Origin of the sequence: Nostoc sp. NMS9, assembly GCF_017114995.1 — a bacterium.
GTDB lineage: Bacteria > Cyanobacteriota > Cyanobacteriia > Cyanobacteriales > Nostocaceae > Nostoc.
On the sequence record NZ_JABXKL010000007.1, the window covers coordinates 1 to 57,671 of the forward strand.

Below are 57,671 nucleotides of genomic sequence, written 5' to 3' on the forward strand. Positions count from 1 at the left end.
CTCCTCAATGTGATTCAGTATGTCACTCATATTTTCGTGTTAAAAAACTTCTCATGATGTTCTTTTATCACAAAATATACTATTTTGGAGATGTCTAGTATTCAGTCAAAAAAAGTTGACTGAGGTACTTGCTCCGTTTACAAACAAGCTGATAACATTTGCACAATTGTTAGAAGCTCGTTCCAAAATTACCGAACTTTATATTCAAGAGGGATACGTTACGTCTGGGGCTTACATTCCTGAACAAACTTTTGCTAACAACGGTGTTGTTCAAATCCAGATAATAGAAGGGAAATTAGAAGATATCCAAATAACTGGGACTAAGCGACTCAACCCAAATTATATCCGCAGCCGTATAGCTTTGGGCGCATCCACTCCTTTGAATCAAAAACATTTATTAGAGTCACTACAATTATTGCAACTCAATCCTTTAATTCAAAACCTCTCTGCTGAACTGTCAGCTGGCTCACGTACTGGTGCTAATTTACTGGCTATTAAGATAACAGAGGCTGATTCATTCAATATACAAGCAGTCCTGGATAATGGTCGTTCACCTAGTGTTGGTAGTTTCCGACGCCAACTGCAAGCAAACGAAGCTAACTTACTCGGATTCGGAGATAGTATATCGTTAACATATAGCAATACCGACGGCAGTAACACTATAGATACCAGCTACAGCTTACCTCTCAATCCCCGCAATGGTACTCTTACTTTCAGTTATGGTACTACATCAGCCGATGTCATTGAACGTCCCTTCAATAAATTAGATATTGAATCAGCTTCTCAATATTACGAACTGACATTCCGCCAGCCTTTAGTGCAAACTCCTAACCAAGAATTCGCTCTTGGGATAACCGCTTTTCGCAGAAAAAGTGATATTTCCTCCTCTTTACTAGAAGAAAATGAGGTTCCTCTTTCTGAACTTTCACCAGGGGCTGATGAACAAGGACGCACCAGAGTATCTGCGTTGCGTTTTTTTCAGGAATGGACGAGTCGCAATAGCCAAGAAGTCATTGCCGCTCGCTCTGAATTTAGTCTGGGAATTGGTGCATTCAATGCCACAATTAATGATACCGAACCTGATAGCCGCTTTTTCGCTTGGCGAGGACAGGCGCAGTGGGTACGCCTCTTAGCTCCTGATACTCTACTATTAATCCGTGGTAATGTGCAATTAGCTTCTACAGAGCTTTTAGCTTCAGAACAATTTGGTTTGGGTGGTATAAATAGTGTACGAGGATATCGTCAAGATTTACTGTTGACAGATAATGGCGCTCTTGCTTCTGTTGAGTTCCGGCTACCAATTGCCCGTGTACCACAATGGAATGGAGTTCTGCAAGTTACGACCTTTGGTGACGTTGGCACAGCTTGGAATAATTCTTCCAGTAGAGATGAAAATAATACTAACACTCTAGCTTCTGTTGGTTTGGGTTTACGTTGGTTACAGGGTAATAACTTTACTGCTGGTGTTGAGTGGGGTATCCCTTTAGTTTCTGTTGATACTCAAAGCAATACATGGCAAGAAAACGGTTTATATTTTTTTGTACAATATAATCCGTTTTAATTTCACACAAAATTGCAGAACTACAGAGAGTTGTATCAGGTTTGTATTCTCACTAATTATACCAAATCGGAATAGGTTGTATGATTTCAAATAAAGCAAAAAAATGTGTAGCCAAGACTTTGGCGAGATTCTTTTGCTTTGCTCAGAATGACAATCAAAGGCAATTTGGTATTAAAAGGATTAAATTCTATTTAAGAAAAAAGTAAGTTTTAAAATTATATGAAATTTTTCCAGCATTTTTTTCTAGCATTATTGACTACATTACTCTGTACGTTATTGCCGTATTTTTTTGATTCATCTAATTATTTAACGGTAAGGTTTGCAAAATCTAAAGTTGGATTTGATCCTGTTTTAGCAACTACACCTGTTGTCAACCCAACTCAGACTTCTAGTTTAGTACAGCAAAGTCAAGCATTTTATGAAGCAGGACAGTTTGTAGAAGGGGTACAACTTCTCAAAAAAGCAGTAGCTGAATTTCAAGCTACTAATGATGTATTGAATGAAGCTATAGCTTTAAGCAATCTTTCTTTAGCCTACCAGCAATTAGGACAATGGCAAGAGGCAAATGAAGCTATTACACAAAGTATTAAACTATTACAAACTCTCAAAGATTCAGATTCTTCACAACAGCAAGCGCAAGTTTTTGCCCAAGCTTTAGATGTTCGAGGTGGACTGGAATTAGCACAAGGGCAAACTGAAGCAGCTTTAAGTACTTGGCAAGAAGCAGCTAAAATTTATCAACTCTTAGATGATATATCTGCACTGGTTCGCGATCGCGTTAATCAAGCCCAAGCAATGCAAGCTTTGGGAAATTATCTCCAAGCAGATAAAACCTTAACCTCAGTCCAAGAAATTCTTAAAAACCAACCAGACTCTCCTATAAAAGCGACAGGATTGTATAACTTAGGGAATGTTCAGCGAAGCTTGGGTTATTTGAAGGATTCGCACAAAACTCTCAAAGACAGTTATTCTGTAGCTATACGAGTGAAAGATGCGATCGCCCAAAGTAATGCTTTACTTAGTTTAGGTAATACAGCCCGCGCTCAAATCTACGCTCAACTTAGTTTGAGTAACTCAAGCAGCGCCAAAGATTATACGCAAACAGCAATTCAATACTATCAACAGGCAGCGGAGATTGCATCTACAAAACCTACTGTACGTCTTTTGGCTCAACTCAATTTATTAAGACTATTGGTAGAGCAAAAGGAATTTAGCCCAGCAAAGGCATTATTACCCCAAATTCAGTCTCAGATAGACAGTTTGCCTTCAAGTCGCACGGCTGTTAATTACCGAATTAACTTTGCCCAAAGTCTGAGCAAAATGACACAGAACTCAGTTGGGCCAAAAGATGTTGCAAAGATGTTAGCACAAGCTGTCCAAGTAGCTAAGAGTTTAAAAGATGAACGAACTGAGTCTTATGCCCTTGGTACTCTTGGTGGTTTGTACGAACAAAGCGGACAGCTAGCCGATGCTAAAAGCCTTACACAACAAGCCTTGGTAAAAGCCGAATCTGTTGATGCTCAAGACATTGCCTATCAATGGCATTGGCAGATGGGACGGATACTGCAAAAGCAATCCAATATCCCAGCCGCAACAGCTGCTTATAATCAAGCTTATAATGCCCTCAAATCCCTTCGTAATGATTTAGTTGCGATTAATCCTGACGTACAATTTTCTTTCCGCGAAAGCGTAGAACCCGTATATCGACAGTACGTTGATTTACTGCTGCAACTTCAGGAAAATACTCTTCAAAAGCCAGATAATCTCGTTCAAGCCCGTCAGGTAATTGAATCTCTCCAGTTAGCAGAATTAGATAACTTCTTTCGTTCACCTTGCTTGTTACCAAGAGTTAACCTTGATAAATTAGTTGAAAAGCAAAAATCTACGGTTGTTATCTATCCAATTATTTTAGATAATCGACTGGAAATTATTACTAGGTTGCCAGGGCAAGATGCAATCTACCGTAAAACAACTAAAGTCCCTAAAGATGTATTAGAAAACGTTATAGAACAACTACGAAAAGATTTACCCATTGCTAGCCGGGAGCCTGATGTTAAGCAGTATTCGCAACAGTTATATGATTGGTTAATTAAACCTATAGAATCAGATTTAGGAAATGCAGATATCACATCCCTAGTGTTTGTGTTGGATGGTTCTTTGCGAAATATTCCAATGGCGATTCTTTATGATAAAAAACAGCAAAAATATCTGATAGAAAAGTATGCTGTTTCTTTGATGCCTGGACTGCAACTCCTCGATCCTAAACCTTTACAAAACGTGCGGCTAAACGCTTTAATTGCTGGGGTTGAGCAAGAACGCTTGATTGAAGGTAAATCTTTTCCCAAACTTTCAAATGTCACACAGGAATTAAAACTAGTCCAATCTGAAGTGAAATCAACTAAAGAACTCTTAAATCAAGAGTTTACTGAAGCTAATCTGCAAAAGCAAATTCAATCTACTTCCTTTTCAGTGGTGCATCTAGCTACTCACGGGCAATTTAGTTCAGACATTGAAGAAACCTATATTCTTACCTGGGGTAGCTTACTCAGGGTTAGAGAGCTAGATAATTTACTTCGAGCTAGGGGTGAAAATCGACGAGGAACAATTGAATTACTCGTCCTTAGTGCCTGTAAAACTGCCACAGGAGACAAACGAGCCGCTTTGGGGTTAGCTGGAGTAGCAGTACGGGCGGGCGCACGCAGTACCCTAGCAACTTTGTGGACAGTAGATGATAAATTTACTAGCGACTTTATGGGTGAATTATATCGACAATTGGATGCTGGAGTAACTAAGTCTCAAGCATTACAACGCGCTCAACTTGCGATTTTAGCTAGAGAAAATCGTCCATATTTTTGGGCACCTTACGTTCTTATAGGCAATTGGTTGTAATTATTTTTATGAAACCTTTAGCTGTAGCTATTAAACTAGTAAATTATTTACTCAATTCGTTATAAATATATAGAAACTTTCTCCATAACATCTCTTTTTGGGCAAGATATAAACTTTTTCCGTATACAGACCCCGTTTAAGGAAACAATATACAAAATTTCCGTGTAATTCACCCTGATATTTAGAACTTTTGCGAATATCATTCACTAGCGCTACTCGACTCTATCGATAGCTGTACAGACACGCTCCTAACTCCTTCTTTGCTTATGCTATACAAGCACGATCAACAAAAGCTGTTGAGATGGATTGCATTGTTCCTAATTGGAACATTTCTACAATTTTTGTTTTACATCCCGACACCAGTCTTATCCCAAAATTCCAATAGCTGTAGCAATATTACAACCCCGCTCACATCTGAAGAACAAACTTATGCTCGTGCGGCTTGGCAGTATTTTGTCAAAAATTATCAGCCAGCAACGGGATTTACCAATTCTACTGGGGGTTATCCTTCAGGTACACTCTGGGATATGGGTAACTACCTCATGGCATTGAATGCTGCACGATGGTTGAATCTTACAGATCAAGCAGATTTTGATTCCCGCCTCAATAAGTTTTTGACAACTCTCAATAGCCTGAAATTATTTGAAGATGCTTTGCCCAATAAAGTCTATAACGCAGCCACCGCAAAGATGGTTGATTATGGCAACAATCCGCTGGAGCAGGGTATTGGTTGGTCTGCTTTGGATGTTGGGCGAATACTGGCTGCGTTTGATGTCATCCGTACCTGTCATCCTCAATATAATAATTGGCTCAAAGGAATTGTAGCGAAGTGGCAGGTTGCGCGATCGCTCAAAGATGGACAACTTTTTGGCGCTACTGTTCTCCCTGACAAGAAAACGTTACTAGTACAAGAGGGACGACTCGGCTACGAAGAATACGGCGCTAGGGGTTATCAACTTTGGGGTTTCTCAGCACCCAAGGCTATTGCTTTAGAACCGTTTAAGTTAGTTGAAATTAATGGTGTGCAAATTCCTGTTGATAACCGTGATTTTCAAAGCACCAACGCTAATAATTACGTTGTGAGTGAGTCTTATATCCTTGATGGGATTGAATTTGGCTTGCAAGGTGAATTAGCTGATTTTGCTGCTAGGGTTTTAGATGTGCAAAAACGGCGTTTTGATACCACAGGTCAGTTAACTGCGGTAACAGAAGATAATATCGACCAAGCACCTTATTTTCTCTACAACACCATCTATGCCAACGGTGCAAACTGGGCAACTATTACTGATGCTAATCAGCCTTACCCACAGTTTCGCAGCATCAGCACAAAAGCTGCTTTTGGTTGGCGCTATCTGTTTCCAGATAATGTTTATGCCCAAAAGGTTTTTGATGCAGTCAAGGATCTCCGCAGTCCTGATGATAGCGGTTACTATGCTGGGATCTATGAAGAATCAAAACAACCCAACAAAGCTTTGACAGGTAATACTAATGGGTTAATTTTGGAGATTTTATACTACAAAGCTAGGGGAAATCACCCTTTAATTGCTTCCACTTCTGTGAGTTTGTCTACTAGCAAGCCTAGTGAAAATGCCTCTCCAGCAACACCCTCAAATCAACCGAATTCTACTGGCAATCCCAGTGAAAATGCTTCTCCAGCAACACCTGCAAATCAACCGAATTCTACTGTTACAACTCCGATCGCAACCCCTGCGGATACTTCTAAACCTACAGAAGTAGCTGTTGCACCTATTCCACCAGTTGATAGTCCCCAGCCATCATCTAACCTGAAACTAGATCGACCACTGACGCCTGTTGAACGGCGCTATGCAGAGGCGGCTTGGCGATACTTTCAAGCGAATTATCACTCCAAAAGTGGGCTGATAGACGATCGCAGTGATTTCAAAGGTGCAACCCTCTGGGGATTGGGAGATTATCTCGCAGCACTCCATGCGGCGCGATCGCTCGATACAATTACCCCCAAAGAATTTGACCAGCGCACCCGCCATCTATTAGCAGCCTTGACAAAATTACCATTATTTGCTGGGGAATTGCCGAGTCGGGGTTATGATACCAGAACTCTCCAACCAGTCGATTATGGTGGAAATCCAGTTCCCGAAGGAAACGGTTGGTCAGCTTTAGATTTGGGTAGAATGCTGGCAGCGCTTTACAACTTAAAAAGCTGTCATCCAGAATACACGACTGCCGTAGATAAAATTGTGCTGGATTGGTCATACTTGCGTGTGGTACGCGAAGGTATTCTCTCTAGTGCCACCGTTACCAAAGAACAAGATGGGCGATCGCTTACCCGTGTTAATCCTGAAACTCGCTTAGGTTATGAGGAATATGCAGCTCGTGCTTTTCAATTATGGGGGTTTAATCTCGATCGTTCTGCTGTTGGGGGTGAATATCAAACTGCCTCAGTGGAGGGATTGAAAGTCCCAATTCAACGCCATCGCACAGATACTAATTCCAAAAACCAATACACAGTTAGCAATCCTTTTGTACTCTATGGATTGGAGTTTGGATTAGATCCAAAAATGCGATCGCTCTTTGAGCCAATTTTCGAGGCGCAAGCTGAACGTTACCGTCGGACCGGCATCTTCACAGCCTCAGCCACCACCTTGATTGATCGTAAACCTTACACTGTCCACAGTACAATTACTGGGCAGGGTGATCCTTGGGTGGCTTTAGGAGATAATGGTCAACCTGTACCAAAAGGGCGAGTGGTAAGTACAGCAGTCGCTTTTGCGTATCATGCCTTGCTTCCAGAAAACAAGTACAGTCAACAGTTACTGCAAGGAACGACTGACTTATACAATCCATTAGTTGGATTTTATGAGGGCTTTTATGAAACCACGGGTAAAACGGCAGTTGGTTTCACCAGCAGCACCAACAGTATAATTTTGCAATCCTTGCTGTACAAGGTAATGAATCGACAACCTCTAATTCGTCCGACTTCCACCATGAAATCTCCTTGGTGGCAAGAAGTTACTAAGGGAAATTCTGGGCGAGGTCTACCCAAAACTGCAATACAACGAATTAAGTTAATTTCTGATAGTTCTGGAAGTTACTGGGTTTCAGGTGGCGAAAAGACTCCGTTAGTAACTGGCACAAAAGTTACAGAATAAGTTGGAATGCAACTCACTCTAATTACAAAGCTGTGTTTGTTAATAATCAGTCGTATTTGGGAATACTTGTATATGAGTTAATGCAGTCCGTAGCTTGCACGAGCAACAGACATCTCGATTCAAAATCCCTGGTTATTCCTTCAAATCTATGAACAAGGTACGACTGGCGCTAATGATGCTAATTTTACTAGGAAGCATCTTTGCGAGTAAAAATCTAATGGCGGTTGCTGATGCCTCAAGGCAACTCGAAAACCGGAAATTAAACCAAATTCGCAACCAAACAGCTTCCAATACTCCTGTACTACTGGGACTGTACACTCCAGATTACATGGGAAATCAAAGTACAATTGACAGCCAATTGCGTCAAGTCGATCAATGGACTGGTAAGCGCCATTCTATTGCTGGATTTTTCTTTGATATCGAAGATTTGAATCCTGCCTACAACATCCCAGTTTCCCTAGAACAACTGAAACACAACGGATACACAGCCTTTATTAATCTCAAATCCACTCGTTCAGCAGCGCAGATTGCTAGAGGAGACGTAGATAGTTCTCTGCAAAAAGTGGCAAAAGCATACTCTGACTGGGCAAAACGAGGCGAGGGACGTATTGCGTTTATCGCTCCGTTGCAAGAGATGAACATTCCTGGAGAAGCATACAGCAAAAACCCGCAGAACTTCAAGTTAGCTTATCAACGTATCCAAAAGATATTTAAAGAGGCTGGTGTATCTTCACAAGCAATCCGTTGGGTATTTGCACCGAATGGTTGGAGTGAAAACAATGAACATCGCTTTGAAAACTACTATCCTGGGGACAAATCGGTAGATGTCGTTGCCTTTAGTTCGTACAACTGGGGGTATTGTAGTAATTCTTCTTGGAAACACTGGAGTAGCCCAAAAGAAGTTTTTGAACCATATATCAAGCGGATGAAGGTTATGGCTGGCAGTAAGCCGATTTTCATCGCTCAAACAGCTAGTACGAGTAATACGCAAAATGGTTTGCCCAACACTGCCAAAGACCAATGGTTAAAAGACTCTTACACGCAGCTATCTGGGATGGGTGTAAGAGCCATTCTTTATTTCAATATTAATAAGGAATGTGATTGGGCAATTAATAGTAATAGCGGCAAATCTGCTGGTTATAAAGACGCAGTAAATAATTCGGCTTTTGGCTATTTATCGCCTGCTGAGTTGGCAAAGAAGATATAAATGACAACAAGCGGCATCAAAAGCATGATTTTGCAATCAGTATTGTACGCAACGACAAATCAACAACCCCTGCTTTGTCCGAGTACGGGGACGTGGCAATGCTCTCCTACCCCATCTACGCTCATTGCTGCCCCTGACAACTTTAACCCTGATATCCAAACACCACCCTCACAAACCGTTCCAGAACAGACTGCTCCCACAGTCACGCCACTACCGCTAAAACCAAAACTGACACCACCAAAACCAACAGCTAGTCCAGAAAAACCTGCGACTCCAACGCCCACAACTTCTTTGCCTGGATTGACCCAAGAAGCAGATCAAATTGCCGCCGGGCGGGCTTGGAAGTATTTTGAGCGTAACTGGAATCCTCAAACAGGTTTAGTAAATTCGGTAGACAACTTGCCGTGGACAACTTGGTGGGATCAGGGTAGCGCTTTATTAGGAATTCATGCGGCTCGCCAGTTAGGTTTATTGCCGAAAGAAATGTTTCAACAGCGAATGAACACATTGCTACAGACGCTGGAAAAACTGCCACTACCTGCAACTGGGTTACCCAATAAAGCTTATAGCACCCATACTGCCGAAATGCGCCAACTCAATGACACACCCGATCCCAAAGGTACAAGTGGTTGGTCAGCTTTGGATATGGCACGATTTTTGATCGGATTGCATGTTATGCGATCGCATTACCCAGAATATAGCGATCGCATTAATCACATCGTCGCTCGTTGGCATACATCAAAACTAGTCAAGGATGGTTGGTTAAATGGAGCTATTCCTAAAGCAGGCAAACTTCTCGAAGTGCAGGAAGGGCGATTAGGCTACGAGCAATATGCTGCCCACAGTTTAAAGTTGTGGAATATTCAAGCTACTAATGCTCTCACTAATCCACCAGTCAAAGCAGTTCAAGTTGATGGTATTACTCTGCAAATTGATGAGCGTAATTTCAAAAACTCTGGAGCTAGCAACTACCTGACGAACGATCCTTATTTGCTTTGGGGTTTGGAAATTGGTTGGGATAATGCTGTTAAGCCGCAAGTGCAAAATCTTTTTAAAGTGCAATTACAAAGATTTAAGCGCACTGGAATTTTAACTGCTGTAAATGAAGATTCCTTGGATCGTCCTCCTTACTTTCTCTATTACAGCGTCTACTCCAATGATCAAGCTTGGCAAGCCGTTAACACTAGAGGAAAAGCCTATCCCCAATTGCGGTTTGTTAGTACGAAAGCAGCATTTTCTTGGTTTGCGCTCATGCCAGATGAGCCTTATGCAAAAAGGCTGCGAGACTTTGCTCAAAATTTATCCGATAAAAATCACGGTTATTTTTCAGGACGATATGAAACTTCCAAACTAGGTATTAATGCATCTGTTGACGTGAATACGAATGCGATCGTTTTAGAAAGTCTGCTTTACCAAGCTAGAGGCAGACATCCGCTCGTGCTTGACCCTTCGGAAATTAAAAATTAAAGCAATTGAGTTTTTAATTTTTCATCTTCAATTTTTAATTGTTTTAATTACTGGTACTAAGATGACTTCAGTTTCTATTAGTGATAATTCCTCAAAATTTTCCGGCAACAGCCGTTCATTACTCAAAAAAAGAACGCTGTTATTTCGCTACCTGGCAGAAATCAATTTAATTTTTGGTATCTGGTATTTGCAATGGCGCGTCACCCATTCCATCAATTTTGATGCCCTCTGGATTTCGATTCCTTTGTTGATAGCAGAGATTTACAGCTATTTCGGTGGCGTAATGTTTGTAATTGGGTTGTGGCGACCTTTAGTCAGACAAATTAAGTCTCTCGACCAGATGACCCCACCCATACCCAAAGCCGACTGGCCAACAGTGGATGTATTTGTAACCTGCTACAACGAGCCGAAAGAAATTGTCGAAGAAACTGCCAAAGCCGCCCTAGCAATGGATTATCCGCCAACAAAGTTACGCGTTTATGTGCTGGATGACGGGAACTCGGCTGATATGCGAGCGATGACAGAAAGATTGTGTATTGAAGATTTGCAGTCACCACAATTACAGCTAGAAGCGGAACGGATTGATGCAGAACATTCTGGTTTGTTGGAGCGCTTGAAGCAACTAGAAAATCTGATACCTAATACTCAAGCTGCCGAACAATGGCTGCAAACATCATCAGAATCAGTGGTGAACCAGCCTGCGGCTGGATTTGTGCAAAGTTTGCGATCGCTGATTCTTTGGCTACCTCCGACTCATCAAAGTATTCGCGATCGTCTAATTACAGAACGCAAAGCTTTAGAAGAAGCTATTCGTAAGAAAGAACTAGAACTAGTTGAACTTGCTCGTTTTCGCTACATTGCTCGTCCTAAGACGCCTGGTGTGGCACATCATGCCAAAGCAGGCAACATTAATTATGCAATTTTTTCTGGAGAAACGTCAGGGAATTTTATTGTTACTCTAGATGCTGACCACATTCCCAAGCGAAATTTTCTCAAGCGAGTTCTGCCTTATTTCTACACCTATAATCTTTCAACAGGAAAATATGACCAGAATCAAATTGCTTTTGTACAGACCCGCCAGGATTTTTACAATATTCCTCCAGGCGATCCTTTTGGACATCGAGCAAATTTATTTTATGGGCCGCTTCAACAAGGTAAAGATGGCATGAATGCTGCGTTTTATACGGGCACAAATGCAATCCTCAGACGTGAAGCATTAGTGAGTGTCGGACTGCAAAATTTTGCTGATGAATTTGCCAAAGATGAAAAACGTTTAGATGAATTTGATTTAGTTGGTGGGGTATCCAGTAATAGTATTACGGAAGATATGAATACAGCAATGCGTCTGCATAGTGCTGGCTGGAAATCTATTTATCACAATGAACTTTTGGCAGAAGGTTTAGCCCCAGACGATCTAAGTTCTACTCTTAAACAGCGGCTACGCTGGGCACAAGGAACTATCCAAGTGCTAGTGAGGGAAAATCCACTGACAAAATCAGGGCTAACCTTTTGGCAAAGGTTGCAATATTTCAAGACGATGTATAGTTATTTCTCTGGTTTTGCAACTCTGGTTTTTATTTCTTGTCCAATTATCTATTTTTTTACGGACATTGTTCCAGTTAGAAGCTACGGCCCTGACTTTGCCATACACTTTTTTCCAGCTTTTATTATTAACCGTCTGACTTTTCTGGCAGCCACCTGGGGCATTCCAGCTAGAGAAGTATGGCGTTCTGAACAATATGCGATCGCTTTATTCCCCTTATTAATCCAAGCTGTATGGAGTGTGTTCACAGGACAAAAACTCAATTTCCAAGTCACACCTAAGCAGCGGCAATCCGGGATTTATCTCCGGCTTGTTTGGCCGCAGTTGGTTATTTTTATCCTTACCATCTTGGGGATGTTATGGAGCCTTTACCAATTCGCAATTGGCCATTTAAATAATCCTGAGGTTCACCTGCTCAATGGTGGATGGGCTATCTATAATTTATTACTTTTGTGGGCGATCGTCCGCGCATCTGTTTGGCAGCCTCCAAAAGAGGTTTAAAAGGTAAGTAAAGAAAGCTGGAAAAGGGCAGGTGAATAAATAACTCATGACTGCTAACTTGCAAATCTAATTTAGAAAGAAAACAGCTATGAACACTCATTCAGACTCAAAAAACTTTGGTCAGCGAAATGTCTTAACAATCTATGCTCATGCTGATGATGAAGTTTTACCTGCTGCTGGTACTCTCAGTCTGATGTCCAAAGCAGGATGGAATGTTCGTTGCTTAATTTTGACTGATGGCGGTTTTTCTAGTTCGCCTATTAAGGGTACACGTCATCAAGAAGCAGATGCAGCTGGTAAAATCATCGGTGCAACTTATGAGTTTCATGCACTTGAGGAGTGCAATTTCTCCACACAAGCAGTGATTAAAGTTACTGAAGAAGCTCTTGGGCGTTGGCAACCGGATCTGATTATTACTCACGCACCACAACCTGAAAAATATGGGCATAGAGATCATGAAGTGTGTGCGATCGCAGTTTCTAATGTTGCTACCCGCAAAAACATCCCCTTGTGGTATTCAGCACCACCTGTTTTTTTGCGGGGTTTTGAACCCAACTTTTTTGTGGATATCACCTCTGTAATTGAGGAAAAAGTTGCAGCGATCGGTTGTTATGAATCAGAATTAAATAAAGCATTTATGCAACTTGATGCCATACTTGTTCTGTCTCGCTTTTGGGCGCGTGAGTTAGGTCAAAAAGACGGCTATTTTGAAGCTTTTGAAATTTCTCGGCAATGGGTTGATGCTAGCTTTTTTACGGCAATTGCAAATAATAGCAATCAGCAAGTAGTAAAACAAAGCTAATTGCAGACTTTATCTATTGCAGTTTTCATTAATTCAATGCCAAAATATAACTACATAACAGGAAAATAAAATCATGAGTTTGAATGTAAAAGTACTAGAAATATCTGGAATTCTAGATGGTATTAGAGGTAATGAACTACGTCGTGAAGTTAGCGGTCTGCTGGCAAATGGAGCCGATATTTTGTTGATTGACATGAAAGAAGTAAGGTTTATTGATAGCTCTGGTTTAGGTGCTTTAGTATCAGCAATGCAAATGGTTCGAACTGCTAACGCTAAACTGTTTGTCTGTTCAATAAGCGATCAAGTCAGGATGTTGTTTGAACTAACTAAAATGGATAGAATTTTTCAAACCTTTGCTGACAAAGATGAATTTTACCGCCAAATATTGGCAACACAATAAGCTATTATGCAATCCACATTTAAGTATGCATAGCTGACTATTCTAACCAAAGTTAACTTTTACTAAAGATAAGTCATCATCAAGATTATCTTGAGTATTTAAGGTGAGAATCTTCGCTAAGAGTTGATTGAGGTTACAGGTATTCTGACTATATTTGGTTAGTAAGTCAATGAATGCATCGATCCCCCAAATTTTACCATCTGACTGGTTAATTTCATAAGCACCATCACTAAAGATGTATAGAGTGCTGTTTTCTTCGACCTCGAAAACAGCATCTTCAAATTGAACTTCAGGTAAAAAGCCAATTGGTAAATCTAAAGAAGTTAGCTGTTTAACTTCGATGTTATTAGTGGAGGTATTAGATAACAGTAAAGCTGGTGGATGTCCGGCGTTGGCATAAATGAGTTGACGTTTAAGGCGGTGATAAACTCCATACCAAATTGTAAAGTATTTATCACCGTGCTTACTCATTTGGAAGGCATGATTGAGTGCTCTCAGGACTTCACTTGGTTGACAAAAGTTAGTGTTTGGTAGAGATTGCGATCGCAAAACATTCAACACCGATACCGATAGGAGAGCTGAACCCACTCCATGACCTGATACATCTAACAAATAAATTGCCAAATGATCCTCGTCAATCCAATGATGGTCGAAGCAATCGCCTCCTAGCTGTGCTGAAGGAATAAACAGATTTTCTGTAGTTACTGCTCCTACAAGCGGTGAGGGTAAAAGCGATCGCACATAATCAGCGGCCTCAGCTAATTCTGCTTCCAAAATTTGCTTTTGAGTTTGCAAATCCTGATTTAGTGTCTCCAAAGCTTGCTTTTGACTTTGTAAATCCTGATTTAGCTGGTGTAACCTTAGTCCCGCTCTTACCCGTGCTTTCAATTCATTCATCTCTATCGGTTTGGAGATAAACTCATCCGCTCCAGCATCAAGTCCTCTAACTCTATCTTCCTCCTCTCCTCGAGCTGCTCCCCTAGCCGTCAATAGAATAAAAAAAGTAGTTGCTAACTCTGGATCTGTTCTAATTCGACGACATACTTCTAGCCCATCTACTTGTGACATCATCCAGTCACAGATAATCAGAGCCGGATGTAGCAGTTGTGCTTGTCTAATTCCTTCTTCACCATTGCTAGCTACAGTAGTCTCATAACCCTGCCTTTGGAGTGTGCTTTTCAGTACTGCTCGCACTGTCGGGTCATCATCAATAACCAGAATTTTAAACATAAATTACAGTTTACTAAGTAAAATGATTGGTAAATAGTTGCTTTAATTTAAGTTATATGCAATTTAGTTTTTAATGTATAGTAAAAATACTCAAATTAAATAAACTAATTAACGAATATGATGATTTCACAATATTTTCTTAGTTAAGAAGTGAATAATAAAATTTATCTCAAAGTCAACACAGACCTGACAGCTTCACCTCAAGTTTTGTCTTGGTTCGAGCAGATGAATCAACCACCTATTCCCGATCAACAAATTTGGTGGCAATGTCAAACGCTGATGATAGAAGGCTTTACTAACATTGTTGAACATGCTCACAAAAATTTACCTATTGAAACTCCGATTGAGATGGAAGCTGTGCGGTTAGATGAATATATAGAAATTCGCATCTGGTCTCAAGGTGAACCATTTAACTTAGAACAGCAATTGCGCCAAACCTCTGAATTTGAGGATAACGATCAAGAGCGCGGGCGGGGTTTAAAAATTATGTCGGCCATTGCCGACAAATTGAGTTATGAGCCGACATTAGATAATCGTTACTGCTTATTTATTAGTAAATATTACAAATGATTGGAGTAGAAAGATAATGACTACTAACTCATAATTAAAAACTCTTGGATGCGTTTAATAAACTCTTCTAACTCTAAGATTAAGTGAGTGGTACCTTGACGCTCTTGGTTTATCGCTAATTGTTCTAGTTTTTCTGCTGCTAGATGCATGGTTGTAACTCCCATATTGGCACTAGAACCTTTAATTTGATGGCCTTGGAGCGCTATTTGCTCAAAGTCGTGAGCTGTGATCGCTATTTTAATGACCTCTAGACGAGGTTGAATATCTTCAACAAATATTTGCAGTAGTTCCAATTCAAATTCTGGGTTATTTTCTGAAAGTTGATGCAAGCGTTCCCAATCAATTGGGAGGTCAACTGAATCTATATCTGTTGTAGAAACTTTCTGCTCTATAGCAGCTGTTTCTTTTGCCTTGAATATCACACTTCCCCAATGCTCTAACGTTGCTGCCAAATTTTCTTTCATTACTGGCTTGCTCAAATAGTCGTCCATTCCAGCATCTAGACACATTTGTTTGTCTTGTTTCATTGCATTAGCTGTCATCGCAATTACCACAGGACGACGACCACTAGCAAAGCTGCTTTCTTGCCAACGATGAATTTGTTTTGTGGTTTCCAAACCGTCGAGAATCGGCATTTGGCAATCCATCAGAATTAAATCATAGGGAATTTTTTCTAATAGCTGCAACGCTTCTTTCCCATTATTAGCGACATCAGCACTGTAGCCCAGGCTTTTGAGTTGCTTCAAGGCTATTTTCTGATTCACCAGATTATCTTCAGTTAAAAGAATTCTTAATTTATGTAGGTCAGGAGACGTGGAAGAAGACGCGGGGACGCTTAATAACTCCTGACTTCTGAACGCCAGTTGCTCCACTTGGGGAGACTCGATCGCTTTTGGTATCTCCTGTTGGGAGAAGACCACACTGGCTCCTTCTGACTCTTCTGGAATAACAGAAGCGGCAATCGTAAAGTAAAATGTGCTACCTGCATTAAGTTCACTTTCAACCCAAATTCTGCCACCCATTAACTCGCACAGTTGCTTGCAGATGGCAAGACCTAAGCCAGTACCGCCATACTGTCGAGTAATGGAGGAGTTAACTTGACTGAAAGCTTTAAATAAACGCTCCAGGCGATCGCGTGGAATTCCGATACCTGTATCTTTAATACTAAACTGAATTTCGTCAGTATTTGCAGCAGAAGAATGATTAATATCGCTATTATTGTGAGTTATAACTGAAACTTCTATGCTTCCAGTTTCGGTAAATTTAATCGCATTACTGATTAAATTAATCAAGACTTGGCGCAGTCTGGTGATATCTCCCACAATCGTAGTAGGAAGTTGAGGACTATCTAAAAATATGAGTTTTAAACCTTTTTCTCTAGCTGTAGGTGCAAGCATATAAAAAGCCTCATTAATGCAATTTCGCAAAGCAAAAGGCTCCTCTTCGAGTTCTAAGTTGCCCGATTGTATTTTGGAGAAGTCAAGGAAATCGTTAATAATTTTGAGTAAAGAATTTCCACTGGTATAAATGGTTTCAACAAAGTCTTCCTGTTCAGCAGTCAATTCAGTATATTGGAGCAAACTGGCCATACCAATTACCGATGCGATCGGAGTCCGAACTTCATGGCTAATCATCGCTAAGAATTCCTGTTTAGCAAGTTCTGCCTGCTTTCGTTCAGTCATGTCTCGCAAAATGTAAACATAACCTTGAAAATGTTCAATTTCTGTCTTTACAATTGAGGATGAAAAAGCTACGGGAATTGTTTTACCACTTTTGGTATAACAAACGGTTTCTACTTCTTTTACTAAAAAATTTATGTCTTGACTGTGGGATATATCAATATCATCAATTGTCAATGGATACTTATTGACTTCTCTAATCACTTTTGCGATCGGTTGACCGATAAGCTCTATTTCGTTATATTGCAATAAAATTTGTGCGGCATAATTCATTTTTTTTATCTCGCCTGATAGTGTTGTCACTAACAAGGCATCCGCCATTGATGTCACAATTTGGTCAATATATTGTTTAGAAGCCTTTAAGTTACGTAATAAAAGATTTGCTTCATTTGCACCTTGAAATAAAGATTGCTCAAGCACCATCCGTTCTGTGGCATCTTCGACAACAATGGTTAGTCGATTGCTAAAATGGTGTTCTTGGAAATTATTAGTAATACGAATATCAATATATAAAGGAGAAGCCGTATCTGGCGATCGCCTAATTCCTTTTAATTCAAAATTATCTTGTTCTCCCTGGAGAATTGCATCAAAAATATCTTCCAGTCCCTCTAATTCTGGAAACACAATCCGAACATCCTGACCGAGCTTCACTTCATGAGGAATATCGGCAAAATGATTTAATCCCAAAGACATTTCTAGAATCTTGAAGTTTTCATCAATTATCAAATATTCAATACCACATACAGATAATAAATTTGTCAAAAATGAATTCATCTTAATTAAATTAAACGAGTGGCTAAAGCTTGAAAGATTTTGTCAACATTATTGCCAGTTTTAGCTGAAGTTACATAAGTATCTAATATATTAGGTTGATTGGTGAATTGATACATTTGACAGATTTTTTCTAAATATTCGGCTGCAATCATATCTGATTTGTTCAGTGCAACAACAATATAGCTGTTAGGATTAACAGCTAAAAAAGTTTGAATATGCTCATGGATATGATGGAGCGTTTCTGGTTGTGTCACATCACCGACTATCACAGCACCTTTAGAACCTTGAAAATAATTTTTAGCAACTGCCTTAAACTTATTACTGCCTTCAATATCCCAAATTATTAACTGTAAGTTTTGTTCCAAGAGTAGGTCTTTTTCGGAAACACAAACCAATTTACGAGAGATTTTTACTCCTACGGTTGAAAGGTATTCATCACTAAACTGACACTCTACAAATTGGCGAATCAGACTAGTTTTACCAACACCAAAATCACCAAATAAGCATATTTTTTTAGAGATTGTAGACATAGTTGAAGAAAAATAGAGAATATTTTATCAAAATCATAGCTACTATAAACTTAAAATTGCTTGTTTATCGATTCTAGAGCAACACAGCGGCTTAACCACAAGGGTTGAGTTTCATCAATTCCTGGTGGTAAATTTGTCCTACCAATGACCTGTAGGCGAGATGGCTCGATACCTAATTTAATCAGTGCTTGTTGTACAGCCTTTGCTCGCGCCAGCGCCAATTTTTGAGATTTGTTCGTGCTAGTACGGTCACTATAACTAATGATTTTTAAATGCTTATTTGGGTGCTGATTAAGGAAAAACTTAACCTGTTGAATTTTATGCGCTGTATCTGCTTTCATTAAACTCGCTGAGTCGGGTTGAAAGTAAAATCGAACTTCAATCTGTGGGCGTTCTACTCGCACCGCACTAGACACAGATTTTACGCCTGGAATTTGTTCAAATGCATTAGCAATAATTTGAGCATCTGCAATTCGGTTGACAGTTCCTTCAACAGCTACTTTACCAGCGATGTATTGAGCGGAAATTGCTATATCGTCAGTCTGATTTAAAACTGCTGTGACTCGTTTGACTTCAGCAGCAGCTAATACGGGGTCTGCTGGTACTTCTACTAATAAAATTTGATTGTCAATTAACCAATTAGGAGAGGTAATTTTGACAGTTTGCTCGGCTTTCTGGCGAAGAAGTTGATTAGGTAATCGTCCTGTTAATTTTAATTTGTTGTGTTCTACTTTTACAGTGAGCCGATATACTGCTAGTTCTGGAACAGAAGTTAGAGCTAACAAAGTTTGATTTTCTATAGAATGTATAACTCCACTACGGTATTGCCAAATACCCCAAGGAATGAAAAGGGTGCTGATAACTGTTAAACCTAATATCAGTAACGGTGATATTTTTGTTTTATTTTTATCCTGAATATCTGTATCTTTCAGGTTTTCTAGAATTGTATGACCTTCAAGGGGAATTAAATCTGGATCGCCGTCAAATTTTTCAATTAAATCACCATACTTTTTAACGATTGTGCTGAAAGCTTGCCGCATTTTCCCAATAAAGTTTTTGCTCGGCTCTCCGCGCACAACAATCGCTAAATAACAGTATCCTGCAACTTCTAAAATTATTTTGGATGTCCCGTATTCAATTGCATCTAATTCTGTTATGCTTCCAGATTGATTGATGCAATCATTAGCAAAGCTACGAATTGCTGTCAGCATTCCTGCTACCATTTCAGCCTCTAGCTGTTCTACATCAGAGTGCTGAATATCTGAGATAACTAAACCAGATGCTTTATGAATTAAGAAAATGGCTTGAATGGTAAATGGTAGAGCTTCTTTAAGAATTAATTCTGCTTCTGAAACTCCCTGTAGCTTGGCACGAATTTTACGTTTGATACCTTCAACGCTGAGGGTTTCTTCAACTTGTCGGTTAATGGCACGGATTGTCTCTGCCATATATTTGGCTATGGTACTACCAATAATTGGGTAGAGTGCATCCACCACAATATTCTGCTCAATTTCAATTTGCTTTTTTATGGCTCGTCCCATTGCCGGAGCGATCGCATCTGAAACTTCTTCTGGAGCTATAATAATCTGTTGAGAAATAGCTAGAGGAATTACAGGTGCGATCGCTCTACTCATGCTAACTTTATCCTGTTCAGTGCGACTGCGGATAGTCTCATCGATAATAGGAGCAATTATCTCGACAATTTCCTCTCTCGATTCTGTAATCTTCAGCCTCAAAAGCTCAGAAATCCACGGTAGTAGTAGATTTATTAGCTCTTTAGGGTCATAAATTTGATGCTCTATTTTTGTTAATTTTTGTTCCAACTTATCTGTAATATTGTTTATTTCTGCTAGCTCATATCCGACCAATATCTCCCGTAATTTTTGCAATGCATCCTCTGAGTTATCTAATTTTTCCTCAAATTCTGTAAATATTTCAATAGATTCTTCTAATTCTTCTTGAGTAGTTTGTGAGTAATTAGATATATCTTGAGGAAAATTAAAATTCGATTCTAAATAAGCTTCACATACTTCTAATGTCACTGGAGGAAGTTGCAGTAATTCAATTTCTTCTGGAATATACTCATTACTATTATCAGTTTCTGATGGTAATAAAGGAGATTGCTCAGGGGATTCGATAATTTTGAGTTCGACAAGCAAATGCAGCAAATTGTCAAGCTGCACAACTGTTTCTGACTTCAACTCAACAGATTGAGAAACCGAATTTTCCACCTGAGTTATCCTTTTTAGAGTGCTGTTAGAGGTAGCGGGGTGTTTCGCCCGTGCTGTTATACCAATTTAATGTGAAGTTGCACATATCTCGATCCCCCTAAATCCCCCTTAAAAAGGGGGACTTTGATAGATGTTTTTCCGGTTCCCCCCCTTAATAAGGGGGCTAGGGGGGATCGAATTCTATGCAGCTTCATAAAAAATTGGTATTAGCAGTAGCGGGGCGTTTCGCCCGTGCTAAGTTAGGGGTTATTAGTTTGGAGTTTGGAGTCATTATCTCCTTCATCTCTCTTTACTTTATTATGAATGTAATTCTGCTGTACTGTTAGAGTGAGTTAACACTTACTTTTGATAACTTTGTAGTTTCTAGAAGCGGTACAGCAGTATATTCGTCGCTGCGTTCATTGGCTGCTTCTCGCAATTTAGGAATAAATTCAGTTTCTTTCAGACGCATTCCCAAGGCAAACAAAGTTTCAGCCATATCGTCTTTAGAAACTTTCGTGTCTGTCAACTGCGAGAAGCGTCGATCTATTTCTTCTAAAATCAGATCCCGTAATGCCGTAACATCATCTTGTAATTGGACTTTAGTTTGAAATATTTCATCTCGAATCGAAGTAGTTTGGCTATCTAAGGTTTCATCAAGCGACTGAACGCTGCTAGAGAATTTTTTATTAAGTCTATCAACCTGTTGCCGTAAGTCAAGAGTTTCTTCTTGAGTTGCTAGGTTAAGTGACTTCAGCTTTTTATCCAGCGACTCAAACCCCGCTTTTAGTTCAGCCGAAAAGTTGGACTTGAGTTGCTCGACATGCAATCGCGTCTGTTGTTGCAGGAGAGATATATCTGACTCCAGCTTGCTAAATCGATTTTCGTACTCTCTTAGCTGTGTTCCAAGAATAATATCGCGGATCTGATCGATATTGCCAAGTCTTTCTCGTACATCGTCTCTACTCATCTGACTCATTAATAAAACCTCACTTTTCGGGAATCAATTGGGAATAATAGGTGATGCATTTAACTGACATTTAGGCTAAAAATTCTTAGCTTATGATACAGCTAACTCACCGAATATACTTTGTTATTATTCCCAATCGTTCACAATTTCTATCTGTAAAATAGGAAATGAGTAGTGAGAAATGGAAAATAAGTGTTTTTCATAACTTACTCAGAAAAAACTGCTCCGTTAATTTATTAATAAATATTATTATTTTTTAAGTTTTTGGCGTTACTATCTTTACAGTTCAAAAATTCTTGGATGCGTTTAACAAAGTCTTCTAACTCTACGATTAAATTAGTTGTACCTCGACGCTCTTGGTTGTAAGCTAGTTGTTCTAGTTTTTCTGCTGCCAGATGCATGGTTGTAACTCCCATATTGGCACTAGCACCTTTAATTTGATGCCCTTGGAGCGCTATTTGCTCAAAGTCATGATCTGCGATCGCTATTTTAATTAACTCTAGACGAGGTTGAATATCCTCAACAAATATTTGCAGTAGTTCCAATTCAAATTCTGGGTTATTTTCTGAAAGTTCATGCAAGCGTTCCCAATCAATTGGGAGGTTAACTGCACCGACATCTGTTGGACAAACTGTCTGCTCTGTGGCAGCTGTTTCTTTTGCCTCGAATATCAGATTTCCCCAACGCTCTAGCGCTCTCGCCAATTTTTCTTTTATTACTGGCTTGCTCAAATAGTCATCCATTCCGGCATCTAGACACATTTGTTGGTCTTCTTTCATCGCATTAGCTGTCATTGCAATTACCACAGGACGATAACCACTGGCAAAGTAGCTTTCTTGCCAACGATGAATTTCTTTTGTGGTTTCTAAACCGTCGAGAACTGGCATTTGGCAATCCATCAGAATTAAATCGTAGGGAATTTTTTCTAATAGCTGCAAAACTTCTTTCCCATTACCAGCAACATCAGCACTATAACCCAGGCTTTGGAGTTGCTTCAAAGCAACTTTCTGATTCACCAAATTATCTTCAGCTAAGAGAATTCTAAGTTTGGGGGAGTCAGGAGAATAATAGTTGCGGTTGTTTTCAGAATTTTTCAGTTTTAAATCCTGACTTCTGTTAGCGTTCGCGCAGCGTCTCGTAGAGAAGGGGGGCGTAGCCCATTCTAACTCCTGAATTCTGACTTCTGACTCCTCTTCTGGCTGCGTTCCTAAAATAGTCATGATGGTATCAAGGAGTCGGGACGGCTTAACAGGTTTGACTAAATAAGCCGCAAATCCTATTTTTAGCGATCGCTGGATTTCATCGCGTTGATTAGTAGAGGTAAGCATAATTAAAGGTAGCCCAGCGATCGCTGAATTTGCTTTAATTTGTTCTCCTAAAGTCATGCCATCTATTTCTGGCATCTGCATATCAATCACAGCTATGTCATAAAAATTTTTTTGCTTGGCGGCTTCGTGAATAGCTTTGAGAGCAGTAGTAGCCGAAGCAGCTTGATCCACCAGCATCCCCCAACGGGTAGCTTGATGGTAGATGATTTTGCGATTAGTAGCATTATCATCCACCACTAACAAGCGCCGATTCAGCAAAAGTTCGCGTTCGCCTTCTAAGGAAATAGGGTCAAGTTGCTTGGCGAGAGTTACTTCAAACCAAAACTTAGATCCTTTCCCTAAGCGACTTTCTACGCCCATTTCTCCTCCCATCAAGCTTACCAGTTGCTTGCAGATGGCTAATCCCAAACCTGTGCCGCCATATTTACGGGTGGTGGAAGCATCTACTTGAGTAAATGGCTTAAAGAGTTTGGATTGATCTTCAGGGGTAATGCCAAGACCACTATCTATGATGGCAAAATAGATGGTGGCTGTAGTCAGGGAAAGCGTACGCAATTCTGCTCGTAATACTACCTCTCCATTGCTGGTGAACTTGATCGCATTGCTAATCAGGTTCATAAGAATTTGTCGCAAGCGGCCAGCATCGCCTTGGAGCTGGGTGGGGACGTTGCTATAGATTAATCCTGCAATTTCTAATCCCTTATGATGGGCTGAGGGAGCCAATAATTCCAACACCTCTTCTACACAGGTAGATAAGTCAAAATCTAGAGTTTCTAGTGCCATTTCCCCAGCCTCAAGTTTGGACAGATCCAAAATTTCGTTAATCAGGCTTAAGAGAGCATCACCACTAATGCGAATTGTTTCCATAAAATCCCGCTGCTCGGAGTTTAGGGGAGTTTCTAACATTAAGCTTGTCATTCCCAAGACAGCATTCATGGGAGTCCGAATTTCATGGCTCATGTTGGCCAAAAAGGCACTTTTGGTTTGAGAAGCTAATTCAGCTTGGTGACGAGCAATTTCGAGTTCTCGTCGCTGTTGAGTTTCTGCATCTAACATTTGGGCTTGGGCTAAAGCAATACCTACTTGGTCAGCTATTTGCCGTAAAAGGTGAGTTTCAAAGCTAGACCATTGGCGAGAACTGCCACACTGATGGACAATTAGTAAACCGCAGAGTTCTTCTTTGACAAGAATGGGTATGACTAAATTACACTGGACTCCAAATTGTTGCAGTAATTCAAGATGGTTTTTTTGGACTTCAGCTATATCTAAGTCAGCAAGCCCCAGATTCGGTTTTTGACGGTACTGCTGTAGATAGTACTGCTGGATGTATTCGGCTTGAAAGTAAGTATCGACTAGCTCTTTCTCTTTAATTGTCAGCCAGCCAGAAATTACTGCCTCAACCACGGTGGCTCCAGAGCCATCAGCCTTTGGCTGATAAATCAAAACTCGGTCGCTATGGAGAATTTTTTGCACCTCGGTTACAGTGATTTGGAGAATTTCTTTGATTTGCAAAGACTGACGAATTTTGAGGGTGATTTCAGTAAATAGTTGCGATCGCAAGTTTTGGCGTTGGAGTTGTTCTTCTGCCTGCTTGCGCTCAATAAACTGCCCTACTTGCTCACCAATAGAATTCATGACTTTTGCCAAATCTGGGTCAGCTTGTTGGATTTCATGGCTAAAGCAGGTAATAACACCGATGATTTTTTTACCACTACGGATCGGAAAACCGAAAGCTCCGTGCAGTTCTGCTTCGGCAGCCATTTCAGAGCGGATAAAACTCCGATCTTTAACGACATCAGCGATCCAAACAGGTTCAAGACTAGCCCAGACACGACCAGGCAGCCCAATTCCTGATGCAAACGTGGTCTGCCGACTGAGGATGTCAAATTCTTGCATCTCGAAGGAGATTTTATACCATGAATTTAGCAAAGACAGTAGATTTGCTTGCCGATCTAGCATCCAAAATTCACTTAAATCCCATCCCAAACTTTCGCAGATTCCTTGCAAGATTTGGGGCATGCCTTCATTGATTGTGGTTGACTCTGCCAAGACACGGGTTGTAACATACTCTGCTTTCAGATGCTGTTCAGTTCGTTGGCGTAAGCGAAGTTCCTCAAAGACATCGCTGATGTCAATACCTGTAGCAACAATGTATTCAACGTGACCCTCATAATCTTGCAAGGTAGTGTTAGTCCAAGAAATCAGCCGCCGCCTGCCATCCTTAGTTACCCAATAGTTTTCGTATTCTTTGGGCGCTTCACCAGATCGCAACTGCTCAAAAACGGCTTTAATCGGCCCGATTTCTTCAGGAAGTAGAAACAGGTTCCAGAAAAGCCTTCCTTTCACCTCATCAAATGAGTAACCAGTAATTTGTTCACAAGCTTGATTGAAGCGAACGATTTGCCCTTTCGGGTCAAGAACTATTACCAAAGCGCTGGTTGTATCAAGGACTGCTGAGATAAAGTTGCGTTCTTGATTCAGTGTTTCCTCTGTTAATTTCCGCTCTTTTCCCTCACGATAAATAAAGTAGTAGACTATAGCCAGAATCAAAAAACTTAGGCTTATAGCGATCGCCAGTGTCAAAACCGTGTAGTTAGCACTGGTCTTTGCAGCTTGTGACTGCTGTTGAAGCAACCCTCTATCCTCATTCTCTATCTCATGGACGATCTTGCGAATATCATCCATGAGATGTTTTCCTTGATTTGTCTGGATTACCTGCAACGCCGCCTCGAATCCCTGATTTTGACGCAGGTATATAGTCTGCTTGAGTATGGCAAGTTTTGCAGCTATCAGAGGTTCAAGGGTTACGAACTGTTTTTGTTGGTTAGGTTGATCTGCGATTAAATCCTTCAGTTCTACAATTTTGCGATCGATGTTTCCAACTACTGCTTCATAGGGTTCTAGATAACTTTCTTGTCCAGTGAGGATGTAACCGCGTTGTCCAGTTTCAGCATCTTTCATCTCAGACAGTAATTCTTCTAGTTTATTGATTTTCTCTTGGGTTTTTTGTACTTGCTTATTCGTATCAATCAATATACGTGTGTTTTGATAGGAAATCACGCCAATCAAAATTAAAATTGCTGATGCTAATCCAAACCCTCCGGCTATTCTTTGAAAAAATTGTTTGCGTGTCTTCTGCGCCTGTTTGCGTGTATCACTCGCTAATACTAAACTTGCTAAAGTGCGGCGCATTTCTAGTTGTTTAATTACCTGGCGACCGAGAATTCGTAATGCTTCAAGTTGTTCTGGAGAGAGGTTTCTTGCTACATGGTCAATTACACAAAGTGTTCCTAGTGCATATCCTTCAGGGTTCGTCAGCGGTACACCAGCATAAAACCGAACATTTGGGTCAGAGGTAACAAACGGGTTTGTCGCAAACCTTTCATCTTCTGTGGCATCAGGCACAACAAAAACTTCAGGTTGCAGAATAGCATGGGCGCAGAATGCCAAATCGCGGGGTGTTTCTAGGGCATCCAAACCAACTTTTGACTTGAACCACTGACGATTAGTATCAATTAAGCTGATTAAGGCAATGGGAGTTCCACAAATATATGAGGCTAAACGGGTAAGATCGTCAAAAGCTGCTTCCGAAGGAGTATCGAGAATCTTATACTCCAAAAGAGATTCGATTCGCTGTATTTCGTTATCAGGTAATGGTGCTTTCATTCTTCAGCCTTATACCATTTTGGATTTTAAAAAACAGAATTCAGAATTCAGAATTCAGAATCCAGGAGTTAGGAGTTAGGAGTCAAAATTAATAACACTTTGATAGTCAAAGTTTATAATTTTAAGAAAATCAAAAAATCAAAAATATATAGCGCGCTTGATTCTATATTCATTCTGAATTCTGACTCCTGAATTCTTTTTTGTTAAAATTTGACTCGCAACTGTCCTGTCAAGGAATTACCACTGTAGGTACTTCCCCCGGTTTCTTGATTTCGGACATTACTAAAGCTATAGCCCAAGTCTGCTTCTATATTGGGCGACAGTTTTACCGTACAGCGCGTTTGATAGGTATTGGCGTTGTCAAATTCTCCTTTAAGTCGCTGTCGTCCTAAATTGGCAGCGAGGCGACAGCGTAAGAAATTAGTAATATCTCCCTCCCAAGCTACCTCACCGTTGTAAACTAGGAAATCTGGTGGAGAAAAATAACCGCTTGTGCGTTCTAAATCGCGATCATAACTCCAAGTGAATAAGTTAGCTGCCAAAGAAAATTGTCCGAACTTGCGCTCTAACCTACTAAAAGACTGCACATCGGAATTACCATCGTTGTAACTACCCAAACGCAATGAGGAAAACAAGCTGGTGTCACGGTCAATCTGCCAGTACAAATCAGGGCCAAATCGCCAAGCAGTAATTTGATTGTCTAAAGTTCGAGCATTGGATTTATAAGGCCCTTGTTCTAAATTACCTGATAGTACTACTACCGATAGCAATCGACCTGATGACGAAACTCGCGGCGGCGAAATGGGAGCCTCCACCTTAGCATTGAGATTGAGAGCTGTGGGTAACCGATTGAACACATCGACTCCAGCTGCTGTTTGTAGAGTCACTTGTCCAATTTTTCCTTGCCATCCAACTTGCAAGGGAAAATTGGTTACTGATTCAACACCCCGTTGCTCAAACAAGTTAAAACCTGTCTTGAAAAATACTTTATTGCCATTTCTCAATCGAAACTGAACTGTTGGCTCAAGGAAAAAATTAGTTTGGCCAAAGTTGTCTGTCTCATAGTGATAGTCCGTATCAATACTTTCCAAAACTGCATCCGGTGTTTTTGCTTTGGTGGAAGTTGTTGGTGGACTAGAATTCTGCTGTGGTGGTTCGGGTAGCGGTGGTGAGCTAGAATTCTGCTGCGGTGGTTCGGGTAGCGATGGCGGTAATCGCAAATCAGGATTGAAGTTTTCGGGTGCCGCCAGCAAAATAGGTGTTGGCTCTAACCGATAGGGGAGTGGTTTTGAGTATTGCTCTGCTGACTCAGGATTAACTGTGGTGACTTGCTCAGTCAATTTTAAAGGTGATTTCCAGGTCTGATGTGCTTGGGCTGCTTGTAATTTAGCTGCTGATAATATCCAAATACCTACGCTACAGATTAATCCCAATTGAATCTGTAGGCATCCCAAAAGAAACACAGTGTACAAACTATATCGAGAAACAAAGAGATAAGGTCTAAAACTATTTGCCATCGGTTGATACTACATTTATAAATGAAAAACTGGCTGCCAAATAGTTTTCTGGCTGCTAGGTGATGTATTCGGACTGGGATTATGATGCCCATAATCGATGCTTGTTAAGACATAGAAAAGGCAAAAGGCGTAAAGGTGTTAATTTGGCGGGATATAGAAGTTCCCAGATGCATGAAGTACATATTAAAACCTCACCCCTAACCCCTTTTTTTATCAAGAGGTTGAGGGTGAGGCTAAGTTGTACCTCATTCTGATTAGGAAACGCTATATTCGAGTCGATAGTTAGTGTGATTTTGACCAACTGCCAACAGTCATTGTTGAGTCTGCTGTTCCCATCTCAGAGTTTTCAGCATTGTCAACCTCAAGACTTCGGAGCAATTCTCGAATTACATCTGTTGCTGGTCTTCCTGTGAGAGTACAGTATTGTTCAAGTTTCTTCATTTCCTCGGTTGTGAGATTTACTGTCAGTCGTTTAACAGCCCATTTTTTCTTCATAATTTTCTTGGATCTTCAATATGTTGCTTTTTCTCGAAATCACCACGTCATTACGATTACTCCCGTAGTGCATAGCCTACACCACGGACTGTATGAATCAAACGTCTTTCATTATTTTCTTCTAACTTGAGTCGCAAATAACGAATATAAACCTCAATAATATTAGAATCACCCATGAAATCGTAACCCCAAACTTTCTCTAAAATTTGATCTCTAGTAAATACTTGACGGGGATGTGAAAGGAGATATTCTAATAAGTCAAATTCTTTTGCTGTTAACTGAATGCTTCGTTTTTCCCGAAATACTTCACGAGTCCGTCTATTTAAGCTTAAATCTTCAAATTGCAACAAATCCTCGTCTGTTTCTTGCGTGCGCCGGAGATGAGCGCGAATTCTAGCTAATAGTTCTTCAATGCTGAAGGGCTTAACTACATAATCATCGGCTCCTGCATCTAATCCAGCGACGCGATCGCTCACTTCATCTTTTGCTGTCAACAAAATCACTGGTACTGTACTACCTGTTGTTCGCAAACGCCGACAAATTTCTAAACCCGTCAACCCTGGAAGCATCCAATCCAGAATCGCTAAATCTGGTGAGGAGTCTCGCGCCATAGTCAAGCCTGCGATGCCATCATGGGCGACACTTACCCGGTATCCTTCGCTATTAAGTTCTAATTCGACAAATCGCGCCAGTTTGACTTCATCTTCCACTAAAAGGATATGTGCTGTCATGTTTTTGCTCCTAAAGCAGGTAATGTGAGAATAAAAGTGCTACCATAACCTGGCTTTGAAAGGATGGCAATTTTGCCTTCCATACCTTCGGTTAGGTGTTTCACAATCGATAAACCCAAACCTACTTTGCCAGTTAAACGAGGGCTGCTTTTATTCTCACAGGAAACGGGGGGACTTCCAAATAGATTACCCGATGCTTAAATTTCTGGCATTGCTGATTAGATGTATGAATATTGGTGTAGAAATGTTGCATTGCAAAGTATCTACAAAGGTTTTTAAATCACGCAAAATCATTTTCATCCTGGAATTCAGCAACACCAAATTTCTCTGTTATCTTTACTATGTCTGCAATCAAATCAGATAGAGCTACTATATGTAGGTAAACTGATTGTAAACATACTCCCTTCTCCTAACTTTGATTCCACACTGACACTACCCCCCATACCTTCTACAAGTGTCTTAACAATCGATAAACCCAAACCACAACCCCCAGTAGTATGAGAGCGAGATTCATCTACACGATAAAATCTCTCAAATATCCGCGCTTGCTGTTGCAAAGGAATGCCATAACCTTTGTCACAAACTTGAATACTAGCCCGATCTGGAAGCCGATATAACTTAAAAATTATGGGTGTGTCAGCATCAGAATATTTAATGGCATTATCAATTAAATTTAATAACACTTGTTTAAAGCGGCTATAATCTGCTTTGATCTCAATTGGATAAATTTCTGACTCGATTGTAATTGGGCGATCGCTATATTTTTTTGCCATCATGACAACTTCTTCAACCAAGTCATTCAGCACATAAGATTTCATTTGAAAGTATAAATAACCGCTATCTGCACGTGCTAAATCAAGTAAATCTTGAAGCAGACGAATAGTGCGTTCAGCTTCTGATGCCGCAGTTTCTAAAGCTTCTTGTTGAGTTTGGGTTAAGTTATTCTGCCTTCGTAAGACGCTTTGCAAATAACCATGTACAATCGTTAAAGGTGTGCGTAATTCGTGAGAAACATTGCTTACAAATTCTCGTTCTTGCTCCCATGATTGGGAAAGGCGCGATAACAGCATGGTTAAAGTTTGAGCTAATTCTTTAACTTCACTGGGTGCATTATCAAGATATAGCTGCGCTTGTCCTAAATCTTCAGCAGAAATTACAGAAGCCATTTGATTTAGCTGGCGTAGAGGTTGCAGAGAACGCTTTATATAAAATGCGATCGCAGCAGTTAAAACAAGAATTGCTAAAACACTAGTAATACCTAAACTCTGCACCATTACTACAAACATTCTCTGTTCGCGGGTAATATCCTTGACTACAAATAACTCACCCAGTAACTTACCCTGCACTTGCACAGTACTACCACATAGAACAAAGTAGCTTTGGTTCACTTTGTAAACTTGTGGTTTAATCGGCATCTTAGTCAAGGTCATTAATTCAGCTACCGTAGTATCAGATAATAAATCCAAAGTGGTAGATTTTGCTATAATTTTATTATCAGGACTTTTTAGCCATAATAATATGTTGGTATTTGCCAAATTATTAATAGCTTTTTGCAACCCAGTTTCAGGTTGCATCATTTCACTATAAATTTGCACATCTTGCGGCAAGCGCTTGGCAATTTGTTCTATATTATATTTATGACTATCAACTAAAATTTGCTGCATTTTCCAACTAGTCCATGTAGCGAAGCTACCTAATACTAAAGCTGAAAATGTTGCAATACCAACAGTGAGGCGTGACTGTAAGGAAAATGGATCTATATTTATCCTAACTTTTATGATTTGCTTCACTGTTCCGGTTGCGTTTTAAGTGTTTAATAAAGCTTGAAAAATAAAATCAGATTGCTAAATGTAAAGTTACTGTTAACCGCTACATCTTTAGTTATAGCTGATTTGAACTTACCTCTGTTGCATACCTACAGTAAAAAGTGCAGCCATTCCCAAAAGATTACTAAATATTTTTATTTCATCGCCCTCTCAAATCCGCGAATTATTGTCTAATAATAATCTAAAGGCATTTACTAGTAATTAAATTAATTTCTGCTGAGAATTACCTTAAAATTTTTAATCCTCGAAATTGATTCCGAGGCGGGGTGGTAACAACAAGCCTTTTCCATTATGGCGAGAGAGAATCAGATTTGGATGTTGTTATGTTAAAGCGATCGCGTTTTTATCCTTCTCTATTTCTGGTTCTTGATGCTGTGCTTCATATTCACAAAATTGCTGGATTAATTTGGCAACTAAACCTGTCCAGCCAGTTTGATAACTAGCGCCAATTCCGGCTCCGTTATCACCATGAAAATACTCATAGGATGAAATCAAATTTTGCCAGTATGGATCGTTTTGAAACTTTTGCATTCCACCATAAACAGAGCGTTTACCAGAATTATTTGTCAGAAAATGCACCAACTGTTAACAAATAATCAGCAGATGCTTTTGTGCCCACTTTATTTAGATTGACTGCCTCTTTTTTACCTTGAACGATATAGTCATTAATACCATCTTTGACATAGACATTCGATTTCAGTCATAGGGACACTCTTTATATTGGGCAAAACAATTGGCTGCGATCAAAATATGATAAATCATGATTATTTTCTCTGAATGCGATCGCAAGTTGAAAATAAGCAGACGAGAGCGACACTATTAATTAACCACAAAAAGCGAAGGGGGCTAACGGTAACTTCAACCTATTGGTTGATAGTCTCTAGATATGGTCGCGGTTGGTGAAAACCCTGAAGTGAAGCATCGACGATGAGGCAAACTTCGATATGCATACCATCAGGATCGGAAAATGACAAGTTAAGTACTGGGCCAAGGTCGGCAATCGCGCCATCACTCACACCTCGATCTATGAGTTTGCGGCGGATAATCTGAAATGCTGATTCTGTTGGGGTATTCAAAGCTAAGTGGTCGATGTGTCCTCGTCTAAACATATCCGGCAATCCAGAACTATGGACATTATTAGGCATCTCTGCTGCGTGAAGCACGCTCTGCGATCCAGCCAGCAGAAGTGCGTGACGAAAAGCTGGGGTCGTCTCTTGAAAGATTACTGGCATCTCGAATACATCAGTATAGAAGTCGATAAAGCGGTCGATATCTGCTGTCACCACTGCAACATGGTGGATACCTGATACAAGGCTCATGGTGTTACTCCAGTTAGATTGTGCAATTTCCTTTCTATGAATAGGGGGCGATAACTTCTCTACGAGACGCCTTAGTGAAGCGCTGGCGATCGTGCTGTTGGTCAAAATCAATAATCGGCCCCTTCGCCACAATTCGATTTGGATTAATATCAGTCATACTCATGTAATAGCCGCGCTTGGTATAGTCTAGATTACAACTCGCTTTGAACTCAGGACGCTGATATAGGTCTAGTAGATAATTCCAGAGATTTGGATAGTCGATAATTCGCCGTAAATTGCACTTAAAGTGACCGTAATACACTGAGTCGAAGCGATACAGAGTTGTAAACATACAAATATCGGCTTCGGTGAGTTGATTGCCACATAAATATCGCTGCTCGTTCAGAATGGTTTCCCATCGATCTAAACTCTCGAAAAGTTCTGTTACCGCATCTTCATAAGCTGCTTGCGAAGTAGCAAAACCAGCGCGATATACACCAGCATTGATTGGCAGATAGATTGCATCGATCGTTTTATCAATCTTATGCTGTAGATCGCGTGGGCATAAGTCTATTTTTTGTGTTGCCAATTCCCCAAACTCTACATCAAACATCCGCATGATTTCGCGAGATTCGTTATTGATGATTGTTTGAGTTTGCTTATCCCACAACACCGGAACAGTAACTCGTCCTGTGTATTTGGGATCGGCTTTCAGATAAATCTCTTGCAAATATTCAGTATGATTCACCCAGTCAGGAATAGCTCCCGGTGCTTCAGTAAACATCCATCCCTTGTCGCTCATAATCGGATCGACGATAGAGACTGAGATTACATCATTCAAACCTTTGATTTCTCGGATAATTAAGGTGCGATGCGCCCACGGACACGCCAAGGAAACATAGAGGTGATAGCGTCCTGCTTCTGCCTTAAACCCACTAGAACCATCGGCAGTTATGCGATCGCGAAACGTTGTTGGCGTCTCATTGAACTTACCACTGGGATCTGATTTATTCCCATCGGTTGTCCACTTGCCTTCGATCATCATTCCTGACGGCATAATTTTCTCCTAACACTAGGGCGTGTCTATCAACTTTTGAGGATTACTTCAGCATTACGTCTTTCCTTTTCTGAAGGATGTTAATTTCTTAAAAATTCTTGACAAAATCGACTTTGCAGACAGACCACAGGTCGGATAAGCAGGAAATTCTCCATATCAACTCGTTGTCGCTAACCAAGCACGCAAAACCTCGGCCACTGTCCACGCTTGGGCAATACATCCCCGTGGAGTCATCGGGGCATCACCATCAAAAATTTCGCTGAGACTACCAACACCGTGCGCGTTGAGGTGATTAGCCATTGGTTCCAAAAATTGACGAGCCTGCTCAGGATTTTTGTAGACGCGCAGGTGTGCTAAGACAAACGGCCCCAACAACCAACCCCAAACTGTCCCCTGGTGGTAAGCCCCATCACGTTGATACTGATTGCCACCGTATTTACCCTGGTATTGGGAATGATCGGGGGCTAGCGATCGCAACCCATGAGAAGTCAGCAGCATTCGCCCACAAGCTTCCACCACACCCCTTTGCTGGGTAGATGTGAGCGGACTTTCTGGTAATGACACAGTAAATATTTGGTTAGGACGCAATAACGCATCATCACCATCAGGACTGTCTAAAACGTCATAGCAATAACCTGTCTCGTTATTCCAGAAGCGAGAAAATCTATACTTTGCCCGGTCTGCCATTGCTTCATACTCTTGGTGTGGTTTACCAAGCTGACGGGCAAACTTTGCCATTGTCCGTAAAGCATTATACCAGAGGGCGTTAACTTCAATCGGTTTGCCAATTCGGGGCGTAACTACCCAATCGTCAACTTTGGCATCCATCCAGGTCAGTTGTACACCAGCAACGCCTGCATAAAGTAAGCCATCGGCGGCATCGAGATGGATGTTGTAGCGTGTACCGCGACAATGCCAATTAATGATGTCTGCAAGTATGGGAAAGAGTTCACCAAGCAAAGTATCATCGTCTGTAGCGCTGTAGTAGGCGCGGACTGCTTCAAAGTACCAGAGAGTGGCATCGACTGTATTATATTCTGGTTGCTCACCCGCATCGGGAAAGCGATTAGGTAACATTCCCTGGTCTACATATCTGGCAAAGGTGCGAAGAATCGAGCGTGCTAGCTCTGGGCGACCAGTGGAAATTGTCAAACCAGGTAGACTAATCATGGTGTCGCGTCCCCAGTCGCTAAACCAGTGATAACCAGCGATGATGGTTTTGCCGTGGGGGTCTTCTGGCAATGAGCGATCAACAATAAACTGGTCAGCAGCTAGTACTAGATGGTTGATCCAGCTAGGTGATTCTTTAGTCTTGAGGGGTCGATTAGTTTTCCAAAATCCAGTTAACTTCTGCTCTTGAGCGCGACGTAACTTTAGTGCAGCTTCACCGTTGAGATTTGGTTGTTTTTCCGTGCTAGCTACAAAGGCGATCGCTTCGCCAAGATTCAGTGTAACTTCAAAAGTGGCGGCGTGGAGGTGGTCTTCTTTATCTTTCAATCCCCGATAGCGTTCAACTGCCAAGTCAAAGCCATGATACCAATTGTGGACAACAAATGTACTACCCCTATCGCTCAGTACATATAGTGGTACAGCACCCGGATAAGCAGTTACACAAATCCCCTGTTCCACCTCCTCAACAGACATCTGCCAACCATTGTTTTGAGTGTCGCTGTGATAATCGCGGTAGTTGACTATTGCTTTGAGCGTCAACTTTAGCGGTTGAGTGGCACGACGCAAAGTATATTGGACATAAGTTGTGTTCGCGCCTTGTTGCATCCACACCCGTTTTTCTAATAAGGCATCGGCAACAGCAAAACGCCATAGAGGAATTGTACCTTCCAGAGAAAAACGTTCAATATGCTGATAACCGTCGGGACTGACAATCCCATCTGCCCAACGATTGGTGTCTAGAGAAAAAGAGCGAGCCTCCTGCAAAGGAACTGCGCGATCGCCATACAATACAGTTTCATCTAGTTTTGTCAGCATTAAAGTACGACCCAAAGGTGGTTTCAATGCTGCTACCAATAGTCCGTGATAGCGCCGGGTCAATAAACCAGCCACAGTCCCAGAGGCGTAACCACCAATACCGTTAGTCACTAACCACTCCCGCGATTCTGCAATGTCAAGATTGCCGCAGATTTCCCGCCCAAATTCTATACACATAAGTCACGTTGCTTTGCTCTAAATTCAAATTAACAATCGTTATCATGCTTTTTTCTCTACGTTTTCTATGCGTCTACGGTTTAAAATTAATTTATTGAACCACAGAAGCCCGGAGAACACGGAAAAAAGAAGAATTATTGTCCAAAAATTTTACCCACCTTGAAAGGGCTACTCCTAACTTTTGTTAGATTGGAGATTGATCCTCAGTTATTTGAGATTCATTCACTAGAGGATTGAGGACGACTTCATTAGCTACACTATCAGGTTTACGAGCACGAATTGCTGGACGCGATCGCCTATAACCTGCTCTTTCAGCTTTTTGGTGTTCGTAATCAATCAATCTGCCATAATATTCATGCTTGCTTAAATTCATCGACAAAAAAATATGCTGGCGGATATTACCAAAACCTTTGCGGTTAAAAAACTTTAATGCTGAAGTATTGGTGGGGTCAGTATCTACCAGCATAAACCGCGCCCCATCTTCAATCATCCGAGCGACGACTTTATCAACCAACTTGTCTGCAACTCCCCGACGCTGATATTTCGGACTAACTCCCAGCCATAAAATATATCCATAAGTCCAGGATGCTTTGGTGATGATGGTTCCCAAAATGAATCCTGCTAATTCCCCATCTGTTTCAGCCACAAGACAGTATTCTGGATCGGTGTTGTAAAGTCCAATTACCTCCCATTCATCCCAGGTACGGTATAAATAAGGATATAAATCGCTGGTAAATAACCCTTCTCCCAAGTGGTAAACGGGAGCAATGTCATCAATTCCTAATTCGCGTACATAAATTGCTTCTGTTTCATCAAAAGTTGACATAATTTTACATAAATTTAAAAGTTATAACTTCTTTATACCTCGATTGGATTTGACAGACATCCTCTAATGTATAGGGTTGAGTGAGACTTCTTGAATGCTGTCAAAATTTGGCAATGAGTCTTTCACTGCTTCTTCAGTAGATTGGATGCGATCGCACCGTTTGGCAAACTGACAATAATCACAGGTTTTGCTACCCTCCACCACTTGGGGAAACTGCTGGTTATTTTGGTAATTTTCCAGCCAATTAGTTAACTGACTTAACAGTTGATTAAGTTTCTTTGCTGTTTGTGTATGTTGAACAGTACTGTAATTAAATTTAATATTTTGCGGTTTGCCTTCAGATTGAACAAACCAATAAGTCATGGAAATCTTTTCTGGCAAATAGTCGCTAGTTTCTGCCAATACATATAGATAAAGCCGTGTTTGCCAGTTGGATTCTAACTTGCGTTTATTGGGTGGTTTAGGATAAGTTTTCCAGTCGAGAATTTGCGCTTGTTGGTTATCTGCAATCAATAAATCATAGACAACTGTCAGCAAATAGTTTTGAACTTGCAAAGTGCGGTAGTGTTCGCTTTCACGGAAAGTTTGATTATCAGATGCAGTCATTAAGATTTCTGGCGCTGCATCAGCAAAACCCAGCATCCAGCTTTGCAGTTGAGCATCTGCTTCCAGGAAACTATCAATTGGCAAACCCATTTCTCGCTGTTGCATTAGCAAGTGAAAACGACTACCCAAAGTTAGCCGTTCTTCTTGTTCTGGATTTGAGGGGGAATTGAGTTTTTCGAGATAGGTATGTTGAAATTTACGCGGACAAGCTTCTAGTAAGTTAAGTTGTCCTTGAGACAGTCGCAATAGTTGAGTGGGAGTTGACAGCATTCTTCTATTTTAGAAGTAAATTATAATCTGCAACTCACCTTTGGCAGACTATCTGTAAAAAACAGGTATTTTTTACTGCCTTTACATCTGCTATTTCAACTCGTCTCGATCTACCTCATCCTGGCGATCGGAATGTTTACTTTTTCCTTGGAACTTGATTGAGCCAAAGCTGTAGGCTATAGCTATTTTAACTATGTCAAAATATGCTGGGTGATTAGCTTTGTTAACGATCGCCAAAGAAATTGACCCTGCCACTAAGATGATTAAAAGTGGCGAAAGTGTTTCTACCCCAGAGCCGTTGTTGTTAGGCATGATATGATCTCCAAGTGAAAAGATTACGAAGCCTTTAGCTGAGTGAAGGTCAGCTAAAGGCTATTTATGCTCAGTATGAGTCTTAACCCCAAGACTCGAACATCATGGCGATCGCAAATAGACAGACTAGGAAAATCGCTATCTTCGCAATCCATGACGGTAGACTTGCGGATAAAAGCATCCCAACTATCGCATTTGCCCCAAAAGTGTGAGACACAACAAAGGCTATTCCCAGCCCCAGCAGCGCTAGCAGAAAATATTTGAGTCCGATACAAAACCACCTGAAAAACAGATTATCGTTATCTTTGAGACTGGGTTTCATAGTTTTCTTCCTGTTTTGAAAGTTGAATCTAGGCAGCAGTTCGCGCTCCCCTGACCACACTAAGGAAACAGCGAATCTCCACAGTTTTGCTCCTACCAAGTCAAGTAGACAAAAGTCCTACTCCTGAGTGGAGTGGGAATACCAACAAAGGTGGTTTTGATATTTGCGGCTGATGAAAAATTAAGCTCTTTGATGAATTACCAGGGCAATCTCGATATCAAAAATTAGGCGCTCAACGCGCGTAATCGCATAGAAGGCGTACTACGCACATTGAACCCTCGAAATTCCTACAGGTAACTTGTATACAAATTGCCTGTTTCAGAATTTACAATTCCAGTCTTTGCCTTTATGTCTTACTCACTAAGTTCCTTTTAATTCACCCTTAACTTTACTAAGTTACCGTGGTTTATACTAACTATAGAGTAACTAAGTTTCTAGGTCAAGTAACTTAGTTACTTAATTATTAGGTCAAGGTAAACTATAGAGAAAATTATTTAAACCGCATAAGATACTACAAATCCGGCTGAAGTCTCCAAATGAATCCTCACTTTTGGCACTAAAGGACTTTCAAATAAGAAAATACTCAACTACCTATTGTGAGGTGGGCGTCTCACTTGCCCGTAACTAGCTCACAGGTAACTTATGCGGCTTGGCCTTTACGGCATGACAGAGAATTCTGACAATTGAACCTTAAGTACTTGGCTAAAAAGGCTCAATTTGATATTGTTAATCAACATATCAGATTGATATATCAAAATGCTGAAGTTGGCAGTATTAGGTTTATTACAGCGAGAGCCATTAAATGGTTATCGGCTCAAGCAGCAACTAGAGATGTTTATGAGTTGCAGTATTTGTGTCAACTATGGCGCGATTTATCCTCTTTTGAAGCGCATGGAAGAACAAGGTGAAGTGATCCTATGTGCAGAACAAGTAGAAGAAGGTGGACAGTGTGGAAAGGTATATGAGATTACACCTCTCGGTAAAACCACTTGGTATCAAGAGATGCTGGCATTTCCTCATGAAAGCTGGGTGAATATGCGATCGCGATTTTTAATCAAATTTTTTTTCTTTAGTCATTTATTACCCGAAGAACGAATGCAGTTAATTGAACATCGATTAATGTCATGTCAGTTACGCCTTGCAGAGAAAAAAGCAGTTGAAATTACTGATGATTTATATCAAGCGAAAGTGCAAAGGCGGGCATTTGAAGTCATCAAATCGGAGATTGAGTGGCTAGTTGAGCAACTCCAAATAGAACAACTTCAATTAGCTCAAACGCCAACCTCAGTAAAACAGCTTTAACACCAAAAACTTTTGAAGTATCCTAACTAACTATGTGGATCGTCAAAATTGCTTTACGTCTTCCGTATACATTCGCGATCGCCGCTTTGATGATTGCGATCCTGGGTGCAGTCACGATATTTGGTACACCAGTTGACATTTTTCCCGCAATTAACATTCCGGTTGTCAGCGTAGTTTGGACTTACACTGGTACCACATCAGAGGAAATGGCACAGCGAATCGTCACCATTAGCGAACGCGCTATGACAACAACCGTTGGTGACATCGAACACATTGAGTCTCAATCTTTGAGTGGTGTGAGTGTCGTCAAGGTTTTCTTCCAACCCAACGCCAATATCGCCTCAGCAGTCGCTCAAATTACCTCTGTTAGCCAAACAATTCTCCGCCCTTTACCACCGGGGATCACACCGCCATTCATCATTCAATACAACGCTTCTTCGGTGCCGATTATCCAGATGAGTGTCAGTAGCAAAACCTTACCGGAAGAAGCACTTTTCGACTATGCTACCAACTTCGTCCGCACCCAATTGGCAACAGTGCAAGGAGCGAGTGTACCTCTGCCCTATGGTGGTAAACCTCGGCAAATTATGGTTGATATCGATCCCCAAGCGATGTTGGCTAATGGCATTTCTGCCCAAGACGTGACTAATGCTGTCAGTGCCCAAAACTTGGTTTTGCCCGCAGGCGATATGAAAATAGGCGCTCGCGACTTCGCCGTACAAATCAACAATAGTCCAGATGTGGTGGCAGCACTCAACAACTTACCGATTAAGCAAGTTAATGGTACTGTCATTTCCATTCATGATGTCGCGCAGGTAAGAGATGGCTTTGGTGTGCAATCAAACATTGTACGTCAGAATGGCAGACGATCGAGCTTACTTAGTATCCTGAAGAGTGGCAATGCTTCAACGATTGATGTGATCGAGCGGGTTAAAAAAACTTTGCCTCGCATCCAATCCACCTTGCCCCCAGAACTGAATTTAGCGTTTTTGTTTGATCAATCTATATTTGTGAAAGCTTCGATTCAAGGCGTTCTCAAAGAAGGATTGATTGCAGCCTGTCTCACCGCACTAATGATTTTGATTTTCCTGGGAAGTTGGCGCAGTACGGTAATTGTAGCCGTATCGATTCCTCTGTCGATGCTAGTTTCAATTATTGTGATGAGTCGTTTGGGACAAACTTTCAACATCATGACTTTAGGTGGTTTATCCTTAGCTGTTGGTATTCTTGTAGATGATGCCACCGTAGAAATTGAAAATATCCACCGAAATCTCGGACAAGGTAAACCCATCAAGCGAGCAATCTTAGATGGGGCGCAGCAAATTGCCACTCCAGCACTTGTAGCAACATTATGTATTTGTATTGTCTTTGTGCCGGTCGTATTTCTCAGTGGAGTGGCAAAGTACCTATTTGTCCCCCTAGCAATGGCAGTAGTATTTGGGATGCTTGCTTCCTATGTGCTATCTCGGACTGTAGTACCGACAATGGCAAGCTATCTTTTACCACATGAAGTAGACTGGCATAGAGAAAGCGAGGATCATAATGGTCATAGCGACAACCATCATCTAGATTCGCCAGTTCAAAACAATAATGGTCGCGACAACCATCATCTAAATTCGCCAGTCCAAAACAATAATGGTCGCGACAATCACCACAGCCATTCTTCACTAGTCGAAATCCATGATAATCGCGACAACCATCATCTAGATTCGCCAGTCCAAAACAATAATGGTCACGACAACCACCACCAAAAGTCAGAAGGAACAACGACAACTGCCAAATCTGTGAAGAAAGATTGGATATGGCGGCTACACGAAAAGTTTAACCGACAATTTGAGAAGCTTCGCAGTTGGTACTACAATGTCCTGACCTCAGCATTAAATCACCGCCGCATAGTTTTTGTGCTATTTGGGGCTTTTATCGTCAGTGCAGGAGTTTTGTTGCCGTTCGTCGGTCAAGACTTTTTCCCTGAAGTCGATGGTGGTCAGTTTAGCCTCCATGTTCGAGCCTTACCAGGTACTCGTTTGGAAGAGACAGAAAAAATTGTCAGCCAAGTTGAAGGCGTTATCCGCCAGACTGTACCGAAGGAGAATCTCTCTCTGATTCTGGATAACATCGGCTTACCCACCAGTGGCATTAACCTTACTTATGGCTACAACGGTGCCACAATTGGACAGGCTGATGCTGATATTCTTGTGTCCCTAAAAGAATCTGGTACAACTTTTTCTTACATCAAGGAACTCCGCCAGAAATTGAAAGCGACATTTCCCAACTACACCTTCTTTTTTCAGCCGGCTGATATTGTGACTCAAATTCTCAATTTCGGTTTGCCTGCTGCTGTTGACGTGCAAATATCTGGTCCTCTGAAAAACTCAAAGGGCAACTTTGAAATTGCCCAACAAATCGCCGCCCGGATGACGCGCATTCCTGGGGCTGTAGATGTACATCTTCACCAAGTTGTCGATGCTCCCAAATTACGTCTTGATGTAGATCGCACCGAGGCTCAACAACTGGGTATGACCCAGCGTGATGTTGCCAATAGCGTCCTCACTTCCTTAAGTTCAAGTGGTCAAGCTGCAATCAACCAATGGCTCGATCCCAAAAAAGGCGTGAGTTACACCCTTGCTGTACAAGTTCCCCAGTACAAACTTGACTCTATTGACAGCCTAAAAAATACACCAGTCGGCAACGGTCAAACTGCACCCCAACTTTTAGGTAATTTGGCTAGTGTCAAACGCGACACAGTGATGCAAGTTGTGAATCATTACAACATTCAGCCAGTTTTCGATATCTACGCTAACTCCTCTGGCCGTGACCTTGGGGGAGTTGCCAATGATGTAAATCGAATCATCGCTGAATATCAGAAAAAATTGCCTAAGGGAAGTCAGATTAATGTCCGTGGGCAAGTGCAAACGATGAATTCTTCCTTTTTGGGACTTGGTTTAGGACTTGTGTTTGCAATTGTACTGGTTTACTGCTTAATGGTGGTGAACTTCCAATCTTGGCTCGATCCCCTGATTATTATGATGGCACTGCCAAGTGCTTTAGCTGGTATTGTCTGGATGCTGTTTGTCACCCGCACCACTTTCAGCGTTCCTTCGTTAATGGGTGCAATTATGAGTATCGGTGTAGCGACATCAAACAGTATTCTAATGATCACTTTTGCTAATGACCAGCGTCAGGAAGGGCAAAATGCCTATAAAGCAGCGCAAGCGGCAGGTCACACGCGGTTGCGTCCTGTGTTGATGACTGCCTTAGCCATGCTCATCGGCATGGTGCCAATGTCTCTTGGTCTTGGTGAAGGTGGTGAGCAGAATGCACCTTTGGGTCGCGCTGTAATTGGCGGCTTGTCAGCTGCAACAGTCGCGACTCTCATTTTTGTACCTGTCGTATACAGCATTATGCGGCGTCAACAACCTCGTCCTATCGATCAGGATGATGACGATTTAAATTTCTCAGATTCGCAGACAGAATACTCGTTGTCATCATCTCAAGGCAAGTCATGAGCAATTCAAACTCTGCCATTCGGGCAGGTTACAAAGAACAAAATTGTTAAACAGAGGCAGAGGAGAAAAGTTGTAGCGCACTGTGAACCTCCTCTACTTCAAAGGAAGATGTCGCCCATAATATGCGAGGCTTGTACCGAACAGAGCTTTTTGTCCTCTGCCCCTCTGCCCTTCTGCTTTCTTATCAAAACCAATGATGGTAATGACTCTAGCTGCTAAATTTTTGCTTTCTTAGATAATACAGGACAGTTTACCTATGGATTCTCAGCATCGTCCATCTCCTGATTCTGAACAACAAACGACTTCTAAAAAACACAGGCGCGGCATCGGTGCAATTGGTTGGGCTGTAATTGGTGCTGTTTTTTTTGGTAGCTTACTGGCCATAGGCATTCTACCCCGATTAAGCCAAAAGTCAGAATTACAAGCAGCAGTCAAGGAAGCAAGCACCCTACCCTCTGTCAACGTGATCACTCCTCATCGCGCTACTGGTGCTACCAAATTGGAACTACCTGGCAGTGTTGTAGCCCTGAATCAAACGACCATCTACGCTCGCAGTACTGGGTATTTACGGCGGTGGTACGCAGATATTGGCGATCGCGTCCAAGCCGGTCAGTTGTTGGCAGAAATTGATTCACCAGACACCGACCAGCAAGTTCTGCAAGCGAAGGCAGAGGTAGTGCAAGCACAAGCCAATGTATCTCAAACTCGTGCTAATTTAGCTAAAAGTATTTCTGATTTGAAGCAAGCCCGCGCTAATCTATTGATCGCACGTCAGAGCTGGCAGCGCTGGCAAGTTCTTGTCAAGCAAGGTGCAGTACCTCAACAAGATGCAGATACAAAATATGCTACATATCAAGCTAATCTTGCCAGCGTTGAGGCAGCACAAAACACTATTAATTCTGATTCTGCCAACATCAAAGCAGCACAAGCTAATGCCTACGCAAGTCAAGCAAACTTCCAACGTAATACTGTTTTGCAGTCTTATAAAAAAGTCACAGCTCCTTTTGCAGGAGTGATTACTGCACGTAATGTCAATACAGGTGTTTTAATTTCAGCAGGTAATGGCAACACCAGTACCAGTACCAGCAACACCAACACTAGCAATAGCAGCCTTTATACTATTGCTGCTTATGACAATCTAAAGGTAAATGTGAGTGTTCCACAGAGTTTATCACAGTCACTTCAAACTGGACAAACAGCACAAATTACAGTCAGAGAGTTACCCCAACGAGTGTTTACGGGTAAAGTAGTGCGTACTAGCAATGCTATAGACCCAACTACTCGCACTTTACTGACACAATTAGAAGTACACAATTCGGACGCGACGCTGCGACCTGGGATGTATGCCAATGTCAGATTTGCCATTAATCGCACCAATCCTCCCTTTGTTGTGCCAGATAGTGCCTTGGTCGTTAACGCCGGAGGTACGCAGGTAGCAACTGTAACCAAAGACCACACAGTCCATTATCAAAAAGTTGCCGTTGGGCGAGATTATGGTACTGAAGTAGAAATTACATCAGGTCTGACAGGAAATGAATCGCTCATTGCCACTCCTACGGTTGATGAGACAGAGGGTTTGCGCGTGCAGCCAGTTGCACAAAGAAAGTAGACTCAATATATCTAAGTGAGGTACACTAAAACTCATCCGCGCGATCGCCCACCCCGTCAGAGAAAAAACGACAAAGCCCAAGAAAGCATTTCCAGAGCAGCAAATGTTTACCCCGAAATATTGAGAAGATGCTGTATTAGCAGTAATGTTATCTCACTATGTGAGATAACATTGGTTTGTAATGTATCTTTGTGTGAGTATGAGTGTCATTCCCGAAAACGTTCTTTTGGGTTTAGCTGAAAAACGGTGCTTGTCTAACAGCGAGATCGAAGTGTTTTTATATGCTGTTGAAGGACAATCGCCAAATGCGATCGCTAAAAAATTGGCAATCAGCGCCGAGGCAGTACGCAAAAGATTAAGCGAAGTTTACAAGAAATTTAATGTTACTGGTAGTGGCCCAGGGAAGCTCACTAAGTTACGACAATTTATAGAATCTGAGCATCAAACATCTTTACTGAATATTACCCAAAACCGTCAAGATTGGGGTGAAGCGCCTGGTGTCTGCTTTTTTCGGGGACGCATAGCAGAATTGTCTCAGCTAACGCAGTGGCTCATTAAGGATAACTGCCAACTAGTGGCAATATTGGGAATGGGCGGAATCGGCAAAACTGCTTTATCTGTGAAACTGGCAAAGGAAGTTCAAGAGAATTTTGAGTATTTGATTTGGCGAAGTTTCCGCAATGCGCCACCCGTCGCAGAGATGTTGGCGAGCCTAATCGGGTTCTTATCTGATGAGAGGGAAACAAATTTGCCAGAAAGCATAGATGGTAAAGTAACCCTGCTGATTAATTATTTACGAGAGCATCGTTGTCTTGTGATATTTGATAATACAGAGACAATTTTACAAGAAGGCGATCGCGCCGGACAATATAGACAAGAATATGAAGATTATGGTCAACTACTTAGTCGGGTAGGGGAAGAACCGCATCAAAGCTGTTTGGTGCTGACATCTCGTGAAAAACCAAAAGAATTTGCTCCTCTAGAGGGAGAAGCATCACCAGTCAGAACATTATCGTTACTTGGCTTAGAAAAAACAGAAGGGCAAGAAATTCTCCAAGATAAAGGGTTATTTGGCTCACCACAGGAATGGGCCAAGCTAGTTGAGAAGTATTCAGGTAATCCTTTAGCATTAAAGCTAGTTTCTGAGCCAATTCGGGAGTTATTTGATGGTGATATTGCTGCTTTTCTGGCTGAAGGAGAGATAATTTTTGGTGACACCCGGAATTTACTAGACCAGCAATTTGAGCGCTTGTCAGAGATTGAAAAAGAAATAATTTATTGGCTAGCGATCAAGCGCGAGTTAGTTTCTCTAGAGGAATTGCTCAATGATATTGTGCGTCCCTTGACCAAAAGGGAAGTGATGGAAGCGCTACAATCTCTACGGAGGCGATCGCTAATTGAACAAAGAACAGCACTTTTCACCCTCCAGTCTGTGGTGATGGAATACATGACTGACCAACTGATTGAACAAGTTTGTCACGAAATTACCACTCGTAATATTACACTATTTATGAGCCATGCTTTAATGGAAGCTACGGCCAAAGATTATATTAGAAACACTCAGATTACCCTGATTATTAAACCAATAATAGATAGATTATCAACTATTTTTAGATATGCTAAAAATATTGAACATCATCTATATCAAATTTTATTGTCCCTGCGACAGATTCCCCAAACAGCAGGATATGCGGGTGGAAATCTGTTAAATATTCTTTGTCAACTACAAACTGATTTTAGCGGCTATGACTTTTCTAATCTGACTATTTGGCAAGCATATTTGCAAAGTGTGAATCTGCATCGGGTAAATTTTGCCAATGCTGATTTAGCTAAATGCGTTTTTTCAGAAACATTAGTTAGTATTTCGTCAGTCGCATTTAGCCCGAATGGAAAACTTTTGGCTACGGGTGATGCTGATGGCAAGACTTACTTGTGGCAAGTTGAAGATGGAAAGCTACTTTTTACCTGTACCGGACATAGCAGTTGGGTAAAATCAGTTGCCTTCAGTCCCGATGGTCAAACTTTGGCTAGTGGCAGTGATGACCAAACAGTAAAATTATGGGATGTTGATGATGGTAAATGCCTGAAAACCTTGCACGGACATAGCAATTGGGTCAGGTCAGTTGCCTTTAGTCCCGATGGTCAAACTTTAGCTAGTGGCAGTGAAGACCAAACAGTAAAGTTATGGAATGTCCACATCGGCAAATGTCTGATAACTTTGCAGGAAAATACCAATCGAATTATGTCAGTTGCCTTCAGTCCCGATGGTCAAATTTTAGCTAGTTGCAATGAAAAGCAAACAGTGAAATTATGGGATGTTCGTGATGGTAAATGCCTGAAAATCTTGCAGGGGCATAGCAGTTGGGTAAGATCAGTTGCTTTTAGTCCCGATGGTGAAATTTTAGCTACTGGCAGTGACGACCAAACCGTAAAACTATGGGATGTTCGTGATGGTAAATGTCTGAAAACCTTGCAGGGACATACCAATCGGGTTTGGTCAGTTGCCTTTAGTCCCGATGGTCAAACTTTAGCTAGCGGTGGTGACGACCAAACCGTGAAATTATGGGATGTTCGTGATGGTAAATGTCTGAAAACCTTCCAGGGGCATACCAATCGGGTAAAGTCAGTTGCTTTCAGTCCCGATGGTCAAACTTTAGCTAGTGGTAGTGAAAACCAAACAGTGAAGTTATGGAATGTCCAGGATGGTAAGTCTTTGACAACCTTGCAGGGGCATAGCAATCGAGTCCGGTCAGTTGCCTTCAGTCCCGATGGTCAAATTTTAGCTAGCGGCAGTGAAAAGCAAACAGTGAAATTATGGGATGTCCGTAACGATAAGTTTCTCAAAATTTTGGAAGGGCATAACAGTTGGGTACGGTCAATTGCCTTTAGTCCTGATGGTCAAATTTTAGCTAGCGGCAGTGAAAAGCAAACAATTAAATTATGGGATGTTCAGACGGGACAATGCCTCAAAAAATTGCAGGAACATACCAATCGAATTAGGTCAGTTGCTTTTAGTCCTAATGGTCAAATTTTAGCTAGTGGCAGTGACGACCAAACGGTGAAATTATGGGATGTTACTGATGGTAAATGTCTCCAAACCTTGAAAGGGCATACCAGTTGGGTAAGATCGGTTGCCTTTAGTCCCGATGGTCAAACTTTAGCTAGTGGCAGTGAAAACCAAAGAGTCAGGTTATGGGATATTTATACAGGAAAATGTCTCCAAATTTTGGAGGGACATAGCAATCGGATCAGGTCAGTTACTTTCAGCCCAGATGGTCAGACTTTAGCTAGTGGCAGTGATGACCAAACAGTGAAGCTATGGGATGTTTTCATGGGCAAGTGCTTCACAACCTTGCAAGAACATACTAATCGAGTCTGGTCAGTTGCCTTTAGTCCCGATGGCCAGACTTTAGCTAGTGCCAGTGAAGACCAAACGATAAAATTATGGGATGTCTCTAATGGCAAGTGCCTGAAAACTTTGCAGGGAGCTAATTGGGTAAAGTCAGTTGCCTTTAGTCCCGATGGTCAAACCCTGATTTGTGGTAGCCAAGATGAGACAATCAAGCTTTGGGATGTATCGACGGGTGATTGCCTAAGAATACTGCGATCGCCACGACCCTACGAAAAAATGAATATCACTGGGGTTACAGGATTAACCGCAGCGCAGTTAGTGACGCTCAAAGCTTTAGGGGCAGTGGAAAATGGAGAGCAAAATTGAAGAAGAATTCAGGAGTCAGAATTCAGGAGGGGAGCCAGGCAGCCCATTAGTGTCAACTTAAGCCGAAAACTATATCGGACAGGCGTTTTGCAAATCCCTCACGCCCTCATCCCCTAACTCCTTCTCCCAAGGGAGAAGGGGAATTGAATGTCTAGCTCCCCTCTCCCTTGGGGAGAGGGGCTGGGGGTGAGGGCAAAACGTTGTCACCAAGCGGGTTTAGCGTTAAGTTGACACCAATGCGGGCAGCCTGCCCCCGACACTCCACTGAAGGTGAAGAAGATAAAATTTCTGGTTACAGAACCTTGTCGGCGCTGCAAAAATATTTAGAAGTGTTGGATGAGGATTTAGAATCGGCAGTCTCAACGCTTAAATTTTAGCTGTCCTATTCAATGGTCGTGACTATCTAAAGATAAATTAGTACCATACTTAAGATTTTTAATTCAAACTTAATAGAATAATATGCCATCTGATTCAGATTCTCTTTTGCAACAACTTACTCAAAGTATAGAAAAAGGTGTGACTACATCTAATGAAATTGTCAAAGCTCTTAAGAAAATAGAACAAGAATCTGGAGAGGATTTATCAGGAATTATCGATTACATCAATAGAGCAGCATTCGATTTTGCTGAAGCATTAAAAAAAATAGGCGATTATGAAAAAACCGCGATCAAGCAAGTAGAGGAAGATTTTAGAGCAAAGTCTTCTGCTAAGGGAGCTTCTAAAGTTATAGATATTAAGTGGTTGTGGAAATTTTTGACACACGGTTAGAATATATCTAAGATAATTTATGAATCAAAAATCCGAGGTACTTTTCTACTTCTTTAGCAGCATCCTTAGATAGCTCATTTTTTGAAACCCGGTTTGGTAGATCCATCTTTTTGATGTATTCAATAGCACTCACGTATGCCTGAGTTACTTCTGGAAAAGTGACTAATTCTGACTTTTTTATATTTGTTTTTCTTAAATCTATCTGCTTATCAATATTAATACTGACAAAATATAGACAATTGCATATGTCTTTCTCAAAAATATCTCTCAGATGTTTTTCTGATTTATTAGCTGTACTCGGTCTTCGTAATAATGTTTCAGGAACATTATTAGCAGCGGCTTTTGCTAGTTCCTTTTGTTTAGACTTTTTACCTAACCATCTATTTGCTTCCTGATTTGCTAATATATGTTGATCTAGTTTTTTAGCATCATCCAAATAATTATTTATTCTCTCGATAATTTCTGTATAATATGATGAATTTTGAATTTTAGGATCATTCTTGCCTACTTGTTCTAGAAAATCTTTGATATGTTTTGAACCGCTCACCAACGAGTCAATTCTTTTGTCTAAATCGTTTTTTTCATTTTTCAATTTTTCATTTTCTTCTTTAAGGTCTTTAGTAGTAAAATCAACAATTCTAAGAATTTCTGTTCCCAAGGCAATAATTGTAGCTACTGGAATAAATGGCTTAATTTTAGGATCAGCATTCCGAACTGTCCAATCGACTATTAAAAAAAGCACAAATGCTGTAATAATAGCCTCTAGCCATGCTTGTGTTTTAACAGAACGAAATATCCTATTCATTGCTATTATTCCTCAATAAATATTGTATCCAAACCTATTATTTGTTAGAAAAATAAATATTATTTAATTAATAATCGTAAGTCGAGCTTTACTAAAGCTAAACTACAGTAGTTATTGATTCATCCTTCAAAAAACACCAAAATGTCAATTTATTGTTGAAAAGTAAGGGGTAGTGAACAGTTACAAATTACAAGCCAAAGTTAAGATTCTGTTTTAATACGTATCCATCTCTAAAATCCTAAGTAATAGTTCCCGTTCTTCAGGTATTGCATTACGGATACGCGCTATCATATAGCAGGCTGTGTTCTTATTAACCCCAATTTCTTTGGCAAGCTGGCGCACACTAATACCTCCTGGTGTATTCAGCACAAGGCGAATCGCTAAAAACCACTTATGTAATTCTACATGAGTTTTGTGGAACAGAGTCCCCACTGTAACGCTATATGAAGTGAAGCACTCGTTACATTGGTATCTGTGTTCATTCTTCAATATTCGAGAATTAGTTGATTCACAGTATGGGCATTTTGGCTTTCCAGCCCAGCGAATTTCCTCAAGCAGGGCAAGGCAATCTTCATAATTTAGTGACATCGTTATACCCAGAACTCTGAGTATAACGATGTCAAAAGTGACTCAGCAATGCTCAAGTATTATGTAGAAATCGCCCAAAAAAACTAAGAAATCAAGTTATTTACGGTGTATTTATATACTTTTATATTTGATTTTACTAGGTGCTAACCTTAGGTTCAAAAAAATTTATCTTTTATTGAGATTCAGTCATCATTTTTATCTCTCTGTACTTGATTACAAGAACATCGCGCTCGTCAATTTTTTTCTGGCGATTGCCTTCGGCACTGCGCTTTGCGCAATCGCCTCCTGACCACAGGAGGTTTATAGCCGACAACGTACTCAAGGATACTTGAGCCTACAAAACGCGATGCCTGCGGCTGGCGGAGCCGCATCCTTGAGTACCCTGGGGCATTTTTAGTTCAAGCGTACTATGAAAACCTTACTCAAGTTTTGGGTGGGTACGCTTATATTTGATGTACATCAATCGCCTTCTAGGTTTGGAGTTTCGCACTCCTGACTAGTCTAAACTCCAGTTACTACCCCTGCGCTATTATCTATCAGTCGTACAGAATACCCAACTGAATTTTGACTCCTGAATCCTGAATTCTGTTTCGATAAATAAAAGGTAAAAGAATGAATTTTGCCTTTTTCCTTCATCCTTTTACCTTTTTTATGTACCTGATGCTTATTTCATGTTAGCCCTTGCGTCCTTAACTGCGGCAAAGAAAAATAATCCTGTGAGTGGAATGCTCAATACCAGGATAATTGCCGTGGCTGTGACACCAAAATCTGGTTGTCCGTAACCGAGTTCAAAAATCGAACCGACGGCGGCAATCGCACTTACACAAGAACCACCCAGAAATAAACTGCTTTTTGGAGTTAAATACACTATTGCCCCCCTATGCTATTGGTTTCACCGCTTGATACGAGAAGCCATTCTTAGATAGCTCCTGGGCTAAAGTCAAGGAGTTTTCTACACGGTCTACAAATACCACGCCGTTAAGGTGATCCATCTCGTGCTGAATGCAGCGTCCCAGGAGGTCATTAGCTTTTAATGTCCGGGGACGACCGTACTCGTCTTTATAGGCGATTTCCACGACTTCGGGGCGCTTCACGTCTAAATATACGTTGGGAATACTCAAGCATCCTTCTTGGGCAACAGAGATGTCGCGGCTGACTTGTTTAATGGTGGGGTTAATCAACACCAAAGGCTGATTAGCTGCGTTTTCTGGTTCCAAATCGATGACAATTAGTTGTTTGTGAATTCCTACTTGGGGTGCAGCCAAACCAATGCCATCTTTGCTGTACATAGTTTGCAGCATTTCGCGCACCATTTGGCGGAGTTGGTCATCGACTTTCGCAACTCGCTTTGCAGCTTGACGCAGCACGCGATCACCTAAATAATGAAGCTCCAAAGGTGGATTTTTTAACTTTTTTTTCTCGACAGCAATTTCAGAGGGCATGAGTCTCGATGGCTAGATGGTGCAAATTCCTACTATTTTCATTCTATCAATCTCAGTTAGAGGATGTTTAAAAAGTCCTAGAGTATACCAAAAACCCATCTGCCATTCCTCTTTTTGCTTGCTTAACGGCAGACTGATGCCAAGAGTGAGAGGCTGTGAAACCCTTATTTTCTCGTCAGTAAGGTTTGCTAGGGGTTAGGTCTCCGAGGTTGTATTGTTAGCAATAATACTTTTTAAATATCCCCTTAGACGTAGTACCAATCTCCAAAATAATTATTGTGAAGTCACGTTGCACCATACTAGGAGCGATAATTTTATCGAGGCTGACATCATTAAACAGTACTTTTAAATGTGAAATCGATTGTCAGTCGTTTACCAGCCTATTTCTGATTCACATCTGATTGCAACTAGGATTCCTATACAACTTTTCTTAGTAAAAAGATTTCTCCAATCAATTTTTTATTGATGGAAACCTATGTTTAGCAATATTTTCTAGCATCCTCACCACATTCATTGACTAAATATAATAAACACTTAAAACGAAGAGTAACTATCTGTTCGTAAAGAGGGTTCAATTTACACAAAGGTGGAATGCGAAGCAGAGTCCGACCGAAAAGTTTAACAGTTCTTTCAAAAGGGCAATTTGAAGGAATTATTTTGCACAATAGTCTAGCTAGATTATAATTATGTATTTCTACGGACTCAAGCTGATCGCGGATTTGTTTTAATAAGCTATTGTCCAAATTGGCTTTATTTAAGAAGTTCATGGTTCAACTTTCCTTCCATCAATCTGTTTCTCCCTATCAAATTACTACGATATTCAGAGAAAAACATCGTATAAATACCAAACTATTTCCCCACTTTTTTGAGGTCAAGTTTAAAGAACAGTAAAATTGCTGAGAGACCAGAACAGCTAGCCAATTATTATCAATAACTGTTAAAAGCAATAGTGAGTATATCTGTGGCAAATGGTATGAAGATCAAGTAAATAGTCGAGGCAGCAGGAGGACAGAAGAAGGAAGTAGCAATAGATAAAAGCTGATATATTGGCAAACTTTGCACCATTGACTATAAATAGTGGTGTTATTGACGCAAAGACGCAAAAGCTGAACTTAGTGCTTTGGCGTTAAGTTCAAATTTTGAGGTGATGTGTGTTTAAATCTTTCACGAAACTGGACTATCTGCTGAAAGAAACTTTCCTCGGTTTATTGCGGGGAGGTTGGATGAATTGGGCTGCTGTCAGTACTGTGACGGTGTTACTGTTTTTATTCGGCTTGAGTCTGCAAACCTCTTGGCAAGTTGAAAAACTTCTCTATCAGTTTGGTAGCCAGCTAGAAGTCTCAGTTTATCTCGAACCGGATACACGGATGGAAAGCATTGAGCCACTAATCGCAAAAATGCCAGAGGTGGCGGCGATAAAAACCATTACCAAAGAAGAAGCTTGGACTAGGTTAGTTAAGGAAATGAGAATTTCTGATATTGAGGGTGCTACTCAGCAGCTAGGTGAGAATCCTCTGGTTGATGAGATGAAGGTAAAAGCACGTAATTCTCAAGTTGTGCCAACCTTAGCAACGCAGTTGGCTAAATTACGAGGAGTTGAGACGGTGCAGTATGTCGATGAAGCAGTCAAACGCATTGCCCAGTTGCACCGAGGCCTGAACTGGATTACTTTAACAATTACGATTATTCTGACTTTAACAGCGATCGCAGTGACTACTACCACAATTAGGCTGATTGTCATGGCGCGTCGCCAGGAAATTGAAATTATGCAACTAGTGGGAGCAACTTCTGTTTGGATTTACCTCCCATTTATTTTACAAGGAATTGCTTTTGGTTTGGTTGGTGGTGCGATCGCTTGGAGTTTCATTTCTGTGATTCAACAGTTTCTCGGTAAGTTGCTAGTCAATCAACCTGAGTTTATCCAAGTCATCACCAACAGAGTGCAACTCACTCCAGCAGAAATTTTATTATTGCCCCTGATCCTTTTGAGTTTCGGTGCAGGTGTAGGATTAATGGGGAGCTTATTTGCTGTCCGACGTTTTGCTAAAGGATAGTCATTGGTCATTAGTCCTTTGTCATTGGTCATTTGTCCTCTGAACTCAGAACTTTGACCTCTGAACTCGGAACTTCGACCTCTGAACTCGGAACTTCGACCTTTGAACTCAGAACTTCGACTTCTGAACTCAGAACTTCGACCTCTGAACTCGGAACTTCGACTTCTGAACTCAGAATTTCAACTTCTGAACTCAGAATTTCAACTTCTGAACTCAGAACTTTGACCTCTGAACTCAGAACTTCGACCTCTGAACCCAGAACTTCGACTTCTGAACTCGAAATTTTCAAAATTTTAAAAGAATAACTGAAGTTTTGCTTGAACGAATATGAAATTAAACCTACATATCAACTTAACAGGGCTAATCAAATGACAAATGACCAATGACCAATAACCAATAACCAATGACCAATGACAAATGACAAATGACAAAATCACTATGAAATCACAATGGGAATGTTTTTTGCAGAATCTCGGTGTTTGGGAAGGTTCATTTACGAATTTTTCTCCCCAAGGAACACTTTTGAATGATACTCCTAGTCGTCTTTCCCTAGAACATTTGAACAATAGCCAGAAAGTGCGCCTAACTCTGAGCCGTTCGGGACAAGATATAATCAGAGAATTTAATTCTGTGGGAGGGGGTCTGCTGTTTTTTGAAAATGGTTCATTTTCTGAAGGTTTAATTCAGCTAGGGCCATTTTCTGAATTTGGTGGAGAACTCGCTTTTGTTCATGAAAATCGCCGCTTGCGTCTGGTGCAACTGTTTGATAATACTGGTCAGCTAAAGGAATTAATCTTAATTCGAGAACATCTGGCTGTAACCCCAGCAGCAGAACGTCCACCCTTGCAGATAAATGATTTGTTGGGAGAATGGCAAGGTCAAGCAGTGACAATATATCCAGATTTGCGCTCGCCTGATACTTACTCTACAACCTTAAAATTACAACTTGATGATACTGGGCGATTAATTCAAAGTACCTCTTTTAGCGATCGCACAATTACCTCAACTGCTACCATCAAAGGCCCCATTGTTCTCTTTGACCAAGACCCAGAAAAGCAGGTGCAAGTATTATTTTTACCAGATGGCGCTTCTGCAACATCACCTGTCAAAGTGCAGTTACGCCAACCATTTTTTATAGAAGCGGGTTGGTTAATCCAGCCAAACCTGCGCCGACGGATGATTCGCAGCTACAACGAGAAAGGCGAATGGGTTAGTTTGACATTAGTTACTGAAGAAAGAAAGCTTTGATATCATGTCCGCTTGATTACTTGTCAAATATTTAACTGTTGCCAAAATGTGGGTAATGACAAAGCTTTATTTATGTATATTCAAATAGCTGTAGTTGCGATCGCAGTCATCTTAATAGCTGGAGAAAATCTAGAGGCCGTTGCAGACTCGCAATCTTCTACTGAAGATAGCACTAGTATTGTGACAACAAAACCTACATTACAGATAGAGGGAGAGTATGCAAAATATGGTGATTATATTGGATTAACTCCACTAGATAGCCAGTCTGTCGAGTTTTCTCAGAGAATTGTCAAAGATATCCAGATTCGTTTTGTTAATAACAAAGATCAATTGCTCGATGACAAAGGTCAGCCGATCAAAGGACGTACTCAAAAAGAGTTTATCATTGGTCTACTGAAACTCAAACCTGGTCAGGTATTCCGTGAAGATTTACTAGAAGCAGACTTGCAACGATTGAGGAGATTAGAGTCATTTAATGAAGTCAATGTTTATCGACAAGAAGATGCTAAGAGCGTTAATCTGATCTATGAAATCAAAGAGCGTAACTTCCCTTCTTTAATCTTAGGAGGCGGTAGTAACGAAGATGTTGGATTATTCGGTCGGTTGGGTTATAAAGATGCAAATATCAGCGGTTTTAACGATAAATTAGATACAACTGTGCAAATCAGCGGTAAAGATGTCCAATTTAATGGTCAGTTTACTAGTCGTTATCGTCCTGAAGAACCAAACCGCTTAGGCTACAGCATCAGAGCTTTTCGTAATCGTAATATCTCAGGAACCTTCAACGAAGATATCAGATTGTCTAGCGGTGACAAAGTACGCGAGGGAAGATTTGGCGGTTCTGTGGGAGTTTTACGATCTTTTGATGAGTGGGATGCAGCTATAAGTTTGAACTATACCAGAATTAGCCTACGCGATCGCGAATATAACGTTGCACGGGTCGATAGTTTAGGGAATCCTTTATCTGTCAGCGGTACTGGCATTGATGACTTATTTACAGTATTATTTTCTGTATCCAGAGATCAACGCGATCGCCGAGAAAATCCGACTCAAGGATCGATTCTCACTCTCAGTACAGAACAAGCAATTCCGATTGGACTGGGTAATATTTCTAGCAACCGCCTACAGGGAGATTATATTCAGTATTTACCAGTTAGTTGGATCGGTAATGGTAGACCAACTGACAATCCAGAAATGTTGGCGATTAATTTACAAATTGGTACGACTATTGGAGACTTTCCACCAGCTGATGCTTTTAACATTGGTGGACTAGATTCTGTCAGAGGTTACGGTTATGGAAAAGTTGCCAGTGGTCGGAGTTATGGTTTAGCTTCTGTGGAATATCGTTTCCCAATTTTTTACTCAATCGGAGGAGTTCTTTTTACTGACTTCGCCTCAGATTTCGGGTCTAGCGAAACCGTGCTAGGAGAACCAGGAGTGCTACGAGATAAACCCGGAAGTGGCTTTGGTTACGGCTTAGGATTGCGCGTCAAGTCATCCTTTGGGCTGATTCGAGGTGACTTAGGAATTAGCGACCAAGGAGAACTTAGATTTGAAGTTACTACAGGTCAGCGATTTTAACGGGTGGCGGAAACCTAGAAAACTACTGAGGATTGCTTAATAACACACTCAGGGCGATTTCATTCTAAAAAGCTGCTTGAGTGTGTCTAGTCCAAAAGAACATAATCAAGACATTGGAGATTACTTACACATTTGTAACGTGCGGCGATCGCTAGCAGCGATAGAATTTAACCGATAAAAGTCTTGCAGAGCCAGGGAGTAAGCATAAGAACTTGACTCATCCTCAGCAACCTTGGGCAGTCTATTGCTTGTAGCTACCTGATTCGATTGTTCAGAACTGGCTTCATTTGACGAACTATTAACCGTCATCGCCAACTCTCCTGATGGGTTGATTGTACCCTGAAAACAATTTAACTCTGATTGGGGCATATACAACGCACCCTTTACCTTGTCCTGCTGCTTTTGAAATATGATATAACCTTGACCAAGCTGGTTTGGTTTTGGGGATTGACCATAGAGGTAAATCCCATCTTTTACAGGAAAACCTGCTTTTGGTAAAACTCCTGCGTTTTTTGTAGTTCCCCGATCGCCTGGAACCAACGCTGTGATTATAGGTACTGTGTTTCCGCCTCCAGAAGCCGCATTAAGTTGACTTCTTTGATCTCGAACTTTTCTAAGCTGCGACAAAAGAGAGTTTTCGGAGGTTTTGTGAATCTGAGCCGATGAGAATCGAGAATCTGTAAATGATACTACTTGAGTCTGCTTGGCTATAAAGCCCAAACCGAGAAGTAAGCCTAAGCCCGCGAGGGAAATTCCCCACTTCCGGGGAGATAATAACTGATGAAGGTTGTTAAGCACCCTACTTCTCCTGTGAAAAAACTAACTAAGTTCTCTAGAACTTACTTAAATCATAACCAAGTCTTAATTGTCAAAGACTTTATTTACGACTTATATTACTATTGTCCAAAAAAGAAAACTGTCAAAAACAAAAGTTTTTATTGGATTTGGTTCTACAATCTTAGATTACCATCAGTTAGAGTCTTTATAACAGAAGGCAGTAGGCAGGGGGCAGGGGGCAGGAGGCAGAAGTCAGGAGTAACCTACCTTTAAAAGCATGAGATTAAAGTAAGAAGAATTGTATCTCGCTACACTCTACTCAATACAATTCTTCTTTGAAAACTGGGTTTTATACCCAGAATTAAAGTTTTCATATAGCGTTTCCTGGTCTAGTG

General features: G+C 40.9%; 42 protein-coding genes and 2 pseudogenes. 18 read left to right on the top strand and 26 right to left on the bottom strand.

The features are described from left to right. Positions 1-76: 76 nt before the first annotated feature. The 8 genes from HWQ40_RS03385 (at position 77) to HWQ40_RS03420 (ending at position 13,498) form a co-directional block, all read left to right on the top strand. Positions 77-1,561, top strand: coding sequence for a ShlB/FhaC/HecB family hemolysin secretion/activation protein (locus HWQ40_RS03385; RefSeq protein ID WP_292775016.1), 1,485 nt, complete (start codon positions 77-79; stop codon positions 1,559-1,561). Positions 1,562-1,780: 219 nt separating this feature from the next. After that, positions 1,781-4,450 carry a CHAT domain-containing protein gene (locus HWQ40_RS03390; protein ID WP_292774963.1) on the top strand — a complete coding sequence of 890 codons (2,670 nt, stop codon included), beginning with the start codon at positions 1,781-1,783 and terminating at the stop codon, positions 4,448-4,450. A gap of 266 nt (positions 4,451-4,716) precedes the next feature. Next, complete coding sequence (locus tag HWQ40_RS03395) at positions 4,717-7,578, top strand: DUF3131 domain-containing protein (RefSeq protein ID WP_366933900.1); 2,862 nt, start codon at positions 4,717-4,719, stop codon at positions 7,576-7,578. Positions 7,579-7,726: 148 nt separating this feature from the next. Next, complete coding sequence (locus HWQ40_RS03400; protein WP_292774965.1) at positions 7,727-8,785, top strand: hypothetical protein; 1,059 nt, start codon at positions 7,727-7,729, stop codon at positions 8,783-8,785. After that, positions 8,786-10,252, top strand: coding sequence for a DUF3131 domain-containing protein (locus HWQ40_RS03405; protein ID WP_292774966.1), 1,467 nt, complete (start codon positions 8,786-8,788; stop codon positions 10,250-10,252). It abuts the gene before it with no gap. A 61-nt stretch (positions 10,253-10,313) separates the two neighbouring features. Next, complete coding sequence (locus HWQ40_RS03410) at positions 10,314-12,296, top strand: glycosyltransferase (protein WP_292774967.1); 1,983 nt, start codon at positions 10,314-10,316, stop codon at positions 12,294-12,296. A gap of 88 nt (positions 12,297-12,384) precedes the next feature. Then, positions 12,385-13,098, top strand: coding sequence for a PIG-L deacetylase family protein (locus HWQ40_RS03415; RefSeq protein WP_292774968.1), 714 nt, complete (start codon positions 12,385-12,387; stop codon positions 13,096-13,098). Positions 13,099-13,171: 73 nt separating this feature from the next. Beyond that, positions 13,172-13,498, top strand: a complete 327-nt coding sequence (locus HWQ40_RS03420; RefSeq protein ID WP_292774969.1) for an STAS domain-containing protein — start codon at positions 13,172-13,174, stop codon at positions 13,496-13,498. A 42-nt stretch (positions 13,499-13,540) separates the two neighbouring features. Here HWQ40_RS03420 and HWQ40_RS03425 read toward each other — a convergent pair whose 3' ends face one another. Further along, positions 13,541-14,728 (bottom strand): SpoIIE family protein phosphatase, encoded by a 1,188-nt coding sequence (locus HWQ40_RS03425; protein WP_292774970.1) that lies wholly within the window; start codon positions 14,726-14,728, stop codon positions 13,541-13,543. 150 nt (positions 14,729-14,878) lie between these two features. Here HWQ40_RS03425 and HWQ40_RS03430 point away from each other — a divergent pair, with 150 nt between their 5' ends. Beyond that, positions 14,879-15,298, top strand: a complete 420-nt coding sequence (locus tag HWQ40_RS03430; protein ID WP_292774971.1) for an anti-sigma regulatory factor — start codon at positions 14,879-14,881, stop codon at positions 15,296-15,298. Between the two features lie 23 nt (positions 15,299-15,321). On the opposite strand, the gene HWQ40_RS03435 is transcribed toward HWQ40_RS03430, so the two are convergent. The 18 genes and pseudogenes from HWQ40_RS03435 to HWQ40_RS03520 all read right to left on the bottom strand — a co-directional run bounded on the left by HWQ40_RS03435 (position 15,322) and on the right by HWQ40_RS03520 (position 37,878). Then, positions 15,322-17,739 carry an ATP-binding protein gene (locus HWQ40_RS03435; RefSeq protein WP_292774972.1) on the bottom strand — a complete coding sequence of 806 codons (2,418 nt, stop codon included), beginning with the start codon at positions 17,737-17,739 and terminating at the stop codon, positions 15,322-15,324. Positions 17,740-17,756: 17 nt separating this feature from the next. Further along, a complete protein-coding gene (locus tag HWQ40_RS03440; RefSeq protein WP_292774973.1) occupies positions 17,757-18,281 on the bottom strand; it encodes a Rab family GTPase in 525 nt (174 codons plus the stop codon). A gap of 50 nt (positions 18,282-18,331) precedes the next feature. Next, on the bottom strand, positions 18,332-20,512 hold the full coding sequence (locus HWQ40_RS03445; RefSeq protein WP_292774974.1) for an OmpA family protein: 2,181 nt from the start codon (positions 20,510-20,512) through the stop codon (positions 18,332-18,334). Between the two features lie 322 nt (positions 20,513-20,834). Continuing rightward, positions 20,835-21,470 carry a hypothetical protein gene (locus HWQ40_RS03450; RefSeq protein ID WP_292774975.1) on the bottom strand — a complete coding sequence of 212 codons (636 nt, stop codon included), beginning with the start codon at positions 21,468-21,470 and terminating at the stop codon, positions 20,835-20,837. A 227-nt stretch (positions 21,471-21,697) separates the two neighbouring features. Next, positions 21,698-26,455: a response regulator gene (locus tag HWQ40_RS03455; protein ID WP_292774976.1), complete on the bottom strand. Its 4,758-nt coding sequence runs from the start codon at positions 26,453-26,455 to the stop codon at positions 21,698-21,700. A 203-nt stretch (positions 26,456-26,658) separates the two neighbouring features. Beyond that, on the bottom strand, positions 26,659-27,972 hold the full coding sequence (locus HWQ40_RS03460) for a hypothetical protein (RefSeq protein WP_292774977.1): 1,314 nt from the start codon (positions 27,970-27,972) through the stop codon (positions 26,659-26,661). A 282-nt stretch (positions 27,973-28,254) separates the two neighbouring features. Then, a complete protein-coding gene (locus tag HWQ40_RS03465) occupies positions 28,255-28,467 on the bottom strand; it encodes a CopG family transcriptional regulator (RefSeq protein ID WP_292774978.1) in 213 nt (70 codons plus the stop codon). A gap of 56 nt (positions 28,468-28,523) precedes the next feature. Then, positions 28,524-29,198: a response regulator transcription factor gene (locus HWQ40_RS03470; RefSeq protein ID WP_292774979.1), complete on the bottom strand. Its 675-nt coding sequence runs from the start codon at positions 29,196-29,198 to the stop codon at positions 28,524-28,526. Further along, positions 29,195-29,338, bottom strand: a pseudogene (locus HWQ40_RS03475) (ATP-binding protein); the annotation flags it as partial. The gene HWQ40_RS03470 and the pseudogene HWQ40_RS03475, both read right to left, overlap by 4 nt. 216 nt (positions 29,339-29,554) lie before the next feature. After that, entirely contained in the window at positions 29,555-30,988 is a 1,434-nt protein-coding gene (locus HWQ40_RS03480) for a HAMP domain-containing sensor histidine kinase (protein WP_292774981.1), read from the bottom strand. A 357-nt stretch (positions 30,989-31,345) separates the two neighbouring features. After that, a pseudogene (locus HWQ40_RS03485) lies at positions 31,346-31,597 on the bottom strand (hypothetical protein); the annotation flags it as partial. A gap of 290 nt (positions 31,598-31,887) precedes the next feature. Beyond that, a complete protein-coding gene (locus tag HWQ40_RS03490) occupies positions 31,888-32,343 on the bottom strand; it encodes a VOC family protein (protein WP_292774982.1) in 456 nt (151 codons plus the stop codon). A 34-nt stretch (positions 32,344-32,377) separates the two neighbouring features. Continuing rightward, complete coding sequence (locus HWQ40_RS03495) at positions 32,378-33,379, bottom strand: glutathione S-transferase family protein (RefSeq protein WP_292774983.1); 1,002 nt, start codon at positions 33,377-33,379, stop codon at positions 32,378-32,380. A gap of 156 nt (positions 33,380-33,535) precedes the next feature. Further along, complete coding sequence (locus HWQ40_RS03500; RefSeq protein WP_292774984.1) at positions 33,536-35,542, bottom strand: amylo-alpha-1,6-glucosidase; 2,007 nt, start codon at positions 35,540-35,542, stop codon at positions 33,536-33,538. A 184-nt stretch (positions 35,543-35,726) separates the two neighbouring features. Next, positions 35,727-36,368, bottom strand: a complete 642-nt coding sequence (locus HWQ40_RS03505; RefSeq protein ID WP_292774985.1) for a GNAT family N-acetyltransferase — start codon at positions 36,366-36,368, stop codon at positions 35,727-35,729. A gap of 63 nt (positions 36,369-36,431) precedes the next feature. Beyond that, on the bottom strand, positions 36,432-37,244 hold the full coding sequence (locus HWQ40_RS03510) for a PD-(D/E)XK nuclease family protein (RefSeq protein ID WP_292774986.1): 813 nt from the start codon (positions 37,242-37,244) through the stop codon (positions 36,432-36,434). Positions 37,245-37,334: 90 nt separating this feature from the next. Continuing rightward, on the bottom strand, positions 37,335-37,556 hold the full coding sequence (locus tag HWQ40_RS03515; RefSeq protein WP_292774987.1) for a hypothetical protein: 222 nt from the start codon (positions 37,554-37,556) through the stop codon (positions 37,335-37,337). A gap of 82 nt (positions 37,557-37,638) precedes the next feature. Next, positions 37,639-37,878, bottom strand: a complete 240-nt coding sequence (locus HWQ40_RS03520; RefSeq protein ID WP_292774988.1) for a hypothetical protein — start codon at positions 37,876-37,878, stop codon at positions 37,639-37,641. Between the two features lie 756 nt (positions 37,879-38,634). Here HWQ40_RS03520 and HWQ40_RS03525 point away from each other — a divergent pair. The 6 genes from HWQ40_RS03525 (at position 38,635) to HWQ40_RS03550 (ending at position 48,781) form a co-directional block, all read left to right on the top strand. Further along, positions 38,635-39,180, top strand: coding sequence for a helix-turn-helix transcriptional regulator (locus HWQ40_RS03525; RefSeq protein WP_292774989.1), 546 nt, complete (start codon positions 38,635-38,637; stop codon positions 39,178-39,180). A gap of 32 nt (positions 39,181-39,212) precedes the next feature. After that, positions 39,213-42,686, top strand: coding sequence for an efflux RND transporter permease subunit (locus tag HWQ40_RS03530; protein WP_292774990.1), 3,474 nt, complete (start codon positions 39,213-39,215; stop codon positions 42,684-42,686). 256 nt (positions 42,687-42,942) lie between these two features. Next, positions 42,943-44,295 (top strand): efflux RND transporter periplasmic adaptor subunit, encoded by a 1,353-nt coding sequence (locus HWQ40_RS03535; RefSeq protein ID WP_292774991.1) that lies wholly within the window; start codon positions 42,943-42,945, stop codon positions 44,293-44,295. A 250-nt stretch (positions 44,296-44,545) separates the two neighbouring features. After that, positions 44,546-48,013 carry an NB-ARC domain-containing protein gene (locus tag HWQ40_RS03540; protein ID WP_292774992.1) on the top strand — a complete coding sequence of 1,156 codons (3,468 nt, stop codon included), beginning with the start codon at positions 44,546-44,548 and terminating at the stop codon, positions 48,011-48,013. 236 nt (positions 48,014-48,249) lie between these two features. Beyond that, a complete protein-coding gene (locus tag HWQ40_RS03545; RefSeq protein WP_292774993.1) occupies positions 48,250-48,390 on the top strand; it encodes a hypothetical protein in 141 nt (46 codons plus the stop codon). Between the two features lie 82 nt (positions 48,391-48,472). After that, entirely contained in the window at positions 48,473-48,781 is a 309-nt protein-coding gene (locus HWQ40_RS03550) for a hypothetical protein (protein WP_292774994.1), read from the top strand. A 7-nt stretch (positions 48,782-48,788) separates the two neighbouring features. On the opposite strand, the gene HWQ40_RS03555 is transcribed toward HWQ40_RS03550, so the two are convergent. The 5 genes from HWQ40_RS03555 to HWQ40_RS03575 all read right to left on the bottom strand — a co-directional run bounded on the left by HWQ40_RS03555 (position 48,789) and on the right by HWQ40_RS03575 (position 52,383). Next, positions 48,789-49,586 (bottom strand): hypothetical protein, encoded by a 798-nt coding sequence (locus HWQ40_RS03555; RefSeq protein ID WP_292774996.1) that lies wholly within the window; start codon positions 49,584-49,586, stop codon positions 48,789-48,791. Between the two features lie 213 nt (positions 49,587-49,799). Continuing rightward, positions 49,800-50,174: an IS1595 family transposase gene (locus tag HWQ40_RS03560; RefSeq protein WP_292774998.1), complete on the bottom strand. Its 375-nt coding sequence runs from the start codon at positions 50,172-50,174 to the stop codon at positions 49,800-49,802. A 664-nt stretch (positions 50,175-50,838) separates the two neighbouring features. After that, entirely contained in the window at positions 50,839-51,042 is a 204-nt protein-coding gene (locus tag HWQ40_RS03565) for a hypothetical protein (RefSeq protein WP_289798204.1), read from the bottom strand. A gap of 10 nt (positions 51,043-51,052) precedes the next feature. Beyond that, entirely contained in the window at positions 51,053-51,616 is a 564-nt protein-coding gene (gene def, locus HWQ40_RS03570) for a peptide deformylase (RefSeq protein ID WP_292774999.1), read from the bottom strand. 479 nt (positions 51,617-52,095) lie between these two features. Continuing rightward, positions 52,096-52,383, bottom strand: a complete 288-nt coding sequence (locus tag HWQ40_RS03575) for a Mo-dependent nitrogenase C-terminal domain-containing protein (protein ID WP_292775000.1) — start codon at positions 52,381-52,383, stop codon at positions 52,096-52,098. A gap of 384 nt (positions 52,384-52,767) precedes the next feature. Here HWQ40_RS03575 and HWQ40_RS03580 point away from each other — a divergent pair, with 384 nt between their 5' ends. Further along, positions 52,768-53,670 carry an ABC transporter permease gene (locus tag HWQ40_RS03580; RefSeq protein ID WP_292775001.1) on the top strand — a complete coding sequence of 301 codons (903 nt, stop codon included), beginning with the start codon at positions 52,768-52,770 and terminating at the stop codon, positions 53,668-53,670. A 28-nt stretch (positions 53,671-53,698) separates the two neighbouring features. Here HWQ40_RS03580 and HWQ40_RS03585 read toward each other — a convergent pair whose 3' ends face one another. After that, positions 53,699-53,959: a hypothetical protein gene (locus HWQ40_RS03585; RefSeq protein ID WP_292775002.1), complete on the bottom strand. Its 261-nt coding sequence runs from the start codon at positions 53,957-53,959 to the stop codon at positions 53,699-53,701. A gap of 149 nt (positions 53,960-54,108) precedes the next feature. Here HWQ40_RS03585 and HWQ40_RS03590 point away from each other — a divergent pair, with 149 nt between their 5' ends. Further along, positions 54,109-54,918 (top strand): DUF3598 family protein, encoded by an 810-nt coding sequence (locus HWQ40_RS03590; RefSeq protein ID WP_292775003.1) that lies wholly within the window; start codon positions 54,109-54,111, stop codon positions 54,916-54,918. A 72-nt stretch (positions 54,919-54,990) separates the two neighbouring features. After that, positions 54,991-56,499 (top strand): BamA/TamA family outer membrane protein, encoded by a 1,509-nt coding sequence (locus HWQ40_RS03595; protein ID WP_292775004.1) that lies wholly within the window; start codon positions 54,991-54,993, stop codon positions 56,497-56,499. Between the two features lie 120 nt (positions 56,500-56,619). On the opposite strand, the gene HWQ40_RS03600 is transcribed toward HWQ40_RS03595, so the two are convergent. Further along, complete coding sequence (locus tag HWQ40_RS03600) at positions 56,620-57,297, bottom strand: hypothetical protein (RefSeq protein ID WP_292775005.1); 678 nt, start codon at positions 57,295-57,297, stop codon at positions 56,620-56,622. Positions 57,298-57,671 lie beyond the last annotated feature (374 nt).

Bases quoted from the DNA above. Each gene is read 5' to 3' on its own strand.
- HWQ40_RS03390 (WP_292774963.1), top strand. From the start codon at position 1,781: ATGAAATTTTTCCAGCATTTTTTTCTAGCATTATTGACTACATTACTC.
- HWQ40_RS03395 (WP_366933900.1), top strand. From the start codon at position 4,717: ATGCTATACAAGCACGATCAACAAAAGCTGTTGAGATGGATTGCATTG.
- HWQ40_RS03400 (WP_292774965.1), top strand. From the start codon at position 7,727: ATGAACAAGGTACGACTGGCGCTAATGATGCTAATTTTACTAGGAAGC.
- HWQ40_RS03405 (WP_292774966.1), top strand. From the start codon at position 8,786: ATGACAACAAGCGGCATCAAAAGCATGATTTTGCAATCAGTATTGTAC.
- HWQ40_RS03410 (WP_292774967.1), top strand. From the start codon at position 10,314: ATGACTTCAGTTTCTATTAGTGATAATTCCTCAAAATTTTCCGGCAAC.
- HWQ40_RS03415 (WP_292774968.1), top strand. From the start codon at position 12,385: ATGAACACTCATTCAGACTCAAAAAACTTTGGTCAGCGAAATGTCTTA.
- HWQ40_RS03420 (WP_292774969.1), top strand. From the start codon at position 13,172: ATGAGTTTGAATGTAAAAGTACTAGAAATATCTGGAATTCTAGATGGT.
- HWQ40_RS03425 (WP_292774970.1), bottom strand. From the start codon at position 14,728: ATGTTTAAAATTCTGGTTATTGATGATGACCCGACAGTGCGAGCAGTA.
- HWQ40_RS03440 (WP_292774973.1), bottom strand. From the start codon at position 18,281: ATGTCTACAATCTCTAAAAAAATATGCTTATTTGGTGATTTTGGTGTT.
- HWQ40_RS03450 (WP_292774975.1), bottom strand. From the start codon at position 21,470: ATGAGTCAGATGAGTAGAGACGATGTACGAGAAAGACTTGGCAATATC.
- HWQ40_RS03455 (WP_292774976.1), bottom strand. From the start codon at position 26,455: ATGAAAGCACCATTACCTGATAACGAAATACAGCGAATCGAATCTCTT.
- HWQ40_RS03460 (WP_292774977.1), bottom strand. From the start codon at position 27,972: ATGGCAAATAGTTTTAGACCTTATCTCTTTGTTTCTCGATATAGTTTG.
- HWQ40_RS03465 (WP_292774978.1), bottom strand. From the start codon at position 28,467: ATGAAGAAAAAATGGGCTGTTAAACGACTGACAGTAAATCTCACAACC.
- HWQ40_RS03470 (WP_292774979.1), bottom strand. From the start codon at position 29,198: ATGACAGCACATATCCTTTTAGTGGAAGATGAAGTCAAACTGGCGCGA.
- HWQ40_RS03490 (WP_292774982.1), bottom strand. From the start codon at position 32,343: ATGAGCCTTGTATCAGGTATCCACCATGTTGCAGTGGTGACAGCAGAT.
- HWQ40_RS03495 (WP_292774983.1), bottom strand. From the start codon at position 33,379: ATGCCGTCAGGAATGATGATCGAAGGCAAGTGGACAACCGATGGGAAT.
- HWQ40_RS03500 (WP_292774984.1), bottom strand. From the start codon at position 35,542: ATGTGTATAGAATTTGGGCGGGAAATCTGCGGCAATCTTGACATTGCA.
- HWQ40_RS03505 (WP_292774985.1), bottom strand. From the start codon at position 36,368: ATGTCAACTTTTGATGAAACAGAAGCAATTTATGTACGCGAATTAGGA.
- HWQ40_RS03510 (WP_292774986.1), bottom strand. From the start codon at position 37,244: ATGCTGTCAACTCCCACTCAACTATTGCGACTGTCTCAAGGACAACTT.
- HWQ40_RS03515 (WP_292774987.1), bottom strand. From the start codon at position 37,556: ATGCCTAACAACAACGGCTCTGGGGTAGAAACACTTTCGCCACTTTTA.
- HWQ40_RS03520 (WP_292774988.1), bottom strand. From the start codon at position 37,878: ATGAAACCCAGTCTCAAAGATAACGATAATCTGTTTTTCAGGTGGTTT.
- HWQ40_RS03525 (WP_292774989.1), top strand. From the start codon at position 38,635: ATGCTGAAGTTGGCAGTATTAGGTTTATTACAGCGAGAGCCATTAAAT.
- HWQ40_RS03530 (WP_292774990.1), top strand. From the start codon at position 39,213: ATGTGGATCGTCAAAATTGCTTTACGTCTTCCGTATACATTCGCGATC.
- HWQ40_RS03535 (WP_292774991.1), top strand. From the start codon at position 42,943: ATGGATTCTCAGCATCGTCCATCTCCTGATTCTGAACAACAAACGACT.
- HWQ40_RS03545 (WP_292774993.1), top strand. From the start codon at position 48,250: ATGCGGGCAGCCTGCCCCCGACACTCCACTGAAGGTGAAGAAGATAAA.
- HWQ40_RS03550 (WP_292774994.1), top strand. From the start codon at position 48,473: ATGCCATCTGATTCAGATTCTCTTTTGCAACAACTTACTCAAAGTATA.
- HWQ40_RS03555 (WP_292774996.1), bottom strand. From the start codon at position 49,586: ATGAATAGGATATTTCGTTCTGTTAAAACACAAGCATGGCTAGAGGCT.
- HWQ40_RS03560 (WP_292774998.1), bottom strand. From the start codon at position 50,174: ATGTCACTAAATTATGAAGATTGCCTTGCCCTGCTTGAGGAAATTCGC.
- def (WP_292774999.1), bottom strand. From the start codon at position 51,616: ATGCCCTCTGAAATTGCTGTCGAGAAAAAAAAGTTAAAAAATCCACCT.
- HWQ40_RS03575 (WP_292775000.1), bottom strand. From the start codon at position 52,383: ATGAACTTCTTAAATAAAGCCAATTTGGACAATAGCTTATTAAAACAA.
- HWQ40_RS03590 (WP_292775003.1), top strand. From the start codon at position 54,109: ATGAAATCACAATGGGAATGTTTTTTGCAGAATCTCGGTGTTTGGGAA.
- HWQ40_RS03595 (WP_292775004.1), top strand. From the start codon at position 54,991: ATGTATATTCAAATAGCTGTAGTTGCGATCGCAGTCATCTTAATAGCT.